Annotated in this window: 53 protein-coding genes (2 of these 53 running past the window's edge); 35 read left to right on the top strand and 18 right to left on the bottom strand. The window is 67.4% G+C overall.

The features are described 5' to 3' along the window. The 3 genes from V3B48_RS02130 to V3B48_RS02120 all read left to right on the top strand — a co-directional run. Positions 1–1,297, top strand: the 3' portion of a protein-coding gene (locus V3B48_RS02130) for an AlkA N-terminal domain-containing protein (protein WP_329893068.1). The gene continues 182 nt to the left of window position 1, outside the view; the window shows 1,297 of its 1,479 coding nt (coding positions 183–1,479); its start codon lies beyond the left edge, outside the window; its stop codon occupies positions 1,295–1,297. Then, positions 1,294–1,785 carry a methylated-DNA--[protein]-cysteine S-methyltransferase gene (locus V3B48_RS02125; RefSeq protein WP_012510484.1) on the top strand — a complete coding sequence of 164 codons (492 nt, stop codon included), beginning with the start codon at positions 1,294–1,296 and terminating at the stop codon, positions 1,783–1,785. Before V3B48_RS02130 ends, V3B48_RS02125 begins: the two co-directional genes overlap by 4 nt. A gap of 240 nt (positions 1,786–2,025) precedes the next feature. Then, positions 2,026–3,276 carry an ectonucleotide pyrophosphatase/phosphodiesterase gene (locus tag V3B48_RS02120; RefSeq protein ID WP_180837978.1) on the top strand — a complete coding sequence of 417 codons (1,251 nt, stop codon included), beginning with the start codon at positions 2,026–2,028 and terminating at the stop codon, positions 3,274–3,276. 110 nt (positions 3,277–3,386) lie between these two features. On the opposite strand, the gene V3B48_RS02115 is transcribed toward V3B48_RS02120, so the two are convergent. Together V3B48_RS02115 and V3B48_RS02110 are read right to left on the bottom strand one after the other, a co-directional pair. After that, complete coding sequence (locus tag V3B48_RS02115) at positions 3,387–3,566, bottom strand: 30S ribosomal protein THX (protein ID WP_004150462.1); 180 nt, start codon at positions 3,564–3,566, stop codon at positions 3,387–3,389. Positions 3,567–3,676: 110 nt separating this feature from the next. Further along, positions 3,677–4,090, bottom strand: a complete 414-nt coding sequence (locus V3B48_RS02110) for a MerC domain-containing protein (RefSeq protein WP_008264835.1) — start codon at positions 4,088–4,090, stop codon at positions 3,677–3,679. Between the two features lie 136 nt (positions 4,091–4,226). Here V3B48_RS02110 and V3B48_RS02105 point away from each other — a divergent pair, with 136 nt between their 5' ends. From V3B48_RS02105 to V3B48_RS02080, 6 genes are all read left to right on the top strand, one after another. Beyond that, entirely contained in the window at positions 4,227–6,437 is a 2,211-nt protein-coding gene (locus V3B48_RS02105) for a TonB-dependent receptor (RefSeq protein ID WP_285303679.1), read from the top strand. Between the two features lie 169 nt (positions 6,438–6,606). Next, a complete protein-coding gene (locus V3B48_RS02100) occupies positions 6,607–7,041 on the top strand; it encodes a hypothetical protein (protein WP_285303678.1) in 435 nt (144 codons plus the stop codon). Between the two features lie 219 nt (positions 7,042–7,260). Next, positions 7,261–7,827, top strand: a complete 567-nt coding sequence (locus tag V3B48_RS02095; protein WP_279912876.1) for a helix-turn-helix domain containing protein — start codon at positions 7,261–7,263, stop codon at positions 7,825–7,827. Continuing rightward, a complete protein-coding gene (locus V3B48_RS02090) occupies positions 7,827–9,500 on the top strand; it encodes an MFS transporter (RefSeq protein WP_329893067.1) in 1,674 nt (557 codons plus the stop codon). Before V3B48_RS02095 ends, V3B48_RS02090 begins: the two co-directional genes overlap by 1 nt. Before the next feature lie 10 nt (positions 9,501–9,510). After that, the gene (locus V3B48_RS02085) at positions 9,511–10,671 is read left to right on the top strand and encodes an HlyD family secretion protein (RefSeq protein ID WP_121503868.1); all 1,161 of its coding nucleotides are present in this window, start codon (positions 9,511–9,513) and stop codon (positions 10,669–10,671) included. 75 nt (positions 10,672–10,746) lie between these two features. Further along, a complete protein-coding gene (locus tag V3B48_RS02080) occupies positions 10,747–11,400 on the top strand; it encodes a hypothetical protein (RefSeq protein ID WP_329893066.1) in 654 nt (217 codons plus the stop codon). Positions 11,401–11,432: 32 nt separating this feature from the next. Here the strand turns inward: V3B48_RS02080 and V3B48_RS02075 are convergent, their stop codons facing one another. The 7 genes from V3B48_RS02075 to creB all read right to left on the bottom strand — a co-directional run bounded on the left by V3B48_RS02075 (position 11,433) and on the right by creB (position 19,247). After that, complete coding sequence (locus V3B48_RS02075) at positions 11,433–11,924, bottom strand: Fur family transcriptional regulator (protein ID WP_004150412.1); 492 nt, start codon at positions 11,922–11,924, stop codon at positions 11,433–11,435. Between the two features lie 34 nt (positions 11,925–11,958). Further along, positions 11,959–13,362: a glutamate--tRNA ligase gene (gltX, locus tag V3B48_RS02070; RefSeq protein WP_049399599.1), complete on the bottom strand. Its 1,404-nt coding sequence runs from the start codon at positions 13,360–13,362 to the stop codon at positions 11,959–11,961. 153 nt (positions 13,363–13,515) lie between these two features. Then, positions 13,516–15,093 carry a M20/M25/M40 family metallo-hydrolase gene (locus V3B48_RS02065; RefSeq protein ID WP_121503870.1) on the bottom strand — a complete coding sequence of 526 codons (1,578 nt, stop codon included), beginning with the start codon at positions 15,091–15,093 and terminating at the stop codon, positions 13,516–13,518. Positions 15,094–15,235: 142 nt separating this feature from the next. After that, entirely contained in the window at positions 15,236–15,646 is a 411-nt protein-coding gene (locus tag V3B48_RS02060; protein WP_071228476.1) for a hypothetical protein, read from the bottom strand. Positions 15,647–15,656: 10 nt separating this feature from the next. After that, complete coding sequence (gene creD / locus V3B48_RS02055; RefSeq protein WP_032130265.1) at positions 15,657–16,976, bottom strand: cell envelope integrity protein CreD; 1,320 nt, start codon at positions 16,974–16,976, stop codon at positions 15,657–15,659. 81 nt (positions 16,977–17,057) lie between these two features. Further along, complete coding sequence (creC, locus tag V3B48_RS02050; RefSeq protein WP_329893065.1) at positions 17,058–18,518, bottom strand: two-component system sensor histidine kinase CreC; 1,461 nt, start codon at positions 18,516–18,518, stop codon at positions 17,058–17,060. A gap of 3 nt (positions 18,519–18,521) precedes the next feature. After that, the gene (gene creB, locus V3B48_RS02045) at positions 18,522–19,247 is read right to left on the bottom strand and encodes a two-component system response regulator CreB (RefSeq protein WP_329893064.1); all 726 of its coding nucleotides are present in this window, start codon (positions 19,245–19,247) and stop codon (positions 18,522–18,524) included. A 35-nt stretch (positions 19,248–19,282) separates the two neighbouring features. On the opposite strand from creB, the gene rlmJ reads away from it, so the two are divergent. The 4 genes from rlmJ to V3B48_RS02025 all read left to right on the top strand — a co-directional run bounded on the left by rlmJ (position 19,283) and on the right by V3B48_RS02025 (position 25,059). Further along, a complete protein-coding gene (gene rlmJ, locus V3B48_RS02040) occupies positions 19,283–20,140 on the top strand; it encodes a 23S rRNA (adenine(2030)-N(6))-methyltransferase RlmJ (RefSeq protein ID WP_024958156.1) in 858 nt (285 codons plus the stop codon). A gap of 95 nt (positions 20,141–20,235) precedes the next feature. Next, entirely contained in the window at positions 20,236–20,781 is a 546-nt protein-coding gene (locus tag V3B48_RS02035) for a GNAT family N-acetyltransferase (RefSeq protein ID WP_004150340.1), read from the top strand. Between the two features lie 149 nt (positions 20,782–20,930). Beyond that, on the top strand, positions 20,931–24,395 hold the full coding sequence (gene mfd, locus V3B48_RS02030; protein ID WP_329893063.1) for a transcription-repair coupling factor: 3,465 nt from the start codon (positions 20,931–20,933) through the stop codon (positions 24,393–24,395). 46 nt (positions 24,396–24,441) lie between these two features. Next, positions 24,442–25,059, top strand: a complete 618-nt coding sequence (locus tag V3B48_RS02025; protein WP_032127517.1) for an HD domain-containing phosphohydrolase — start codon at positions 24,442–24,444, stop codon at positions 25,057–25,059. A 92-nt stretch (positions 25,060–25,151) separates the two neighbouring features. Here the strand turns inward: V3B48_RS02025 and V3B48_RS02020 are convergent, their stop codons facing one another. Together V3B48_RS02020 and gpmA are read right to left on the bottom strand one after the other, a co-directional pair. Further along, a complete protein-coding gene (locus tag V3B48_RS02020) occupies positions 25,152–27,245 on the bottom strand; it encodes a M13 family metallopeptidase (RefSeq protein ID WP_088025311.1) in 2,094 nt (697 codons plus the stop codon). 208 nt (positions 27,246–27,453) lie between these two features. Continuing rightward, a complete protein-coding gene (gene gpmA, locus V3B48_RS02015) occupies positions 27,454–28,203 on the bottom strand; it encodes a 2,3-diphosphoglycerate-dependent phosphoglycerate mutase (RefSeq protein ID WP_004150217.1) in 750 nt (249 codons plus the stop codon). Between the two features lie 94 nt (positions 28,204–28,297). On the opposite strand from gpmA, the gene nfi reads away from it, so the two are divergent. Then, complete coding sequence (gene nfi / locus V3B48_RS02010) at positions 28,298–28,981, top strand: deoxyribonuclease V (RefSeq protein WP_329893062.1); 684 nt, start codon at positions 28,298–28,300, stop codon at positions 28,979–28,981. A 124-nt stretch (positions 28,982–29,105) separates the two neighbouring features. Here the strand turns inward: nfi and V3B48_RS02005 are convergent, their stop codons facing one another. Both V3B48_RS02005 and V3B48_RS02000 read right to left on the bottom strand, forming a co-directional pair. Next, complete coding sequence (locus V3B48_RS02005; protein WP_032127521.1) at positions 29,106–30,086, bottom strand: cation diffusion facilitator family transporter; 981 nt, start codon at positions 30,084–30,086, stop codon at positions 29,106–29,108. A 180-nt stretch (positions 30,087–30,266) separates the two neighbouring features. Then, a complete protein-coding gene (locus V3B48_RS02000; RefSeq protein ID WP_049462383.1) occupies positions 30,267–32,516 on the bottom strand; it encodes a TonB-dependent siderophore receptor in 2,250 nt (749 codons plus the stop codon). Between the two features lie 289 nt (positions 32,517–32,805). Between V3B48_RS02000 and V3B48_RS01995 the strand changes: the two genes are divergently transcribed. After that, complete coding sequence (locus V3B48_RS01995) at positions 32,806–34,221, top strand: GGDEF domain-containing protein (RefSeq protein WP_329893061.1); 1,416 nt, start codon at positions 32,806–32,808, stop codon at positions 34,219–34,221. 95 nt (positions 34,222–34,316) lie between these two features. On the opposite strand, the gene V3B48_RS01990 is transcribed toward V3B48_RS01995, so the two are convergent. Continuing rightward, the gene (locus V3B48_RS01990) at positions 34,317–35,534 is read right to left on the bottom strand and encodes an MFS transporter (protein ID WP_197614948.1); all 1,218 of its coding nucleotides are present in this window, start codon (positions 35,532–35,534) and stop codon (positions 34,317–34,319) included. Positions 35,535–35,611: 77 nt separating this feature from the next. Here V3B48_RS01990 and V3B48_RS01985 point away from each other — a divergent pair, with 77 nt between their 5' ends. The 15 genes from V3B48_RS01985 (at position 35,612) to map (ending at position 48,387) form a co-directional block, all read left to right on the top strand. Beyond that, complete coding sequence (locus V3B48_RS01985) at positions 35,612–36,061, top strand: helix-turn-helix domain-containing protein (protein ID WP_285302436.1); 450 nt, start codon at positions 35,612–35,614, stop codon at positions 36,059–36,061. Between the two features lie 73 nt (positions 36,062–36,134). After that, positions 36,135–37,262 (top strand): metallophosphoesterase, encoded by a 1,128-nt coding sequence (locus tag V3B48_RS01980; RefSeq protein ID WP_032127525.1) that lies wholly within the window; start codon positions 36,135–36,137, stop codon positions 37,260–37,262. 134 nt (positions 37,263–37,396) lie between these two features. Next, positions 37,397–38,080 (top strand): response regulator, encoded by a 684-nt coding sequence (locus tag V3B48_RS01975; protein ID WP_049424529.1) that lies wholly within the window; start codon positions 37,397–37,399, stop codon positions 38,078–38,080. After that, complete coding sequence (locus V3B48_RS01970; protein ID WP_005412674.1) at positions 38,077–39,456, top strand: sensor histidine kinase; 1,380 nt, start codon at positions 38,077–38,079, stop codon at positions 39,454–39,456. Before V3B48_RS01975 ends, V3B48_RS01970 begins: the two co-directional genes overlap by 4 nt. A 79-nt stretch (positions 39,457–39,535) precedes the next feature. Beyond that, the gene (locus tag V3B48_RS01965) at positions 39,536–40,372 is read left to right on the top strand and encodes an alpha/beta fold hydrolase (protein WP_010483180.1); all 837 of its coding nucleotides are present in this window, start codon (positions 39,536–39,538) and stop codon (positions 40,370–40,372) included. Position 40,373: 1 nt separating this feature from the next. Beyond that, the gene (locus V3B48_RS01960) at positions 40,374–40,733 is read left to right on the top strand and encodes an EamA family transporter (RefSeq protein WP_012479558.1); all 360 of its coding nucleotides are present in this window, start codon (positions 40,374–40,376) and stop codon (positions 40,731–40,733) included. Beyond that, the gene (locus V3B48_RS01955) at positions 40,730–41,128 is read left to right on the top strand and encodes a DMT family transporter (protein ID WP_125894491.1); all 399 of its coding nucleotides are present in this window, start codon (positions 40,730–40,732) and stop codon (positions 41,126–41,128) included. Before V3B48_RS01960 ends, V3B48_RS01955 begins: the two co-directional genes overlap by 4 nt. 10 nt (positions 41,129–41,138) lie before the next feature. Continuing rightward, positions 41,139–42,341 carry a DegT/DnrJ/EryC1/StrS family aminotransferase gene (locus V3B48_RS01950; protein WP_329893060.1) on the top strand — a complete coding sequence of 401 codons (1,203 nt, stop codon included), beginning with the start codon at positions 41,139–41,141 and terminating at the stop codon, positions 42,339–42,341. Between the two features lie 174 nt (positions 42,342–42,515). Continuing rightward, positions 42,516–43,232 (top strand): MtnX-like HAD-IB family phosphatase, encoded by a 717-nt coding sequence (locus V3B48_RS01945; RefSeq protein WP_032127528.1) that lies wholly within the window; start codon positions 42,516–42,518, stop codon positions 43,230–43,232. 62 nt (positions 43,233–43,294) lie between these two features. Then, positions 43,295–44,695 carry an aminotransferase class III-fold pyridoxal phosphate-dependent enzyme gene (locus V3B48_RS01940; protein WP_032127529.1) on the top strand — a complete coding sequence of 467 codons (1,401 nt, stop codon included), beginning with the start codon at positions 43,295–43,297 and terminating at the stop codon, positions 44,693–44,695. A 29-nt stretch (positions 44,696–44,724) separates the two neighbouring features. Continuing rightward, on the top strand, positions 44,725–45,789 hold the full coding sequence (locus V3B48_RS01935; protein WP_329893059.1) for a GNAT family N-acetyltransferase: 1,065 nt from the start codon (positions 44,725–44,727) through the stop codon (positions 45,787–45,789). Between the two features lie 3 nt (positions 45,790–45,792). Next, positions 45,793–46,677: a hypothetical protein gene (locus tag V3B48_RS01930; protein ID WP_329893058.1), complete on the top strand. Its 885-nt coding sequence runs from the start codon at positions 45,793–45,795 to the stop codon at positions 46,675–46,677. A gap of 276 nt (positions 46,678–46,953) precedes the next feature. Then, positions 46,954–47,313, top strand: coding sequence for a VOC family protein (locus V3B48_RS01925; RefSeq protein ID WP_329893057.1), 360 nt, complete (start codon positions 46,954–46,956; stop codon positions 47,311–47,313). Between the two features lie 68 nt (positions 47,314–47,381). Then, positions 47,382–47,594 (top strand): ParD-like family protein, encoded by a 213-nt coding sequence (locus tag V3B48_RS01920; RefSeq protein ID WP_005408659.1) that lies wholly within the window; start codon positions 47,382–47,384, stop codon positions 47,592–47,594. A gap of 10 nt (positions 47,595–47,604) precedes the next feature. Beyond that, a complete protein-coding gene (map, locus tag V3B48_RS01915) occupies positions 47,605–48,387 on the top strand; it encodes a type I methionyl aminopeptidase (RefSeq protein ID WP_329893125.1) in 783 nt (260 codons plus the stop codon). Here the strand turns inward: map and V3B48_RS01910 are convergent. Together V3B48_RS01910 and V3B48_RS01905 are read right to left on the bottom strand one after the other, a co-directional pair. After that, a complete protein-coding gene (locus V3B48_RS01910; protein WP_032127534.1) occupies positions 48,384–49,052 on the bottom strand; it encodes a hypothetical protein in 669 nt (222 codons plus the stop codon). The two genes, map and V3B48_RS01910, sit on opposite strands and share 4 nt — an antisense overlap. Positions 49,053–49,227: 175 nt before the next feature. Then, a complete protein-coding gene (locus tag V3B48_RS01905) occupies positions 49,228–49,848 on the bottom strand; it encodes a LysE/ArgO family amino acid transporter (RefSeq protein ID WP_049399621.1) in 621 nt (206 codons plus the stop codon). Positions 49,849–49,954: 106 nt separating this feature from the next. Between V3B48_RS01905 and V3B48_RS01900 the strand changes: the two genes are divergently transcribed. The 5 genes from V3B48_RS01900 to V3B48_RS01880 all read left to right on the top strand — a co-directional run bounded on the left by V3B48_RS01900 (position 49,955) and on the right by V3B48_RS01880 (position 55,635). After that, positions 49,955–50,848 carry a LysR family transcriptional regulator ArgP gene (locus tag V3B48_RS01900; RefSeq protein WP_132809620.1) on the top strand — a complete coding sequence of 298 codons (894 nt, stop codon included), beginning with the start codon at positions 49,955–49,957 and terminating at the stop codon, positions 50,846–50,848. A 78-nt stretch (positions 50,849–50,926) separates the two neighbouring features. Continuing rightward, positions 50,927–52,333, top strand: a complete 1,407-nt coding sequence (locus tag V3B48_RS01895; RefSeq protein ID WP_180860209.1) for a TolC family protein — start codon at positions 50,927–50,929, stop codon at positions 52,331–52,333. Beyond that, positions 52,326–53,339: an efflux RND transporter periplasmic adaptor subunit gene (locus V3B48_RS01890; protein WP_032127538.1), complete on the top strand. Its 1,014-nt coding sequence runs from the start codon at positions 52,326–52,328 to the stop codon at positions 53,337–53,339. Before V3B48_RS01895 ends, V3B48_RS01890 begins: the two co-directional genes overlap by 8 nt. Then, the gene (locus tag V3B48_RS01885) at positions 53,324–54,511 is read left to right on the top strand and encodes an ABC transporter permease (protein ID WP_329893056.1); all 1,188 of its coding nucleotides are present in this window, start codon (positions 53,324–53,326) and stop codon (positions 54,509–54,511) included. The genes V3B48_RS01890 and V3B48_RS01885 overlap by 16 nt, the downstream gene beginning before the upstream one ends. Next, entirely contained in the window at positions 54,508–55,635 is a 1,128-nt protein-coding gene (locus tag V3B48_RS01880; RefSeq protein ID WP_329893055.1) for an ABC transporter permease, read from the top strand. The genes V3B48_RS01885 and V3B48_RS01880 overlap by 4 nt, the downstream gene beginning before the upstream one ends. 119 nt (positions 55,636–55,754) lie before the next feature. Here the strand turns inward: V3B48_RS01880 and V3B48_RS01875 are convergent, their stop codons facing one another. Together V3B48_RS01875 and V3B48_RS01870 are read right to left on the bottom strand one after the other, a co-directional pair. Continuing rightward, positions 55,755–56,123 carry a glycine zipper 2TM domain-containing protein gene (locus V3B48_RS01875; RefSeq protein WP_032127541.1) on the bottom strand — a complete coding sequence of 123 codons (369 nt, stop codon included), beginning with the start codon at positions 56,121–56,123 and terminating at the stop codon, positions 55,755–55,757. 166 nt (positions 56,124–56,289) lie between these two features. Further along, positions 56,290–56,427: the end of a methyl-accepting chemotaxis protein gene (locus V3B48_RS01870; protein WP_032127542.1), read on the bottom strand. The gene runs 2,085 nt beyond the window's last position; only the last 138 of its 2,223 coding nucleotides appear in the window; the start codon falls outside the window, past its right edge; its stop codon occupies positions 56,290–56,292.

Genomic DNA, 56,427 nt, shown 5'->3' with positions numbered 1-56,427 from the left:
CGCGGCAGCCGGTTACCGCCCGTGCCTGCGCTGCCGCCCCGAGCTGGCACCGCAGGCGCAGCAGGCACTGGCCGGGCAGACCGTGCAGCGCGCACTGGCCCTGATCCATGGTGGCTTCCTGCAGGAACAGCCGGTAGCCGACCTCGCAGAGAAGATCGGACTCAGCGCGCGCCAGCTGCAGCGCCTGTTCGTCGAACATCTGGGCGCAACGCCAGGGCAGATCCACGCCACCCATCGGCTGCTGCTGGCCAAGCAGCTGCTGACCGAGACCACGCTGCCGGTGACCGACGTCGCGCTGGCCGCCGGCTACAACAGCCTGCGCCGTTTCAATACGGCCTTCCTGCAGGGCTGCGGCATGGCACCGACAGCACTGCGTCGCCAGCACCAGCCGCTGGCCGCCGACGATGGCTGCCTGGTACTGCGTCTGGCATATCGGCCACCACTGGATTTCCCACGCATGCTGGCCTTCCTGCGCAAGCGCAGCCTGCCCGGCATCGAGCTGATCGGCGAAGACAGCTACCAGCGCGTGCTCGGCACACCCGAGCGCCCCACCCTGCTGCGCGTCACTGCCGACCCCAAGCGCCCGGAACTGCGCCTGCAGCTGGGCGCGGTCGATCCGCGCCTGATCCCCGACATCGTCCGCCGTGTGCGTCGCGTATTCGATCTGGATGCCGACCTGCAGCAGGTCCACGCCGCACTGGATGAGGAACCCTTGCTGGCGCGTGGCATCGCCGAGCGTCCCGGGCTGCGCGTACCGGGCGGCTGGGATGGCTTCGAAGTGGGCGTGCGCGCGGTGCTCGGCCAACAGGTCAGCGTGGCCGCGGCCACCACCTTCGCGCGGCGGCTGGTGGATGCCTATGGCGCGCACCTGCCGGGCATGCCGCCGGAGTTCGATCGCCAGTTCCCGGCGCCCGAGGTACTGGCCGAGGCGCCACTGGAATCAATCGGCCTGCCGCGCAGCCGCGCCGCCACCGTGCGTGCGCTTGCCGCCGCCTGTGCCAGTGGCGCGCTCGACTTCGGCCCGGGCCAGGCGCTGGAAGAGTTCGTTTCCCGCTGCGTGGCACTACCCGGCATCGGTCCGTGGACCGCGCAGTACATCGCCTTGCGCGGGCTCGGCCAGCCCGATGCCTTCCCGGCCGGTGACCTGGTACTGCAGCAGGTGCTCGGCCATGCGCAGGGCCAGCGCCTGAGCGAACGCGCGACCGAAGCGCGCTCGCAACCGTGGCGCCCCTGGCGTGCCTATGCCGTGCTGCACCTGTGGCACCTGTCCGGCACTTTCGTTGGAGAACCGACATGACCTTGTTGTTCGACCGTTTCGACAGCCCGATCGGCGTGCTGACCATCGCCGGTGACGAGCGTGGCCTGTCCCACGTGCTGTTCCCGGAAAACCGCCACCCGGCACGCGGCCGCGACGACTGGCACTACGCGCCGGATGCGCTGCCGGAAGCGCGCGAGCAGCTGCTGCAGTTCCTGCACGGTGAACGCAGCAGCTTTGACCTTGAGCTTGCGCCACGCGGCACGCCGTTCCAGCTGCGTGTGTGGCAGGCGCTGGCGTTGATCCCGTTCGGCCAGACCTGGAGCTACCTGCAGCTGGCGCAGCACCTGGGCCAGCCCAGTGCGACCCGCGCCGTCGGCGCTGCCAATGGGCGCAATCCGCTGCCGATCATCCTGCCCTGCCATCGCGTGATCGGCAGCAACGGCGCGCTGACCGGCTTCGGTGGTGGCCTGGAAACCAAGGCCGCGCTGCTGCGACTGGAACAACGCCAGGCCCCGCTGTTCGCCTGAGAGGGCTGGCCGGGCTGCGCCCGGCACCCGCCGTAACCTGGTAGGTGTCGACCTTGGTCGACACGGTAGATCCACGCCATGCATGGATGGAAGCATCAGGAACATGTCTGGAGAAAAGCCCCCTTCTTGTTGAAGGGGGCGCGCCGACAGGCGCGGGGATAAGGAAAAATGCGCGGACACGCTGCGCCCTTCGGCGCAGCGTGTCTTGGGCGCGTCATTGCACCGGCTTATCATGGGCGGATGACTTCCGTACGCCTGACCTGCGCGCTGGCGCTGCTGCTGCCATTGGCCGCCTGCACCACCGCGCCCGCCCCTTCCGCCTCCGCTCCCATCGCTGTCGCTGCGGCTGCGCCGCCGAAGCTGCTGCTCATCTCGATCGACGGCCTGCGCGCCGATGCGCTGGACCGCGGCCTGACCCCGAACCTGCAGCGCCTGATCGACGGCGGCGTGCGTGCACGCTGGATGACCCCGTCCTATCCGTCGCTGACCTTCCCCAACCACTACACCATCGTCACCGGCCTGCGCCCGGACCACCACGGCATCGTCAACAACAGCATGGACGATGAAGCCCTAGGCCGGTTCGAGCTGAGCAACCGTGAGGCGGTCACCACCAGCGGCTGGTGGGGCGGCGAACCGATCTGGGTCGGCGCCGAGAACGCCGGGGTGCGTTCGGCCACCACCTCGTGGCCGGGCAGTGAATCGGAAATCCGTGGTGTGCGCCCCAGCCAATGGCGCGTGTACGACGGCAAGGAACCGCTGGAACAACGCGCGGGCACCGTGCTGGACTGGCTTGCACAGACCGATGCCGACGCACCGCAACTGACCACGCTGTACATGGAGCACGTGGACAAGGCCGGCCACAACTACGGCCCCGAATCGAAGCAGTACGCCGACGCCATCGTGCGCGCTGACCAGATCGTCGGCCAGGTACTCGACGGCCTGCAGCAGCGCGGCCTGGCCGCGACCACCAACGTGATCGTGGTCTCCGACCATGGCATGGCCAGCGTCCCGGTCGGCCAGGTGATCTCCACCGAATCAATGGCCGCCCCGGCCATCGCTCGCAACGTCAGCCAGGGCCAGTCGGTGGGTTTTGCGCCGTTGGCCGGTCACGAAGCCGCAGCCGAGCGCGCCCTGCTCGGTCGTCACGCGCACTACGAGTGCTGGAAGAAAGAGAACCTGCCGCCGCGCCTGCACTACGGCACCCACCCGCGCATTCCCGCCATTGTCTGCATGATGGATGAAGGCTGGGATGCCCTGCACCAGGAGAAGATCGCCAAGCGAGACCATCAGGATCGTGGCTCGCATGGCTACGACAATGCCCTGCCCTCCATGCGCGCGGTATTCGTGGCCAGCGGCCCGTCGTTCCGTCAGGGCCTGGTGATCGATGGCTTCGACAATGTCGACGTCTACCCGCTGCTGGCGCACCTGCTGCAGGTGCCGGCTGCACCGAACGACGGCAATCCGGAAACGCTGAAGAAAACCCTGCGCTGATCGTACGTCATCCGCCGGGCATGGCCCGGCGAACGCAGCAAGCGGAACGACGAGCACAAAAAAACGCGGCGCCAGGCGCCGCGTTTTTCGTTGAACCGGCCTGGGCCGGATCAGGCCTTGGCGACGGCCTTCTTCGCCACAGCCTTCTTCGCCGGAGCCTTGGCCACGGTCTTCTTGGCAACCGGAGCAGCGGCGCCTACGGCGACCTTGCTCGCGGTGTGCGAACGGGCGTTGCCGTAGCTGGCGTTGTAGCGCTTGCCCTTGGCGGTCTTGCGGTCACCCTTACCCATGTCTTCAACTCCTCAAATGTGAAATCTGGTTACCCCGTACTGACACGGGTTCGGCGGGGCCGCCTTGCTGGGCGCCCCCGCGCACGATCGAAAATCCTATCACGGAGCGCCTAGTGCGCGCAGCTGGCGTCGTGCACGTGACCGTGGTTGAGGCGCAGGTTGACCAGATGGGCGACCCCCACCAGCAGGCCGCCGATGGTCATCACCACCGCGTGTGGCACCGCATTGTGGTGCAGCGGGTCGTACAGCACGCCGGCCCACAACGCGACCAGGCCGGGAATCAGGAAGCCCAGCGCACGCAGCGCACCGTGCCGGCGGTAGCCCCAGACCAGGCTGAACAATCCGAGCAGGGTCACGAACACCACCAGCGCCTGTTCCACCCCATCGCTCAGCCAGAACGACAGGCCCAGCGACGGCGCCGCCGCCAGCAGCACGGGGATCACCGCGCAGTGCACCGCGCACAGCATCGAACCAGTGGCGCCGAAACGGTCTAGCAGGTGGCGCAGGCGTGAGGACAGGGACATGACTTCCAGCAGGGTCGGCGAATCGTTATGGAATAATATAACATCTGTTCCCGACCCGCACGGTTTCCCTCCCCCTGTCCCGCTGACGGGATACGTGCGCCCAGCGATTGATACACTGTAACAAAGGACCCGCTCCATGCCCGCCCACACCCCGCGGTTGAAGCCGCATTCCCTCGCTCTGGCCCTCGCCGCCCTGCTGCCTTCGGTTGCCTTTGCCGCCGGCGATGACAGCGCTCATCGTGACCGCCACCTGACTGAACTGTCGTCGGTGCAGGTCACCGCGTCGCCACTGCAGGGCGATGCCGAATCGCTGGCGCGCCCGGTGGAGGTACTGGCCGGCGAACGCCTGGACGAGCAGAAGGCCGGCACCCTCGGCGATACCGTGGCAAAGCTGCCGGGCGTGCAGAGCACGTTCTTCGGCCCCGGCGTCGGCCGCCCGATCATCCGCGGCCAGGAAGGCCCGCGCGTGGCCGTGCTGTCCAATGGCATGGGCAACATGGATGCCTCCACCGTCAGCGCCGACCATGCGACCAGCATCGAGCCGTTCCTGGCCGACCAGATCGAAGTACTGAAGGGCCCGGCCACGTTGCTGTTCGGCAGTGGCGCCATCGGTGGCGCGGTCAATGTGGTGGATGGCCGCATCGCCCGCGAGCTGCCGGAGCGCCCGCTCAGCGGCCGCGCCGAGCTGCGCGGCAATTCGGTGAACAACGAGCGTAGCGGCATGTTCCGCCTCGATGGCGTCAGCGGCAATGTCGTGCTGCACGTGGATGGCCTGGTCCGCAATGGCGATGACTACCGCATCCCCGGCTATGCCGTGATCGACAGCCTTGAAGATCATCACGATCACGATCACGACCATGACCACGCGGGCGAGGAAGGCGAAGAGCCGCGCCGCGGCCGCCTGGACAACAGCTCGATCCGCACCCGCGCCGGCGGTGTCGGCGCAACGTGGCTGGGCGACGGCGGCTACTTCGGCGTATCCGCCAGCACCTACCGCACCAACTACGGCATTCCCAATGGCGCGCACGTGCACGCCGAGGGTGATGATCATGGCCATGACCACGGTCACGACCATGGCGATGAAGAAGAAGGCGGCGACGAGCATGACGTGCGCATCGACATGGTGCAGAACCGCTTCGAGACCAAGGCCGGCATCTACAACCCGGTCTCGTTCCTGAAGAACATCAATGCACGCGTGGCCTACACCGACTACGAACACGTGGAGCTGGAAGCCGGCACGCCGTCCACCCGCTTCACCAACCGTGGCATCGAGGCGCGCCTGGAAGCGGTGCAGCAGCAGATCGGCGGCTGGGACGGCGCGTTCGGTCTGCAGTTCGGCAACAGTGATTTCGGTGCCAAGGGCGAAGAGGCGTTCGTTCCGGATACCGGCACGAAGAACATCGGCCTGTTCGTACTGCAGGAAAAGCAGTTCGGCCCGTTCAAGCTGGAACTGGGCGGCCGCCACGACCAGGTCAAGCTGGACCCGACCGGTGACTATCGCCGCCGCACCTTCGGCGCCACCAACCTGTCTGCGGCCGGCATCTGGAAGCTCAACGATGCCGTTGACCTTCGCATCGGCGTGGACAGCTCCGAGCGTGCACCGACCAACGAAGAGCTGTATGCCGCCGGCGCACACATCGCCACCCGCTCGCTGGAAATCGGTGACGCCAACCTGAAGACCGAGCGCGGCCAGCGCGTGGAACTGGGCATCCACACCCACAGCGAACGCCTGGACTTCTCGGCGTCGGTCTACCAGACCAAATTCAAGGACTTCATCTACCTGGCCGACACCGGCGTTACCGAGGGTCTGCCGGTCCGCGCCTGGACGCAACAGGATGCGGTGTTCCGCGGTGCCGAAGCCGAAGCGCTGGTGCATCTGTTCGAAGGCGGCGCCGGTGATTGGGACCTGCGCGTGTTCGGCGACTACGTGAAGGCCAAGCTGGATGGCAACGGCAGCCGCAACCTCGACATCGCCGTGCCGCATGGCGACCACAACCACAACTACAGCGTGGAGCTGGCCAACACCGGCTACCTGCCGCGCATCGCCCCGGCCCGCGTCGGCGCCGACCTGCGCTGGTCGAAGGACGGCTGGCGCGCCTCGGTCGGTGCGGTCCGCTACAGCCGCCAGAAGGATGTCGCCCAGAACGAAGCGCCGAGCGACGGCTACACCCTGGTCGACGCGCATCTGGCCTACCGCTGGGATCGCAACGCGAGCAACAGCTACGAGGTGTTCCTGGATGGCAGCAACCTGACCAACCGCGAAGTGCGTCCGCATACCTCGCTGCTGCGTGATTACTCGCCACTGCCGGGCCGTGGTGTCGCATTCGGCATCCGCGCGTTCTTCTGACCGGGCTACGCCGTCGGAACGTTACCTAAGGGGGCCGGAAGGCCCCCTTTTTCTGTCGCATATGGCATGAACTGGTGAAAATGGTGCTATGCCTCCGCGACACCATCCGTTGCGCAGCTAGACTCAATCAGGCGTCAATTCAATAGACAAACTGAGCGGAAACACCTGCATGGCCATGAGTCTCGATGCCGAACTGGAAGAACGCCTCCTTGCAACCGCCAAGCGTGGGAGAACCGCTTGGCTGGCCGGCGACATTGCGGAGGCAGAGCATCGCTTCCTTGAAAGCTGGGACATGATTCCGGAGCCGAAATCTGCTTATGACTACGGCCAGATTTCATCGTATGGAATAGCCATCTTCTATCGCGATACCGCTCAGTTTGAAAAGGCCAGAGAGTGGGCGATGGTCGCCAGAGGCATCTATGGAGAAGGCGAAGCCTCGAGCGAGTACATGGATGAACTTGCAGCCACCATCCAGTTCGAATCGGGAAATCTGGATGCGGCCTACGCCTTGTTCGAGCCCCAGTACCGGAAGTACGGCCGTCGCGTCTTCGAGGGCCACAAGAAAGAGTTCATCGCTTTCATCAAGAACAGGAAGAAGACTTGATGAGCGGATCAGCCAGCCACTAGCCAGATCCCTTCTGCGCCAGCTTTTCATCCACGCATGGCGTGGATCTACTGCGTCCTGAAGGAGCGTTCGAGCTTCCGTCTTCGTTCCAGTAGGATCCATCACACACCCGTCACAAAGATGTGCGTACCACAACAAGCGGACAATCCCGTCACTCAAAGTCTCGCCAATCGGACACTTTTGTCCGAAAATAATTCCATGACTGCCCAACGTGCCGATGCTGCTGCCCGCCGTGCCCTCATCCTCGACGCCGCCGATCATGTGTTCGGCCAACACGGTGTCACCGCCCCGCTGGACCTGGTGGTCGAACGCGCCCAGGTGGGCCGCGCCACCCTGTACCGCAACTTCCCCGACCGCACCGCGCTGATCCAGGCACTGCTGCAACGTACGGTCGACCGTATCCGGCGCCAGGTCGAGCAGCTCGGCGACCGCGACGATGCCCTGTTCGAGGTGTTCGAAGGCATGGCCCAGCGCATCATCGATTCGCCGGCATTGGCCGATTACTGGCGCGCGGTGGATTCGGACGTGCCAGCCATGCGCACCGCGCGCGAGACCGTGCGCGATCTGCTGGAAGCACCGATCGCCCGTGCCAAGGCCGCCGGACTGTGCCGTGCCGACCTGGAGAAGACGGACATTTCGCTGATCTCGGGCATGCTGGGCGCAGCCCTGCGCGGCAAGACCCGCGACGAGCGCGCCCACCTGGCCGGGCGTGCCCTGCAGCTGCTGCGCGGGGGTCTCCAGGGAGCAACCCGCGAGGCCCGCTGATGGTCCAGCCGTATCTGAAGCCGGTTCCGGATTGGGAGGAGCACGAGAAGCCGACCATGCCGGGTTCGGCTTCGATGCCCTGGCATCCCCCCTATCGACGCGTGGCCTATGCACTGGTGTCGCTGCTGGTGGCGATCACCGGTGGCCTCGGCAATGCGCTGGTCACCGCCAACCTGCCCTTCCTGCAGGGCCAGCTGGCACTGACCCCGACCCAGGGCAGCTGGCTGGTGGCGGCCTATGCAATGGTCAACGTCACGGCCAACCTGCTGGCCTTCAAGTTCCGCCAGCAGTACGGCATCCGCCTGTTCGCCGAGATCGGGCTGGGGCTGTACGCAGCTCTGGCCGTCCTGCATCTGTTCGTCGGCAGCTTCGAGACCACGATGCTGACCCGTGCCGCCAGCGGCTTCGCCGGCGCGGCCTGTTCGACACTGGGCACGCTGTACATGCTGCAGGCGCTGCCACGACGGTTCACCGGCAATCTGCTGGTGGTTGGCGTGGGCCTCTCGCAGCTGGCGGTGCCGATCGCCTGGATCGTCTCGCCGGGCCTGGTCGATACCGGCCAGTGGCACCAGCTCTACTCGTTTGAAGCCGGGCTGGCCCTGTGCGCGTTCGCGGCAGTGGTGGTGCTGAAGCTGCCGCCCGGCATCCAGGTGAAAGCCTTCGAGCCACTGGACTTCCTCACCTTCGCCCTGCTTGCGCCGGCTGTCGCGCTGCTGGTGATCGTGCTGGCGCAGGGCTACACCCGCTGGTGGCTCAACACGCCATGGCTGGGCTGGGCGCTGGTCGCCTCGATCGTGCTCTCCACCACTGCCTTCATCATCGAACACTACCGGCGCAATCCGCTGCTGCAGATCCGCTGGCTGTCGAAGCTGCCGGTGCTGCACTTCATCGTCGGCGCGTTCCTGATCCGCTTCCTGACCACCGAGCAGTCCTATGGCGTGGTCAACCTGATGCGCACGCTGGGCATGGGCCCGGACCAGATGCGCCCGCTGTTCGTAGTGATCCTCGCGGGCGTGCTCACCGGCATCGCCGGTGCCTCGCTGACCTTCGGCCCGAAGCGGCTGATCGCGCAGCTGCTGATGGCGATCCTGCTGCTCGGCGCTGCCGCCTTCTTCGATCAGCACCGCACCAGCATGGATCGACCGCACGACTTCTACGTCAGCCAGTTCCTGGCCTCGGTCGGTGCCGGCATGTTCATGGGCCCGTTGATCATGCTCGGCATTTCCGCCGCGCTGAAACAGGGCGTGGACCACATGATCACCTTCCTGGTGACGCTGTCGATCACCCAGACGCTGGGCGGCCTGGCCGGTTCGGCGGTGCTGGGTACCTTCCAGCTGCACCGCGAGCAGCTGTACTCCAGCGCGTTGACCAGCCAGCTCGACCCGGCCGATCCGGTGGTGGCACAGCGCCTGCGCCTCCAGCAGCAGCTGTACAGCGCGCAGATCACCGACCCGGTGCTGCGCAGCGCGCAGGGCAGCGCGCAGCTGGCGCAGACCGCGCGCCGCGAAGCCAACGTACGCGGCTTCAATGATGTGTTCACGCTAAGCGGCTGGTTGGCCATCGGCTTCCTGGGCTGGTTGCTGCTGCTGTCGCTGCGCACCGCCGTGCTCAAGCAATGGCGCAAGCGCCACCCCACTTCCCCCGCTGCGGTCACGCCGGCCGCGCCCCGCTGAGTCCTCCTCCATGCCTCCCGTCCCGCCCCGCCCCGACGACATCGACGCCGACAACGTCACTCCACCGCCGCCGACCGATGCGGCGCCTGCGCCCACGCCCGCGACACCGGCTGCCGCGCCGAAGTACCTCAAGCCCAGCGCGCGCAGCGTGGTGGTGATGGTGGTGGTGGCCTTGCTGGGCATTGCGCTGATCCTGCGCGCCTGGCACCTGTGGCCGTTCACCAGCAGCGTGATGGTGACCGACAACGCCTATGTGCGCGGGCAGATCACAGTGATGGCGCCACAGGTGAACGGCTATGTGACCGAAGTGCTGGTGAAGGACTTCCAGCACGTAAGGGAGGGCGAGCCGCTGCTGCGCATCGATGACCGCATCTACACGCAGCGTGTCGCCCAGGCGCAGGCAACGCTGGACAGCGCACGTGCGGCACTGGCCAACTCGGACCAGTCGCAGGCACAGAACCGTGCGCAGATCGCTTCGGCGCACGCCACGCTGTCGGCCGGCCAGGCCGAGCTGCAGCGTTCGCGCAATGAATTGAAACGCTACGAGGAACTGGCTGCGCAGCAACTGGTGTCGGTCAACGACCGCGACAAGTTCCGCACCACCCAGGCCTCGGCACAGGCCAGCGTGCAGCAGTCGCAGGCGCAGATCCGCATCGCCGAGGAAACGCTGGTGTCGACCCAGGTGGCGCGCAAGAGCCTGGAGGCCCAGGTGGAAAGTGCACAGGCACAACTGGAACTGGCTCGCATCGACCTGGCCAACACGGTGATCCACGCACCGCGCGACGGCCAGATCAGCGAAGCCAGCGTGCGCGTGGGCCAATACGTCGCCGCCGGTTCGCAGCTGCTGTTCCTGGTGCCTGACACGCTATGGGTGGTGGCCAACTACAAGGAAGGCCAGACCTGGGGCATGGCGATCGGTCAGCCGGCCACGTTCTCGGTGGACGCGTTCCAGGGCCAGGTGCTGCGCGGCCGCGTGCAGGAGATCGCACCCGCCACAGGTTCGGAGTTCAGCGTGCTGCGCCCGGACAACGCCAGCGGCAACTTCACCAAGGTGGTGCAACGGCTGCCGGTGCGGATATCGATCAATGAAGGTCAGACGCTGGCCGCGCAGCTGCGGCCCGGCATGTCGGTGATCGTGCGGGTGGATACCCGGTCCAAGCCGATGGACTAGGGTGCAGGCTGCTGGCTGCCTTCACCCCATTGATCCGCTACCGTTGCGGATCTGGGTCAGGATCGCTGGAAGACGATGAAATTCACGACACTGGCCAGGCGGGCGGCCAAGGACACGCTGGAAGCGGAAGATCTGATCGCCTTCGTGCAGGAGCACGGCGCCGAAGGTGGCGAGGAGATTGAGCGGCTGCGGATACTGCACGGTTGGCCGGATGATGGCCTGCTGGGCGATGGTAGCCGGGTCGTACCGTTCGGCGGCTGGGCCAAGGCCTGCACCGCCTGGGGACGCCAGGGCGTGGAAGGCCTGCGCGATATGCTGGGTGACCCCCAGCTGGCAGTGTTCGCGCTCGGCACACTGGCCGATGTGGGTGGCCCCGCCGCCATTGCCATCCTGCTGGACTTTGCCGAACGCGCTGACTGGTCGCGTGCGGGCACACCGCGTGATCTGCCCTGCCAGGCGCTTTACTGCCTCAATACCGCGCTTTCGGGGAAGACCGGCGTTGAGGTTACACCCGGCATGCAGGCGTCGATGCTGCGTATCGCCAAGCTCATCTGGGACGCCAGGGTGCCCAATGTGCATTTCCTGGCGCAGGCACTGTATTTCGTGCGCCGTGCCGACCCGGTACCAGCGCTCGCCTGGGTCGAGCAGTTGCGGGTGGACGACCCTGTGCTGGTCGACGCACAGCGCAGCGTCCTGAAGCGTCTGAAAGAGCACGCCGCCCGGGACTGAGCGTACGGCCCAGTCCGGGTACGCGCCGCGACTCAGCCCGCGCAGCGCGCGCAGAGGCCGTGCACTTCCAGGGTCTGCGCCTGCGGCTGGAAGCCCAGCTCCTTGGCACGCTTCTCCAGCTGGGTGACGATCTCGCGGTCTTCCAGCTCCACCGCGCTGTGGCAGCTGTTGCAGATCAGGAACGGCACCGAGTGCGCGGCACTGCTGGGATGGTGGCAGGCCACGAAGGCATTGACCGATTCCAGCTTGTGCACGAAGCCATTGGCCATCAGGAAGTCCAGCGCACGGTACACGGTGGGCGGGGCATCAGCGCCCACGCCCTTGCCGTTGCGCACCCATTCCAGCAGCTCGTAGGCCTTGACCGGCTTGCCGGCCTCGGCGATCAGCTTCAGCACGTTGGCGCGGATCGGGGTCAGGCGCAGCCCGCGTTCGCGCGAGACACGCTCGACCACCGCCACGAAATCCGACGCGTCGTGGACGTGGTGGTGCGGGGCGGTACAGGCAGTGGCGGTCTTGGCGGGCATGCGTGTTCTCCGGTTCGGGCCTGGCAAGGATGCCTCAGGCCGTTGCTACCTTGGTGATGGCCACATCAATGCGTTTCAAGGCCTGCTCGCGGCCGGCCAGGTACACGGTATGGGAAATGTCAGGACTGACCTGGGTGCCGGTAATGGCCACGCGCAGCGGCTGGGCCACCTTGCCCATGCCGATTTCCAACGCTGCGGCCGCGTCGTGCAGGGCGACGCCCACCGACTCGGCGGTCCATTCCGGCAGGGCGGCCAGCAGCTCGCGGGCCTTGCCCAGCGCCACTTCGGCACCGGCCTTGAAGTGCTTGGCCACCGCCGCTTCGTCGTACTCGGTCAGCGGCTGGTACCAGACCACCGCCTTCTCGGCCATTTCCTTCAGGGTCTGCACGCGTTCACGCAGGGCGATCACCACGTCCTCCGGGGCGGGGCCGGCGGCCACGTCCAGGCCCAGCTTCTGCAGCTGGTAGACCAGGTGCGGCACGATTGCGGCCACGTCCTCGGTCTTCAGGAAGTGCTGGTTGACCCAGCCCAGCTTGGCCATGTCCAGACGCGAGGCCTTGGAATTGCAGTCCTTCACGTCGAACAGGTCGATCAGCTCCTGGCGGCTGAACAGCTCCTGGTCACCGTGCGACCAGCCCAGGCGGGCCAGGTAGCTCAGCAGCGCGTCCGGCAGGTAGCCGGCGTCCTTGTACTGCATCACGTCGGCCGCGCCGGTGCGCTTGGACAGCTTGGCGCCCTGCTCGTCGAGGATCATCGGCATGTGGCCGAACTTCGGCACCGGCGCGCCGATGCCTTCGTACAGGTTGATCTGGCGCGGGGTGTTGTTGATGTGGTCGTCGCCGCGGATGACCTCGGTGATGCCCATGTCCCAGTCGTCCACCACCACCGCGAAGTTGTAGGTGGGGTAGCCGTCCGGGCGGAAGATGACCATGTCATCCAGCTCGCTGTTGGCGATCTCGATGCGGCCCTTGATCAGGTCGTCGAACACCACCGTGCCTTCCAGCGGGTTCTTGAAGCGGATGACGCGGTTCGGGTCGTCCTTGCGCGGCAGGCCCAGTTCGCGTGCAGCGCCGTTGTAGCGCGGCTTCTCCTGCCTGGCCATGGCGGCCTCGCGCATCGCGTCCAGCTCTTCGCGGGTCTCATAGGCGTAGTACGCCTTGCCGTCGGCCACCAGCTGCTCGGCCACTTCCAGGTAACGGGCGACGCGGTCGGTCTGGTAGATCGGGCCTTCGTCATAGTCCAGGCCCAGCCACTCCATCGCCTCCAGGATCGCGTCGATCGCGCCCTGGGTGCTGCGTTCACGGTCGGTGTCCTCGATGCGCAGCACGAACTCGCCGCCACGGTGGCGGGCCTCCAGCCAGCAGTACAGCGCGGTGCGGGCACCGCCGATGTGCAGATAACCGGTGGGGCTGGGGGCGAAGCGGGTGCGGCAGGTCATGGACGGCTCGAGGAACGGGAATCCCCCGATTTTACCAGCCCGCCGCCCCCTACGGAAAAAGGGGACGGAGGGGATTAAGTCGCGATTGCCCAGCCGCTGGGCCTGCAACCGGGAAACGGAGGGGAGAAACGACTTAATCCCCTCCGTCCCCTTTTACGGTTCTACCTTGCGCGGGAAGGACTGCTCGCGCATCGCGGCGTTGTAGGCGAACGAGGCGACGATGGCCGCGGCCTGCTTCAGGTCTTCCGGTTCGGCGTGGTCCCAGGTGTCCAGGTGGCTGTGGTGGACGTTGGTGAAGTAGTCCAGCCGGTCCTGGATGAACTGGAAGCCCGGCAGGCCGATGCGGTCGAAGCTGATGTGGTCGGTGCTGCCGGTGTTGCGGGTGGCCACGGTGGTGGCGCCGACATCATGGAACGGCGCCAGCCAGGCTTCGAAGATCGGCATCGCCGCCAGGTTTTCCTGTGCATAGATGCCACGGAAGCGGCCAGAGCCGTTGTCCATGTTGAAGTAGACCTGGAACTTGCCGTAGTCGCGGGTCTTCTGCAGCGCGCCGGTCGGCTCGCGCAGCGAGGCCGGCAGCGCCTTCTGCGCCGGGTCGGTGGGTTCCGGGAAACGGCCGAAGTGCTTGGCCACATAGGCCTGCGAGCCGATCAGGCCCTGCTCCTCGCCGCTCCACAGCGCCACCCGGATGGTGCGCTTGGGCTTGGCGCCGGTGGCCTTGAGGATGCGCATCGCTTCCATCATCACCGCCACGCCGGCCGCGTTGTCGGCCGCACCGGTACCACTGTGCCAGGAATCCAGGTGCGCGCCGATCATCACCACTTCATCGGGCCTGCTGCTGCCACGGATCTCGGCCAGCGTGTTGTAACCCGGCTGATCGGCCTCGTCGGTGAAGCGCGCGGCCACATCCACGCGCAGGCGCACGGTCTGCTTGGCCTCCAGCGCGCGCACCAGCGGATTGAAGTGTTCGCTGATCATCGCCAGTTCGGGGATGCCCACCGATTCACCGGCCTTGCGCGAGCCGCCACCGGCAACGCGGATGATGCCGTTGTCCCAGCTGCTGATGCTGATCGAGGCCAGCGCGCCTTCTTCCACGAAGAACGCATTGACCTTGGTCGCCAGCTGCTGGCGTTCCTGGTATTCCTTGACCCGCTTCGCACGCTCGGCGGTGGCGTCCTTGTCCTTGGGCAGGGTGAACTCCTGCAGGCCCTCGAGCGAGGTAGCGTCGTGGCGGTGCGAATCCGCCTCGGTGCCGCGCTTGTACTCGCGCGCCTCGCCCAGCAGCAGGATCTTGCCGCGCAGCTTGCCGCGGTACTTCTCGATGTCCTCGGGCTTCTTGATCTCGACCTGCACCAGTTCGCCTTCAACCGGTCCCTTGGTGCCCGGCGTCCACGCCTTCGGCAGTGCATGCAACGGCTGTACACGGTCCCCCAGCATCTCCACGCTGGCCGAGGTGAACTCCCAGCCGCGCCCGAAGTCGTCGAAGGCTTCGTCGTGGACGTTGTCCAGCTTCCATTCGTTGAACTTGCCGCGGGTCCAGGCATTGGCGCGGCCCATCGCCGGCGAGTTGGTCAGTCGCGGGCCGATGCGTTCGGTGAGGTAGCTGAAGGTGTCCATCACCTGCGAACGGTGGAAGGCCTCCTGGCGGATGCGGCTGACCATGTCCAGGTCCACCGGCTCGCGCTGCTGCGCGCCTGCATTGCCACCCATCGCCAGCGCTGCGGCCAGCATGCCCCACTTCAACACATCGCACCCCTGCCCTTCGGCTCGATCATCAACCCATCGAGTCTAGCCAGCAGGGGCGCGCCGATACCGTCCCATCGGTCATGGACAGCGACAGTAGATCCACGCCAGGCGTGGATGATCAACCGAATCACCCACTCCATCCCAGCCACAACTGCGCCCGTTCCGGCAGCAGCAGCAACCAGTGCCGCCGGTCGATGCTGCTGCAGCCGTACACCGCCGCATGCGCGGGCCAGTCCTCGGGCAGGCCGCCGATGCCGATCTCGGCCAGCGCCTCCGCCCCGGCCTTCCATGGCCGGTAGCGCGGCACCCGGCCAGCCAGCGCGCCGCGTCCCTGCCGCGCGCCGTGCAGCCAGGCCAGTCCCTGGCCCTGCAATCCCTCGCAGGTCACCGCTGCCAGCTGGAAGCGGACCAGACCGGGGGCGATCCGTGCCCCGGGCAGGGCCGCCAGCACGCCATGTGCCTGCAGCAGTGCATCCACTTCCAGCAGGGCCGGAATGCCCTGCCGTGCCCGTTGCCGCAATCCCTGGCGCCAGCCCATGGCGTACTCCTTACTTCAGTTCCGCGCCAAGCGCGTACCAGTCCACCCGGCGGGTCACCCACATCGCCAGCGCCAGGATCACGAACAGCAGCAGCGAACCCATCAGCAGCGCGTTGTTCTCCGACACCAGCAGGCCATACAGCGCGCCATACAACACGGTCAGCAGCGCAGCGAAGCCGAGGCCGCGCTTCCAGTGGCCCAGCACGTTGGCCAGGTACACCGCCTGCAGGCCGATACAGGCCACCGCCGAAACCAGGTAGGCCTTCCAGAACGCGATGTGCTCGGACAGGCTGATCAGCAGCAGGAAGAAGATCGCCAGCGCCAGGCCCACCATGAGGTACTGCAGCGGGTGGATGCGCAGCGACCTGATCAGCTCGAACAGGATGAAGCCAACGAAGGTGAGCAGCACGAACAGCACGCCGTATTTCGAGGCACGGTCGGCCTGGGTGTAGGCATCGACCGGATCAACCAGCGACACCGTCACCGCCTGCGACTCGACCGCACCATCATTGCGCAGCTGTCGCTGTGCATCGGAGGCCAGCGAAGACACCGCCCAGCGCGCATCGAAGCCCTGTGCGTCGACGCGACGCTCGTTGGGCAGGAACGCACCGCTGAATGACGGATGCGGCCAGCTCGAACGCAGTGCGATCTTGGTGTCATCGCCCACCGGCACCACCGACAGCATGCGGCTGCCATCCAGGCGCAGCTCGAGTTCGACGGTGCTGGCAGCCAGCGTGCCGCCCTGTTCCGCAGCAAAACCGGCCACCGGCGCATGCAGGCCTCGCCCCACCTCGCTGGCCGCACCAACCCCCGGCAGCAGGCGCAGCTGCTTGCCATCCACGCGCAGGTTCGGCGTACCGACCAGACCACGCACATCGGAAATGCCCACCGCCACATACGGCTGGCCGTAGCTGCGGCCGGCCTTCACCGGATAGTCGTCTGCAGCGAACGTCGCCTTCATCTGGCCGTTCCAGCTGTATACCGGCACCTTGAACAGGCCGACCTCACGCTGGCTCGGCAGCATCTCGCCGCCCACCTCCAGCGACGCCGGCATCTGCAGCCAGTGCCCCTCGGTGACCTGCACCTCGGTCTTCTTGACGCCCAGCGGGTCGACCAGTTCAACCTGCTTGCGTTCCACCCACGGCACCACCCGCACCGGGCCCACCAGCTGCTGTGCACCGGCGCGGCTGTCGGCCACCCGTGAGAAGGCCTCGTCGCGGTACGCGCTACGTTCGTTGATGACCCCGCGGATCATCGTCAGCGGCACCAGCAGCAGCAGGATCAGCCCGCCGACAATGGCGAACCGCAGCAGCATCTTCAGGGATTTCATGGTCCATCCTCGTTGGAGAGGGCTGCAGGATGGACCGCCGCGGTGAGCAGGGTTTGTGGCGAATTTGAAGCGAGTGTGAAGTCAGCGGCGCGGGCGCTGGCCTGGCACACCCAAAGGCAGCCACAGGCTGGCCACGGTGCCGCCGCCCTCGCGGATATCCACGCTGGCGCGCCCATCATGCAGGCGCGCGACCTCCTGCACGAACGGCAGGCCCAGGCCGGAGCTGCGCCGCCCGCTGCCGGGGCGGGCCAACGAATAGAAGCGCTCGAACACCCGCTCACGCGCGTAGTCGGGAATGCCGGCGCCACGGTCGGCCACCTGCAGGCGCACGCCCTGCCCGTCCACCTCGGCCTGCAGCGCGATCTCCGCGCCGGCCGGCGAGAAGGCAATCGCGTTGTCGATCAGGTTGTGCAGTGCCTGCCGCAGCAGGTAGGCGTCGCCTTGCACCCGCAGGTCGGGCACGCTGCCGATGCGGACCTGCACGCCGGCCGCCTGCGCGCGCACCTGCGCGGCCGCCGTCGCATCGGCCAGCAATGCCGGCAGCGCGATCGGGTCACGCGTCTGCAGCCAGCCGTGCTGTTCCACTTCGGCCAGCGCCAGCAGCTTGTCGATGGTCTCGGTCAGCCGCTCCTGCTGGTCGACGATGCTGCGGGCGAAATGCACGCGGTCGGCCTCGGGCAACGGCTCCTGCAGCAGCTCGGCGGCACCGCGGATCGCCGCCAGCGGGCTCTTCATCTCGTGCGTCAGCGACTGCACGTACTGCTCGACGTAGGCCTTGCCCTCCAGCTTGCGGCGCATCGTTTCCAGCGCCTGGCCGAGATCGCCGATCTCGTCGCGACGGCGCCGTGGTGGTGGCACCGGTTCGCCCGCGCTGACCGCGCGTGCATAGCGGCTGAGCTGACCGAGGCCCGTGGTCAGCCACATCGTCACCAGCACGCCGACCAGCGCCGACAGCCCGATCAGCCACGCACCGCGCTCGATGATGGCGCGCTGGCTGGCGGCGATGAACGGATCGATGCTGCGGTTCGGCTGGGCCAGGCTGAGCACGCCGATCAGCGTGCGGCCGTCGGCCGGGTCGTACACCGGCGCCGCCACATGCATCACCGTATCGCCCTCTTCGCCGGCAATCTCGGGGCTGGAACGTGCGCCGTACTCACCGCGCAGCGTGCGGTACACATCATTCCAGCGCGAATTGTCGCGCCCCAGGTCGCGGCCCAGCGAGTCGTAGATGACGATGCCCTTGGCGTCGGTGATGGTCACCCGGTAATCCAGCGAGCGCTTGGGGAAACGCCAGACCATCGCCTTCAGGTCGCGCTGCCGCGCCTTGGCCAGGTTGCGGGTGAAGCTGCCGCTGCGGATGGTGCCGTCCTTGACGTCGGCGGCGGCCATCTCGGCCAGCACGTTGGCCGCATCGACCAGGGTCGATTCCATCGCCTGGCGCACACCGGGCTTCACCTCGTTGACGAACACGCGCATCACGAAGAACGCGGCGATGCCGGTGATCAGGAAGAAGCCGAGGAACAGCTTCAGTACCAGGCGCATCGGCTAGACCTCCAGCGCGTAGCCGAGGCCACGGTGGGTGCGGATCGGGTCGTCGCTGGCACCGGCCGCGCGCAGCTTGGCGCGCAACGTCTTTACATGGGTGTCGACGGTGCGGTCGGCACTGTCGGCACTGCTGTCCCAGCCCCGGTCCATCAGCTGCGCGCGGCTGAGGATGGCACCCGGGCGCTGCAGCAGCGCTTCCAGCAGTGCGTACTCATAGCGGGTCAGGTCCAGCGCATGGCCGCGGAAGCGGATGCGCCGGCCCTCGCGGTCAATGGCGAACGCGCCATGCTCCTGCCAGCCCGCATCGGCGCTGGGCGCTGCGACGACCGGCGCCGCACGGCGCAGGCGCGCACGCACCCTTGCCACCAGTTCGCGCGGCGAGAACGGCTTGGTCATGTAGTCGTCGGCGCCCAGTTCCAGGCCGAGCACGCGGTCCACTTCGTCGTTGCGCGCGGTCAGGAAGATCACCGGCAGCTGCGCCGCCGGCCCGGCCTGCGCACGCAGCCGCCGGCAGACCTCGAAACCGCTCAGGTCCGGCAGGCCCACGTCCAGCACCACCACGTCGATGCCGCCGGCCTGCAGCCGCAGCAGAGCCTCACCGCCCAGCAGGCAATGGCTGGCGGCATAGCCCTCGCTGCGCAGTGCATAGAGCACGGTTTCGGCGATGGCGGCTTCGTCCTCGACCACCAGGACATGGGCAACGGGAACTGTCATGGCGCGCAGCATAGCCGCTGCGGCCGCCGCCCCGTACACTGCCGCCCATGAACTATCGCCACGCCTTCCATGCCGGCAACCACGCCGATGTGCTCAAGCACATCGTGCAGCTGGCCCTGATCGACAGCTTCAAGCGCAAGGACAGCCCGTTCTTCGTGCTCGACACCCACGGCGGTGCCGGCCGCTACCTGCTGGCCAGCGAAGAGAGCCGCAAGACCCTGGAGGCTGAATCCGGGATCATGCGGCTGATGGCCCAGCCCAAGCTGCCCGAGGTGGTCGAGCGCTATCTGAAGGCGGTGCAGGCCGATAATCCGGTGGGCGCCCTGACCAACTACCCGGGATCGCCGCTGCTGAGCGCGCAGGCGATGCGCGCGCAGGACCGCATGGCGGTCTGTGAGCTGCAGGAAGCCGAAACGGCCACGCTGAAGGCTCTGTTCGCCCATGACAGCCGTGTCGACGTGCGGGCGGGCGATGGCTATGCGCTGCTGCGTTCGCTGCTGCCGCCGAAGTTCAACGGCAGCAAGATCGGCCGTGGCCTGGTCCTGATCGACCCGCCCTACGAGGCCCAGGACGCCGAATACCAGGCCGTTCTGGCCGCCCTGGCCGAAACCCTGGCGCGCTGGCCGCAGGCCACGTGTGCCGTCTGGTTCCCGATCAAGCAGCGCCGCACCATCCTGCACTTCCTGCGCAAGGCCACCGCCCTGCCGGTGAAATCGGCGATGACGATCGAGTTCCTGGTGCGCCCGGACGACTCACCGCTGCGCCTCAACGGCAGCGGCATGCTGCTGCTCAACCCGCCCTGGCAGTTCGACCGGGTGGTCGGCCCAGCCCTGCCGGCGCTGCGCCAGCACCTGGGTGAACCCGGGGCCAGCACCCGCCTGGATTGGCTCAAAGCACCCGAATAACGGCCTTCACGAGGCTGTACCGCCGTGAGCCTTTCGTTCACGGAATGCAGCCCCGGTGATGCCACAATCGATGGACCACCAAGGAATCACCCGGTATGGCCACTCGCAACCGCATGCCGCCCTGGCATGAGATCTTCAAGGCTCCCAGCGGCCACGAGCTGCTGATCCGCCCCATCCGCCCGGAAGATGGCGCGCCGCTGCAAGCGGCGTTCAGCCTGTTCGGGCCGGAAGAAATCCGTGATCGTTTCCTGCAGGCGGTGACCGAGCTGTCGCCGGAAACCACCCAGCGCCTGACCCACCCGAATCCCAAGACCGAGATCACCCTGGTCGCTGCCGAATCCCTGCCCGCTGGCGAAGCGGTGGTCGGCGCGGTCGCCCGGGCCTCGATCATCCCCGGTACCCGTGAAGCCGAGTACGCGATCCTGATCAGCCGCTTCCTCATTGGCCAGGGCCTCGGCCGGCAGCTGATGCGCAAGCTGGTGAAGTGGGGCCGCGGCAAGTACCTGGACCGCCTGTACGGCGACGTTGCCGCCGAGAACGAGCCGATGAAGCAGCTGGCCGCCTCGCTGGGCTTCAAGCCGGTCCCGCACCCGACCGGTGCCGAAGGCCTGGTGCGGATGGTGCTGGAGCTGGACAACTGACGGATGCGCCGGGCTCGCCCGGCCCCCCCCCCCGGCTCGGCCGGCGCGCCGGCGGGCATCCCCCCCCCCCACCGGCACATGAGGCGGCCGGCCAACGGCCGGCACGACTCGCCGGGCTTCGATCGGGCTTCTGCTAAAATCCGGGGTCCATGTCGCGTACCTCATACCCCGCCCCGCCGCTGCCGCGCGCCGGCCAGCTCCGCGCCTGGTGGCGCGCCCCCGCATCGCCGACCGCCCTGGCCTGGTACCTGGCCCAGGCCGCGCGTGCGCACGACGCCCCGCTGCTGGTGATCGCCCGTGACAACCACGGTGCCAACCAGCTCGAAGCCGACCTGCACACCCTGCTCGGCGGTGACCCGGCCCTGCCGGTGGTGGCCTTCCCGGACTGGGAAACCCTGCCCTACGACCGCTTCAGCCCGCATCCGGACATCATTTCGCAGCGACTGTCCGCCCTGCACCGCCTGCCCACGCTGAAGCGCGGCCTGGTGATCGTGCCGGTGCAGACCCTGCTGCAGCAGCTGGCCCCGCGCAGCTACGTGATCGGTGGCAGCTTCGACCTGAAGGTCGGCCAGCGCCTGGATCTGGAAGCCGAGAAGCGTCGCCTGGAAAGTGCTGGTTACCGCAACGTCCCGCAGGTGATGGACCCGGGTGACTTCGCCGTGCGCGGCGGCCTGCTCGATGTGTTCCCGATGGGCGCCGACGAGCCGCTGCGGGTGGAGCTGCTGGACGAGGACATCGACTCGATCCGTGCCTTCGACCCGGAAAGCCAGCGCTCGCTGGACAAGGTCGAGGCGGTGCACATGCTGCCGGGCCGCGAAGTACCGATGGACGAAGCCAGCATCGCCCGCGTGCTGGCCACGCTGCGCGAACGCTTCGATGTCGATACCCGGCGCAGCGCGCTGTACCAGGATCTGAAGTCCGGGCTGGCCCCGGCCGGCGTCGAGTACTACCTGCCGCTGTTCTTCGAACGCACCGCGACCCTGTTCGACTACCTGCCCGACGGCAGCCTGCCGGTGGTCTGCGCCGGTGCCGGCGAAGCCGCCGAGGCGTTCTGGGCGCAGACCGGCGAGCGTTACGAGCAGCGCCGCCACGATGTGGAACGGCCGCTGCTGCCGCCGTCGGCGCTGTATCTGTCGCCGGAACTACTGCGCGAGCGTCTGAACGATGCCCCGCGCATCGAGGTGTGGGCCGCCGACCATGCGCGCATCGCCGATGCGCACGCGCTGGGCGACCAGCCGCTGCCGCCGTTGCCGGTGGCCGCACGTGAAGCGCCGGCCGGCGATGCCCTGAAATCCTTCCTCGGCCACTATCCGGGCCGGGTGCTGATCGCCGCCGATTCGCCTGGCCGCCGCGAGGCCCTGCTGGAAGTGCTGCAGGCGGCTGAGCTGAAGCCGCCGGTGGTGGCCGACCTGCCCTCCTTCCTCGCCAGCGATGTGCGCTTTGCCATCGCGGTGGCGCCGCTGGAGGATGGCTTCGCACTGGACGATCCGCGCATCGCGGTGCTGACCGAGCGCCAGCTGTTCCCCGAGCGCGCCGGCAGCACCCGCCGCACGCGCCGTGCCGGCCGCGAGCCGGAAGCGATCATCCGCGACCTCGGTGAACTGACCGAGGGTGCGCCGATCGTGCACGAGGACCATGGCGTCGGCCGCTACCGCGGCCTGATTGCGATGGACGTCGGCGGCATGCCCGGCGAGTTCCTGGAAATCGAATACGCCAAGGGCGACCGCCTGTATGTGCCGGTCGCCCAGCTGCACCTGATCAGCCGCTACTCCGGTGCGTCGGCGGAAACCGCGCCACTGCATTCGCTCGGTGGCGAACAGTGGAGCAAGGCCAAGCGCAAGGCCGCCGAGAAGGTGCGCGACGTCGCCGCCGAGCTGCTGGAGATCCAGGCCCGCCGCCAGGCGCGTGCCGGCCTGGCGCTGCAGGTGGACCGCGCGATGTACGAGCCGTTCGCCGCCGGTTTCCCGTTCGAGGAAACCCCGGACCAGCTGGCCGCGATCGACGCCACCCTGCGCGACCTGGCCAGCAGCCAGCCGATGGACCGCGTGGTCTGCGGCGACGTCGGCTTCGGCAAGACCGAGGTGGCGGTGCGTGCGGCATTCGCCGCCGCCAGTGCCGGCAAGCAGGTGGCCGTGCTGGTGCCGACCACGCTGCTGGCCGAACAGCATTACCGCAACTTCCGCGACCGCTTCGCCGATTACCCGCTGAAGGTCGAGGTGCTGTCGCGCTTCAAGACCACCAAGGAAATCAAGGCCGAGCTGGAAAAGGTCGCCGCCGGCACCATCGACGTCATCGTCGGTACCCATCGCCTGCTGCAGCCGGACGTGAAGTTCAAGGACCTGGGCATGGTCATCGTCGACGAGGAGCAGCGTTTCGGCGTACGCCAGAAGGAAGCGCTGAAGGCGCTGCGCGCCAACGTGCACCTGCTGACCCTGACCGCCACGCCGATTCCGCGCACGCTCAACATGGCCATGGCCGGCCTGCGCGACCTGTCGATCATCGCAACGCCGCCGCCGAACCGGCTGGCGGTGCAGACCTTCATCACCCAGTGGGACAATGCGCTGCTGCGCGAAGCCTTCCAGCGCGAGCTGGCGCGTGGTGGCCAGCTGTACTTCCTGCACAACGACGTGGAAAGCATCGGCCGCATGCAGCGCGAGCTGTCCGAGCTGGTGCCCGAGGCGCGCATCGGCATCGCCCACGGGCAGATGCCCGAGCGCGAGCTGGAAAAGGTGATGCTGGATTTCCAGAAGCAGCGCTTCAACGTACTGCTGTCGACCACGATCATCGAGTCGGGCATCGACATCCCCAACGCCAACACCATCATCATCAACCGCGCCGATCGCTTCGGCCTGGCCCAGCTGCACCAGCTGCGTGGCCGCGTCGGTCGTTCGCACCACCGCGCCTACGCCTACCTGGTGGCGCCCGACCGCCGCTCGATCACCCCGGATGCGGAAAAGCGCCTGGAAGCGATCGCGTCGATGGACGAGCTCGGTGCCGGCTTCACCCTGGCCACGCACGATCTGGAAATCCGCGGTGCCGGTGAACTGCTGGGCGAGGACCAGAGCGGGCAGATGGCCGAGGTCGGCTTCAGCCTCTACACCGAGTTGCTGGAGCGCGCGGTGCGCAGCATCAAGCAGGGCAAACTGCCCGACCTGGATGCCGGCGAGGAAGTGCGCGGTGCCGAGGTCGAGCTGCATGTGCCGGCGCTGATTCCGGAAGACTACCTGCCGGACGTGCACACCCGCCTGACCCTGTACAAGCGCATTTCCAGCGCGCGCGACAGTGATGCGCTGCGCGAACTGCAGGTGGAGATGATCGACCGCTTCGGCCTGCTGCCGGATGCGGCCAAGCACCTGTTCGCCATCGCCGAGCTGAAGCTGAAGGCCAATACGCTGGGCATCCGCAAGCTGGACCTGGGCGAGAACGGTGGCCGCATCGTGTTCGAGTCCAAGCCGAACATCGACCCGATGGCGGTGATCCAGCTGATCCAGAAACAACCCAATCTCTACGCCATGGAAGGGCCTGACAAGCTGCGCATCAAGCACCCGCTGCCGCTGCCGGAAGACCGCTTCAATGCGGCCCGCGCCCTTCTGACCACCCTCGCCCCGGGTTGATCGCCCCCCCGAACACCCCGCACCGGTCCCCACCCGGTGCGGGCGGATGACCATGTTTCCTGACGCCGTACCCGCCCCCGACCTGCTGCACGCACAGGCCTGCCTGATCGATGCCCTCTCGATGTCGCTGCAGATGCGCGACGCCTACACCCGCCACCATTGCGACCGCGTTGGCCTGCTCGCGCAGCGCCTGGCCACGCACTGCGATCTCGATGACGATGCCTGCTCGCAGATCGGCCTGGCCGCGCGCTTCCATGACATCGGCAAGATCGGCATTCCCGACGATGTACTGCTGACACCGCGCCGGCACACCGACGAGGAACGCGCGATCATGCGCGAGCATCCGGTGCGCGGCGAACACATCTTCCTGGCCACCGGCCGCAGCGATGCGGCACCGGTCGCGCGGCTGATTCGCGCCCACCATGAAGCGTTCGATGGCAGCGGCTATCCCGACGGCCTGCGTGGCGAGAGCATTCCGCTGGGCTCACGCATCGTCACCGTTGCGGATGCCTACGATGCCATGACCAGCGTGCGCCCCTACCGCGCAGCGATGGAACGCGAGACTGCGTTGCGCATCATCGACGAGCAGTCCGGCGGCCTGATCGATCCCTATGTGCTGCAGCGCTTCCATCGCATGCTGGCGCAGGAACCAGCGCTGGCCTGAGATCCGCCGGGCATGGCCCGGCGCTACCGATCAGACAAACAAAAGGCCCGGCATTCGCCGGGCCTTCTGCATCACGCATCACGTGCGATCGATTACCAGATCACCACGCGCTTGTCGTCGGCACGCACCATCGCGTCGCCGGCCTTGCACTGGAACGCAGCGGCATACGACGGCATGTTCGACGGCGCGCCGTTGGCACGGAAGTTGGCCGGCGCGTGCGGGTCGGTGTTCAGGCGGACGCGCAGCTCACCGTCGGTGAAGTTGCGGCGCCATACGGTGGCCCAGTTCATGAAGAAGCGCTGGTCCTGGCTGTGGCCGTCCACTTCGACATTCGCCTTCGGGTCCTCCTTCAGCGCCATCTGCAACGCGTCGTAGGCCACGGTCAGGCCACCCAGGTCGCCGATGTTCTCGCCCAGGGTCAGCTTGCCCTTCACGAACACGCCCGGCACCGATTCATAGCCGTCGAACTGCGCGACCAGCTGGTCGGTACGCTCGGTGAAGGCCTTGCGGTCGGCATCGGTCCACCAGTTGTCGAAGTTGCCGTTGGCGGCGAACTGGCTGCCCGAGTCGTCGTAGCCGTGCATCATTTCGTGGCCGATGACCGCACCGATGCCGCCGTAGTTCAGCGCTGGATCGGCCTTGGCGTCGAAGAACGGTGCCTGCAGGATCGCCGCCGGGAACACGATCTCGTTCTTGGTGGCGTTGTAGTACGCGTTGACGGTCTGCGGGGTCATGCCCCACTCGGTCTTGTCCACCGGCTTGCCGATCTTGTCCAGCATGTAGCGGTAGTTGAACGCACGTGCCGCCTGCATGTTGCCCAGGTAGCTGTCGCCGTTGGTCTGCAGGCCCGCCCAGTCACGCCACTTGTCCGGGTAACCGATCTTCGGGGTGAAGCTGGCCCACTTCTCCAGCGCCTTCTTCTTGGTCTCTTCGCCCATCCACGGCAGCTGCTCCAGGCGCGCCTTCAGCGCCACCGAGAGGTTCTCCACCAGGTGCTGCATGGCCACCTTGGACTCGGCCGGGAACACGGCGTCGACGTACAGCTGGCCCAAGGCTTCACCCATGCCGCCGTTGACCGACTCCAGCACGCGCTTCCAGCGCGGCTGCATTTCCTTCTGGCCACGCAGGGTGGTGCCATAGAAATCGAAGTTGGCCTTCTCGAACTGGCTGCTCAGGTACGGCGAGGCGTCATCGATGGTGTGGAAGCGCAGGTAGGCCTGCCAGGTGCTGGCCGGCACGTCGGCGAGCATCTTGTCCATTTCACCGAAGAAGCCCGGCTGCGCCAGCGAGAACTTCTGCGCGGCCGGCACCTTCAGGGTGTCGAACAGCGCGGTCCAGCTGAAGTTCGGGGTCAGCTTGTCGGCGTCGGCCGCGCTGAGCGGGTTGTAGCGCTTGGCCGGGTCACGCATTTCGATGCGCGACATCGAGGCCTTGGCCAGACGGGTTTCGAAGGCCATCACGGCCTTGGCCTGCTCGGCAGCCTGCGCCGCGTCCACGCCGGACAGCGTCAGCACCTGCGCGATGTAGGCTACGTATGCGTCGCGGATCTTGGCCTGCGCGTCATCGAAGTAGTAGCCCTTCTCCGGCAGGCCCAGGCCGCCCTGGCCGACATAGGCGATGACGTTGGCCGAATCCTTGTAGTCGGCATTGGCGAACAGCGAGAACAGCACGCCCTTGCCCTCGGCCTGGCTGTCGCGCAGGTACTGGGTGATGGCGGCGGTATCGTTCAGCGCGGTGATCTTGTCCAGCTGCGGCTGCAGCGGCGCCAGGCCGGCGGCTTCGATCTTGGCTTCATCGTTGCCGGTCTTCCAGATGTCACCGATCTTGGCTTCCACCGAGCCGGCCTTGGCCTGGCTGGCCGCGGCCTGCTGCACCAGTGCGTGCTGCACTTCCAACGAGCGCTCGCGCAGGATCTCGAAGCTGCCCCAGGTGGTCTGGTCGCCCGGCACCGGGTTGGCCTTCAGCCACTTGCTGTTGACGAAGCCATTGAGGTCGGTACAGGCCGAAATGGCCGGATCCAGGTCGGCGCTGTTGAGCGAGATCAGCGGCGTCTTGATCTGCGACAGGTCGAAGGCCGGCTTGGCGTCGGCGCTGGCCGCCGGCGCGGTTTCATTCTTGCCACAGGCCGCCAGCGAGGCAGCGATGGCGATGGTCAGGCCCAGCGGGACCAGGTTGCGGACGTTCATGAGGCTCTCCTGCGGGTAATTTCACAGGGTAGCCGGGGAGGCCTGCGGTGGGACCGGCCAAAGGTCACAGGACGCGCTTATGTAGAGTCGAGCCATGCTCGACTGCTCGCCGTTCCGGGTTTATTGTCCTTGCGGCAAGAGGCCAACAGCAGTCGAGCATGGCTCGACTCTACAAAAAGCGAAGGCCGGCTTGCGCCGGCCTTCTGTTTTATTTCGCCTTGCCCTGGTTGGCCACGGCTTCAGCGGCCTTGCGCGCTGCTTCCGGGTCGCCCAGATAGCGGAACGACTTCACCGTCAGGTCGTCGTTCAACTCGAACAGCAGCGGGATGCCGGTCGGGATGTTCAGCTCGAGGATTTCCTCGCGCGAGACGTTGTTGAGGTACTTGTACAGCGCGCGCAGCGAATTTCCGTGGGCGGTGACCAGCACGGTCTTGCCGTCCTTCAGCTGCGGCGCGATGGCGTCGTGCCAGTACGGCAGCACGCGGTCCAGCGTGGTGGCCAGCGATTCGGTGCCCGGCAGCGCGTTGCGGTCCAGGCCAGCGTAGCGGCGGTCATGGATCGGGTGACCCGGATCCTCCAGGTCCATGGCCGGCGGCGGGATATCGTACGAACGACGCCACACCTTGACCTGGTCCTCGCCGTGCTTGGCGGCGGTCTCGGCCTTGTCCAGGCCCTGCAGGCCGCCGTAATGGCGTTCGTTGAGGCGCCAGGACTTGTTCACCGGCAGCCAGTCCTGTTCCAGCTCGGCCAGTGCACCCTGCAGGGTGTGGATGGCACGCTTGAGCACGGAGGTGTGGGCAACGTCGAACTGCAGGCCTTCCTCGCGCATCAGGCGACCCGCGGCGGCCGCTTCCCGGCGCCCCTGCTCGGTCAGGTCGACATCGACCCAGCCGGTGAAGCGGTTGTCCAGGTTCCACTGGCTCTGGCCATGGCGCAACAGTACGAGTTTACGGGTCACTGCAGGGTCTCCAACGCGAGGAAAGGCAGGCCGCCATTGTAGCCCCGGGCGCCGCTCACCGGGCCGTGGCACCGCGCATGCAATGCTGTGACCAATGAATACGGTGATCGACCCCGGGCGCTGGGAAGGCAGCGTCGCCGCTGCACGCGCGCAGCAGCTCCAGCTGGCCGGCCGCGTGGAGCGCCAGGACCGCCTGCCACGCAACGTGCGCTGGCTGGCCGGGCTGGATGTCGGCTTCGAGGACGATGGCGCCATCACCCGCGCCGCGGCGGTACTGCTGGACGCAGAGACGCTGCAGCCCGTGGCGCAGGAGATCGCGCGCATCCCCACTGTGATGCCCTATATCCCCGGCCTGCTCAGCTTCCGCGAGCTGCCGGCACTGCTGGCCGCGCTGGCGCTGCTGCCGCGCACGCCGGACCTGGTGTTCGTCGATGGCCATGGCATCAGCCACCCGCGCCGGCTGGGGGTGGCCGCTCACCTCGGCGTGGTCACCGACCTGCCAAGCATCGGCGTGGCCAAGTCGAAACTGGTGGGCCGCTTCGTCGAACCGGGCGCCGAGGCCGGCGCGCATACGCCGCTGCTGGATGGCGATGAGCAACTGGGCTGGGTGCTGCGCAGCAAGCTGCGCTGCAAGCCGCTGTTCGTGGCCGGTGGCCATCGGGTCAGTGCGGATACCGCGCTGGACTGGGTGCAGCGCACGCTGCGCGGCTACCGGCTGCCGGAGCCGACGCGGCTGGCAGACCGGCTGGCCTCGCGACGGGGTAGAGTCGACTGCTAGTCGACTGCTCTTCGGCAAGGTCGCGAAAATGCCCGCGCTGCGCGCGATAGTCGACTAACAGTCGACTCTACCAGGCCGGCTTCACCCGGGCGGTTTGACCCGATCGATGCCCTTGCATCCTCGTTCAGCGATGCACGTGGCCGCGATGGCCCTGCGCGTCCTCGCCGTGGTCATGGCCTTCATGGCCCTCGTGCTCGCCGCCCTTGGCCGGCGCCGGCTCACCACAGGCTTCGCCGCAGTGGTCCGCTTCGATCTGCAGTGTCACGTGCTCGATGCCGAAGTCATCGTGCAGGCGCCCGCCCAGATCACGACGCAGCGCATCGGCATCGGTGCCGTCGCGCATCACGATGTGCGCGGTCAGCGCCGGGGTGCTGGAGGCCAGCGCCCACACATGCAGGTCATGCACGTCCAGTACCGCAGCGTGGCCGGACAGGCTGTCGCGCACCTTGGCCACGTCCATGCCCTTGGGCACGCCTTCCAGCAGCACGTTGATCGCCTCGCGCATCAGCACATAGGTGCGCGGCAACACCCACAGGCCGATCAGCACCGCCAGGATCGGGTCGATCGGCTTCCAGCCGGTCCACTTGATCAACAGCGCGCCAGCAATCACGGCCACCGAGCCGAGCATGTCTGCCCACACTTCCAGGTAGGCGCCCTTCACGTTGAGGCTCTCGCCGCTGCCGGCCTGCAGCAGGCGCATCGAGATCAGGTTGATGACCAGGCCCGCCGCGGCAATCACCAGCATGCCCGACGAGGCAATCTCCTGCGGCTCGCGGAAACGTCCAATGGCCTCCCACAGGATATAGCCGGCAACCACGAACAGCATCGCGCCGTTGATCATCGCGCCCAGCGCTTCCAGGCGTGCATAGCCGTAGGTGCGGCGCGCGTCCGGCGGGCGCCGGCTCAGCCGCACCGCGACCAGCGCGATCATCAGCGCTAAAGCGTCGGTAGCCATGTGCGCCGCGTCGGACAGCAGCGCCAGGCTGTTGGTCCAGAACGCGCCCACCACCTCGACGACGAGGAAGGTGGAGGTCAGGCCGAGCGCCCACCACAAGGGTTTCTCGTGGCGGATCTCGGATGGCAGGTGATCGTGGTCGTGGCCCATGGCAACAGCTCCTTTGCGATGGGAGGCAGGCTACGCCGGAGGGCGTTGGGAAACTATCACGGTGTTTATAACATTGCAGGCCACGCGGTCCCTCACCGGGCATGGCCCGGCGCTACCGGAGCGCGGCCGGCAACGCCAGGCCACGCCTGGCGGACGCAGCGGACCGACGTCCGCCTGCGGTCAGAACCCGAAGCGCAGGCTGGCCCAGTACGCGCGGCCCGGCTCGTTGTAGGTCGCCGCGCCGGCATCGCTGCTGTTGGCCTCGCGGAACAGGCGCTTGTCGGCCAGGTTGTTGACGCCGAAACCGAAGCTGACCGTCTCGGTCACCTTGTAGCGCGCGCTCACGCCCCAGATGTTGTACGCACCACGGTCCTGCAGCGCGATCGACGGATCGCAGGTGCCGGTGCAGCGCGGATCATTGTTGATGTTGGTGGTGGCCGGCTTCTGCTTGCCGTAGAAGGTGCCGGTCAGCAGCACCGACAGCTTGTCGGTGGCCTGCCAGTCCAGCATCGTGTTGACGGTGTACTTCGGAATCACCGACAGCGGCTGGCCGGTGCTCTTGTTCTCGTTCTCCACCATGTAGGTGAAGTTGTTGCTCCACTTCAGGCGGTTGCCCTGCTCGCCCAGCAGCGGGACCACCAGGTTGCCTTCCAGACCCTGCACGATCGCCTTGGGTGCGTTCTCCCAGCGGAAGATGCGGCCCTTGGTGTCGGCGGTCAGCCCGATCTGGTTGTACCCGGCCTGGATCTTGTCCTTGTAGTCGTTGTGGAAGTAGGTCAACGACGCTTGCCAGCCGCTCTGCGGTGCCCACTCGATACCCAGTTCCTTGTTCAGGCTGGTTTCCGCCTTCAGGTCCGAGTTGCCGCGCATGTAGCAGCCGGCGCCCAGGCTCGGCAGTGCATTCGGGCAGCCATTGCCCCGGGTGTAATACAGATAGTCCGGATTCGACTGGTACAGGTTCGGCGCCTTGAATGCACGGGCGATACCGCCCTTCACCACCCAGTCGCTGTTGATGCGGAACTGCGCGTTGAGGCTGGGGCTGGTGTTGTTGCCGAACTGGCTGTGGTGGTCGAAGCGCAGGCCCGGGGTGACGATCCAGCGCTCGCCCAGGTAGATGTTGTCTTCCACGAACACGGCGGTGGTCTGCGCGTCGGACTTGCCGCGTGCGCGATCGGCCGACAGCCCCGGGATGCCGCCGCCGCTGCTGCTGGACTGGCTCATCGAGTACGGGTCGGTCAGGCGGCTGTCCAGGTATTCAAAGCCCAGCGTCCAGATGTTCTCGGCACCACCCAGCGTGGTCGGGAAACTGACTTCGCCGTCCAGCTGGTAGTTGCGCAGGCGCGAGGTCGACCAGTCGGTGCCGTTGAAGCTGCCCTCCGGGCCACCGGCCAGGCCTTCGTTGATGCGCGAGTTGTTCACCGCCTCCACTGCAGCCGTTACCCGCGAGGTCACATCACCCCAGCGGCCGCGATGTGTGATCGCGCCGGTGTTGCGGTACATGCGGTTGGTCTCGGCCTGCTGCTCGGCCAACGCCCCCAGATCGATCGGTGTCGAGGTACCGGTGGTGCTGACCGCGCGGTCGCCAGCATAGATGTTGCCCTGGCGACTGGTGCCGGCTTCGAATTCGACCACCTGGTTGGCGGTCACGTCCCAGCGCAGCAGCGCGTTGACATCGCGGTTCTTGACGCCCTCGCGACCGGCCGGCGGCACCGCGTTCGGATTCGTCGCGAAGTCACGGTTGAGTTCCAGCGAATCGGCGTCGGTCTTGTTGAGATTGCCGTACAGGCGGAACGACAGGGTGTCGGTCATCGGCCCGCTCAGCTGCAGGCCGACGCGCTCGCTGCCGCCTTCGGCGCTGTGCTCGGGCACCAGGCCATACAGGTCGACCGCGCCGGTCAGGTCGCCGGTCGGGCGCTTGGTGATGATGTTGACCACGCCGCCCGACGCACCGGAGCCATAGCGCGCCGCCGCCGGGCCGCGCAGCACCTCGATGCGCTCGATCATTTCCGCCGGCACCCAGTTGGTATCGCCGCGCGTATTGCGCTCACCGCTGCGGCCCATGCGCACGGCGTCACGCGCACCGATGCGCTTGCCATCGACCAGGATCAGGGTGTTCTCCGGGCCCATGCCACGCAGATCGATCTGGCGGTTGTTGCCGTACTGGCCCGAGGCACTGTTGCCGGTCAGGTTGACGCCGGGCATGGTCCGCAGCAGCTCGGCGATGTCGTTGGCCGGCGGGCGCCTGGCGATGTCCTCTGCGGTGATGGTGGAGGTACCCAGGGCCTGGCGCGCGATCTGCGAGGCGGTGACGTGCACCGTGTCGATATCGGTGGCGTCGGTTTCGGCGTGGGCGGTCAGAGCGCTGCCGGCCAGCAGGGCGGCAACGGCAAGCGCCAGCGGGCGCGGCGAAAGGACAACGGCAGGGGACATGATCAGGACCTTCTGGCAGGGCTACGGGGCCTCTGGCAAAGGGCTTGAGGCAACGACGAGGGGGAGGCGGAGCAGTCCTGCAGCAGGCACCTGCAGCCCGTTCCGTGCGCGCATTCTCCCATCAATGCGATTGATTCTCAAATGCGTTCACTCATTGCCGCAGCGGCGCCGATGTGGTTTGCGCACCGTGCAACCCTGCACCGCGCGTAAACTGGCCGGCTAACCCGCCATCAACCGTATGCCGCCGCGGCCGATACCCGTGGTTTGCCGTACGCAGTCAGAGATCGACGTGGAACCACCCCAATTGGACGATGCCAGCCAGCCGCTGGCCGAGGCCTGGCAGCAGTGTCTGCTGCAGGCCGGCCCTGCCGCCACCGCGCTGCTCAGGGCCGCTGCTACCGATGCCCCACCCGCGCTGGCCCAGCGCTTTTACGAAGTGCTGCTGCAGGACACCCGTGCGCGCCGTTTCCTGTCCCACGACCAGGTCAAGCAGCGCCTGCAGCCGGCCATGCAGCGCTGGCTGGCGCAGCTGCTGACCACTGATGCCAGCGGCATCGCCAACACCGTGGCCTCGCAGCGGATCATCGGCGACGTGCACGCCCGCGTCGGCATTCCGGTCGACCTGGTTACCCGCGGTGCGCGTGTGCTCAAGCACGAACTGTTCGTGCGCCTGCGTGACGATGCACCGGACAGCGGCACCGCATTCGCCGCCATCGACTGCCTCAGCGCGATCATGGACATCGCCATGGAAGGCATGACCCTGGCCTACACCCACGCGCGCGAGCGCTCCACCCGTGCCGACGCCGCCTACCGACTGTTCTCGCTGGTACAGAACGTCGGTACCGAACGCGAGCGCCAGCGCGCACTGCTGCTGGACTGGGAAAACGCCCTGCTCTACGCGTTGGCCGGTCACGTGCAGGCCAGCGACAACGCCAGCCTGGCCACCTCGGAGTTCGGCCTGTGGTTCACCCACAAGGGCATCCCCAGCTTCGGCGAAAGCAGCGAAACGCAGCAGGTGGGCCAGTTGATGGCCCGCATTGATGGCCACCTGCAGCGCGCGAGCGGCGATGCTCCGGCGCAGCGACTGGCGGTGCTGCCGGCCATCCGCGAGGACCTGGCCGCCATCCGCACCCTGATGACACTGCTGTTCGAGCGCATCGGCGAACTGGATGCCGGCAGCGACGCGCTGACCAACCTGCTCAACCGTCGCTTCCTGCCCACCGTGCTGCGCCGGGAAATCGAGCTGGCCACACGCAACCGCACACCATTCTCGCTGCTGCTGCTCGACCTGGATCACTTCAAGGCAATCAACGACGGCCACGGCCACGATGCCGGCGACCGCGCGTTGCAGCACGTCGCCGGCCTGCTCGGCCAGCTCACGCGCGGCAGCGACTACCTGTTCCGCTATGGCGGCGAAGAATTCGTGGTGGTACTGGTGGCTGCCAGCGAATCGCAGGCGACCGTGATCGCCGAGAGCCTGCGGCGGCAGATCGCGCAGTCGCCGGTGGTACTGGCCAACGGCCAGGTGCTGGCACTGACCGCCAGCATCGGCGTGGCCGGCCACGATGGCCATCCGGACTACGAGCGGCTGATGGCCCGTGCCGACGCGGCAATGTACGAGGCCAAGCGCAGCGGCCGCAACCGCGTGGTGGTGGCCAGTGCGGACCTGCAGGAAGCCCCGGGACGGCGCGCACTGCAGCGATGACGGCAGGACAGGTAGAGTCGACCGCGGGTCGACTATCGCGCGCACCGCGGGGTTTTTCGCACGCAGGGCGAAGAGCAGTCGACTGACAGTCGACTCTACTGACAGCCGGCACTACCGATGCGGCCGCCGGCCGCTGCTTTCACCGCCACCACCCGCCACGCTGCCCACCAGAGCAGCGCCAGCAACGCGATGCCCGCCCCCAACAGGCATACCGCCGGCCAGCCATGGCGCGCCTGCATCCACGGCCCGGCCGCTGCACCGGCGCCACTGCCCACCGCATAGAACAGCATGTACAAAGCCACCAGGCGTCCATGCTGTTCAGCCGGCGCGCGCAGCAGCAATGCCTGGTTTGATACGTGCAGTGCCTGCCCACCCAGGTCGAGCACAATCACGCCCAACAGCAGCAACGACAGCGACTGCGGCAGGCCCAGCAAGGGCCACCACGCAACCAGCATCAACAACAGCGCACCGACGCTGACCGGATGCGCGAAACCACGGTCCATCCAGTGCCCTACCCGCGCCGCCAGCAGCGCACCGACCACCCCGGCCAGGCCCAGTGCACCGATGGCGGCGGTCGACCAATGCAGCGGTGGCGCCGAGAGTGGCAAGGGTGCCGCCGCCCAGAACACATTGAGGCCGGCAAACAGCAGCAGTGCCAGCGGCCCGCGTTCGCGCAGCGTTCGATCGCGGCGCAGCATGCCCAGCATCGAGCCCAGCAGCTCGCGCCAGCGTGGGGGAACCGACGGCACCGGTACTGGGGGCAGGCGCCGCCACAGCAGCGCCGCCAACCCCGCCATCACCATCGCTGACAACAGGTAGACCATCTGCCAGCCAAAGGCCGCCGCCACCGTACCGGACACCACGCGCGCCAGCAGCAGGCCGATGAACACGCCGCCCTGCACCACACCGACCACGCGACCGCGCTGCTCGGGCGGTGCCAGCATGGCGGTATAGGCGATCAGGCCCTGGGTCAGCGCCGTGCCCAGCAAGCCGGCCAGCAGCATGCCCGACAACAGCCAGCCCGCCGTGCGTGACGCTGCCAGCCACAGCAGCGCCAGCACCAATGCGATCAACTGCAGCCGCAGCAGGCGTCGCCGGTCACCACGGTCCGCCAACGGCAGCAGGCCAAGCAACGCCAGCACGCTACCGGCCTGGGTAGCAGCCAGCACCGCGCCGGCCACGGCCCGGTCCAGCGCAAAGGCGCGTGCAAGCTGATCCAGCAGCGGCTGCGCGTAGTAGACGTTGGCGACGCTGGCGCCGGCGGCAACCGCAAGCAGGACCAGCAGCGGGCGGGGAAGCGATGTGGCACTCATGACGTGGTTGCAATTTGAAACTTGATGCAGGCTACTGCCATTGGTTTTAAACTGCAACCACATCAGAGAGGTCCACCATGCACGCCGACAGCCCCTGCCCCGTCGCCCGCAGCGCCGATCTGCTCGGTGACCGTTGGGCGCTGCTGGTCATCCGTGATGCCTTCGATGGCGTCACCCGTTTCGGTGATTTCCAGCGCAGCCTCGGCGCGGCCCGCAACATCCTCAGCGACCGCCTGCGCCGGCTGGTAGAGGCCGGCATCCTGCAGCTGCAGCCGGCCTCCGATGGATCGGCCTACCAGGAATACGTGCTCACCGCCGCTGGCCAGGAACTGTTCCCGCTGCTGGTCGCGCTGCGCCAATGGGCGGAACGCCATCGCTTCGAGGCCGGTGAAGCCCATTCACAGCTGATCGAATCGGCGACGCGGCGGCCGCTGCCCTACATGCAGCCGCGCGGGCGCGACGGCCAGCCACTTCAGCCCACCGCCACCCGCGTGCGCAAGCTCAGGGACGGCGGGCGCGACACCTGATCCGCCCATTCGCGCACACCGACGAACACCCGCGCCGGTTAGCATCGGGTCTTTCCGCCACTGGATGCCGCCGATGTCGCGCGATCGCCCTTCCCTGCTGACCGCCCTGCTGTTGCCGCTGCTGGCCTGCGCCACAGCAACCACGCAGGCCCGCGAGGTTGCCGCGCCCGCCGACCACGTGCAGGCCGATGGCCCCTATGTGTTCCGCCAGGGCGACCAGCTGCAGGCCAAATGGATCTGCGACGACAAGGTCGAGTCGCACACGCTTGCCACGCAGGCCGCAGGTACCGACATCGCCCCGCGCTGCGGCTACGAGCACACGGTGCACGTGGCTGCCCCGAATGCGCCTTCGGTTTCCGTGCTGCCGGCCGTGCCGCGCATCGTTGCGCTGTCCGACATCCATGGCCAGTACGGGTTGCTGGTGCGCCTGCTGCGCGCCCACCAGGTCATCGATGCCCAGGATCGCTGGGCGCTGGGCAAGGACACGCTGGTCATCGCCGGCGATGTGTTCGACCGCGGCCCGCAGGTGACCGAGGCCTTCTGGCTGCTGTATGGCCTGCAGCAGCAGGCGGCCGCCGCCGGCGGCGCGGTGCACTTCGTGCTCGGCAACCACGAAACCATGGTGCTGTACGACGACCTGCGCTACGTCAACCCGAAGTACCTGCGCAGCGCGCAGCTGCTCGGCCGCAGCTACCCGCAGCTGTACGGTGCCGATTCGGTGATCGGGCAGTGGCTGCGCACCCGCCCGGTGCTGCTGAAGATCGGCGACACCCTGTTCCTGCACGGCGGCATTTCGCCCGAGGCAGTGCAGCTGGCGCTGGAACCGGCGCGCACCAATGCGGCCTACCAGGCGTCACTGGGCCTGCCAAAGGCCGAAGTAAAGGCCGACCCGGCCACCGCACCGCTGTATGACGGCAAGACCAGCCCGATCTGGTACCGCGGCTACTTCGATGGCCGCCTCGACACCGCGGGGGTCCAGACCGTACTCGACCGCCTGCAGCTCAAACGCATCGTGGTCGGCCACACCTCGATGCCACACGTCAGCAGCTTCCATGGCGACCGCGTGATCGCCATCGACAGCAGCATCAAGAACGGCGAGAACGGCGAACTGCTGTTCATCGAAAATGGCAGGCTCAGCCGTGGCCTGCTGGATGGCTCGCGGGTGCCGTTGGCGCCGGGTGAGCCGGGCCTGCAGGACTGAATGAAGGGACAGCGCGACGGCACCGGGCGGCGGCGGCGCGCTCCACCTTCACCCGGTTTGCGGCTACCCTCGGCAGCCGAGAGAGGCCCACCCCGTCCATCCGGTGGGCCTGACCGTTACAGGAGCCCCCGCGCATGCGCGTTCTGATTGCTGAAGACGACCCGGATATCGCCTCCGGCCTGTGCGCCTCGCTGCGCCGGCAGGGGCACGTGGTTGACCACGTCGACAACGGCGCGCACGCCGACGCGGCACTGGGCTCGACCCAGTACGCATTGCTGGTGCTGGACCTGGGCCTGCCTCAGCTGGATGGCCGCGATGTGCTGCAGCGCCTGCGTCAGCGCGGCGATGGCCTGGCGGTGCTGGTGGTGACCGCCCGCGACGGCCTGGCCGAGCGCGTGCGCGTGCTCGACCTGGGCGCCGATGACTACCTGGTCAAGCCGTTCGCGCTGGACGAGTTCGAAGCACGCGTGCGTGCGCAGCTGCGGCGGGTCACCAGCAATGGCAACCCGGACCTGCGCATCGGCCGCCTGCGCCTGGACCTGGCCGGGCACCGCGTGTGGATCGACGACCAGTCGCTGGAACTGACCGCGCGCGAGTTCGGCCTGCTGTCGGCACTGGCGGTACGCGCCGAGCGCATCGTGTCGCGCGCGCAACTGGTGGAGGCGCTGTGCGACTGGGGCCAGGACCTCACCGACAACGGCCTGGACATCGCCCTGCACCGCCTGCGCCGCAAGCTGCAGCCCGGCGGCATGGGCATCCGCACCGTGCGCGGGCTGGGCTACATGCTGGAAGACGCGCAGGACGAAAGCACGCCGTGATCAGTGGCCCGCCCAGCCTGCGCCGGCGCCTGCTCGCCTTTCTGGCGTTGCCGATGCTGGGCCTGCTCACCTTCAACACGATCCTGGCCTACTACGTTGCGCTGGACTATTCCAACCGCATCCACGACCGCAACCTGATCGACGACACGCATTCGTTCGCGCAGATGCTGAGCACCATGCCGGTGACCAGCGACCTGTCTCCGCAGGCGCGCTTCCTGATCGAGTACGACCCCGACGGCCATCGCTACTTCAACGTCGACAGCAGCCGCATGGGTACGCTCAGCGGCAATGCAGACTTCAGCCCGTACGCCCCTTCGCAGGACTGCACCGGTGTGCATCCGGCGCTGTACGACGGCAACCTCAATGGCCAGCAGGTGCGCATGGCCACCGTCTGCACGCAGGCGATGAACGATCCGCAGGACCAGCTGGCGGTGACCGTGGCCGAGAGCATGGCCGACCGCCGGCAGCGTGCGCGCGAGATCCTGATGATCATCATCCCGCTGATGACCATGCTGGCGCTGGGTACCGCAGCGCTGGTCTGGTTCGGCGTGACCTATGGCCTGCGCATCCTGACCCCGCTGAGGACCCGCCTGGCCCAGCGCCGCGGCGAACTGGCGCCGATCTCCGATGCCGACGTGCCCGAGGAGATCCAGCCACTGATCAGCACCATCGATGATCTGTTTGCCCGCCAGGCGGAAATGATCACCCTGCAGAACCGTTTCATCGCCGATGCCGCGCACCAGCTGCGTTCGCCGCTGGCGGGCATGGCCCTGCACGTGGACCAGGCGCTGGCACATGGCGACCCCGATACAGTGCGCGAGGCGCTGCAGCACATCCGCCGGCTCAACCAGCGCACCGCGCGGGTCAGCACCCAGCTGCTGGCACTGAGCCGGGCGCAGACCGTGCCCGATACCGTGGAGGCACTGGACCTGTGCGAGCTGGTACCGCAGTGGGTCGGCATGCGCGTACCGGAGGCGATCCGCGATGGCATCGATCTGGGCTACCGCGGCAGTCCCCATCCGCTGCGTGTACTCGGCAACGGCGCCATGCTGCAGGAAGCGCTGGACAACCTGATCGACAACGCCCTGCGTTATGCCGGCCGCAATGCAACCGTCACGGTGGGCGTGCACGCGCTGGACGACAATGATGTCGAACTGTATGTGGAAGACAACGGCCCTGGCGTGCCCGACGACGTGATGCCACGGCTGGGCGAGCGCTTCTTCCGGGCGCCGGGCACCGCTGCCAGCGGCACCGGCCTCGGCCTGGCCATCGCGCACGAGGCGGTGGAGCACTTCGGCGGCCGCCTGAGCTTCCTGAACCGCCCAGGTGGCGGACTGAAGGTCGCCATCACGCTGCCGCTGCTGAAGGCGCCCTGACCCGGCCCGGGGCGCTGAAAGGCTGGCGAAAATCGCGCTTGCGATCCTGCCATCCCCACTGCCGTCCCGGAGCCGCCAGGTGACCGAATCGCACGACTTCTTCCTCCCCGGTGGCCCACAGGGCGTGCTGCTGGTCCATGGCCTGACCGGCACCCCGGCGGAAATGCGCATGCTGGGCAAAGGGCTGAACAACGCCGGTTTCACCGTGCACGGCGTGCAGCTGCCCGGCCATTGCGGCAGCGTGGATGACCTGCTGGCAACCACCTGGGAACAGTGGTACCAGGGCGTGGAAGATGCGGCGGCAACCCTGCGCGGCAAGGTCGACCAGCTGTTCGTCGGCGGCCTGTCGATGGGCGCGGTGCTGTCGCTGGCACTGGCTGCACGTCGCCCCGAGTGGGTGTCCGGGGTTGGCGTATACGGCGCCACCTTCCGCTATGACGGCTGGAACATCCCCGCCGTGGCCCGCTTCTCGTTCCTGCTGCCGTGGTTCAAGCGCTTCAACATCGGCCGCGACCGCATGTTCATGGAAGAACCGCCGTACGGCCTGCGTGACGAGCGCCTGCGTGCGCAGGTCAGCGCCGCCATGCTGTCCGGCGACAGCGCCGCCGCCGGCCTGCCGGGCAACCCCTGGCATGCGCTGGCCGAGATGCGTGCGCTGAGCAACTGGACCCGCCGCCATCTGCACCAGGTCACCGCGCCGTGCCTGGTGATGCACGCCCGCGAGGACGACGTGGCCAGCATGGGCAACGCCGAGCTGGTGATGTCGCGGGTCAGCGGCCCGAAGGAACTGGTGGTGCTGGAAGACAGTTACCACATGATCACCATCGACCGCGAACGCCGCGATGTGATCCGCCGCAGCGCGCGCTTCTTCACCGAAATCGGTGAACGCACGGGCGTGCTCAAGGCGGTGGCCTGACATGGGGGCACTTGCCACGCTGCTGTGGCTGGCCAATGTGGTACTCGATACCGGTGGCCAGCTCGCCTTCAAGGCCGCCGCCAGCGATCCGCAGGAGGGCGAAGGACTGCAGCGCTGGAAACACATGCTCAGCCGTCCCTGGCTGTGGATCGGCATCGCCTGCTACGTGCTTGAGTTCGTCGCCTGGATCGCGTTCCTGTCGCTGGTGCCGCTGTCCAAGGGCGTACTGCTGGGCTCGATCAACATCGTCGCGCTGATGATCGCCGGCCGTTTCCTGTTCCGCGAGAAACTCACGCCGCTGCGGGTGACCGGCATGCTGCTGGTCACCGCCGGCGTAGCCGTGGTGGGGGCCGGCTCATGAGGCGCCTGTATGTGATCGGCTTCCCGCTGCTGATGGCTTTCGACACGCTGGCCCAGCTGTGCTTCAAGTACGCCGGTGACGCCGCGTTGCCGGTCGAGGCCAACACCGCCTGGCTGCTGCGCGTGCTGTCGCAGCCGTGGGTTTACGGCGCCATCCTCGGCTACGTGGGTGCATTCTTCACCTGGATGAGCCTGCTGCGCCATGCGCCGATCGGTCCCGCCTTTGCTGCCTCGCACCTGGAAGTGATCAGCGTACTGCTGCTGTCGGCGTGGCTGTTGAACGAGCCGCTGACCCTGCACCATCTGCTCGGTGCGGTACTGATCGTGGCCGGCATCGTCTGCCTCGGCCGCGCCGAGGCGCACGACCCGCACAGCCCTGCCGAAAGCACCCCGTGAGCGCGCTGCGATGAGCCTGTTCGCGCGCGAACTGCCACCAACCGCCGGCCTGCCGATGCAGGCCAGCGATTTCCTTCCCGGTGGCGGCGACCTGCGTGACATCCTGGCCAGCCAGCTCGGCACACCGCCGCTGCAGCTGACCTGTTCCGGCACGCACGCGCTGCTGATCGCCCTGCGCACGCTGCGCAAGCGTGCGCCAAAGCGCGACACCGTGATCATGCCGGCCTATACCTGCCCGCTGGTGCCGATCGCGGTGCACAGCCTGGGCCTGCGCGTGCAGTTGTGCGATACCCGGCGCGGTCATTTCGACTTCGACCCCGGCCAGCTCAAGCGGCTGGCCGATGCGCGCACGCTGGCGATCCTGCCCACCCACCTGGGCGGGCGCATTGCCGATGTCGAGCTGGCCTGCGAAGTCGCCCGCAACGCCGGCACCTGGGTGATCGAAGATGCCGCGCAGGCACTCGGCGCACGGGTCGGCAACAGCAGTGTCGGCCTGCGCGGCGATATCGGATTCTTCAGCCTGGCCGCCGGCAAGGGCCTGAGCCTGCATGAAGGCGGCCTGCTGGTCAGCCGCGATGACGAACTGCGTGTTGCGCTGGCCGAACATGCCGTCCAGCACGTTCGCTCCAGCCTGCGCTGGGAGCTGCTGCGCAGCGTGCAGTTGCTGGGCCTTGCTACCTGCTATCGCCCTTCGCTGCTGTCACTGGTGTATGGCAATCCACTGCGCAATGCGCTTCAGCGTGGCGATCTGGAAGATGCGGTCGGTGACATTTTCCCGCTGGATATCCCGCAGCACCGGGTCAGCCAGTGGCGGCAGAACATCGGCGCGCATGCCGCGCGGCGCTTGCCGGCATTCCTTCAGGCCGGTCGGCTGCGTGCGTTGCAGCTGCGGGTGCAGCTGGCACAGCTGCCTGCCGTTGAGGTGGTCGATGGGCTGGCCGGTAGCGGTGGCACCTGGCCACTGTTGATGCTGCTGCTGCCCAGCCAACGCGCCCGCGATGCAGTACTGAAGGACTTGTGGCCACGCGGGCTTGGCGCCAGCCGCATGTTCATCCATGCCCTGCCCGGCTATGCCTACCTGCGCGGCATCGTGCCGCAGGACGACATGCCCAACGCACGCGACTTCGCCGCACGCATGCTGACCCTCGGCAACAGCGCCTGGCAGACCCGTGAAGAGACCGCCGAAATACTGCGGGCACTGGCCCGCGCGTGACGCCAGGACGCACGGATGGAGTGCGCCTAACGCATTCATCCATGCACCTTCCTGAACGCTTTCCGCGCCCTGCAATGCAGGCTTTCAACAGGAAAGGAACGAGAAAGGCTGCTTGCCTACATTGAGCCTGCCCCGGCATCGCGCCGGACGTTCCTTTCATCGACGGACCTGCCCATGCACTGGAGCATCCTGTGTGACTTCGACGGCACCATCAGCCTCGAAGATGTCATCGACTCGCTGCTGGAGAAATACGGCCAGCCGGGCTGGCAGGAACTGGAAGACCAGTGGAAAGCGGGAAAGATCGGCTCGCGCGAATGCATGCAGGGCCAGGTCAGGCTGCTGAAGCTGGACCCGGCCACGCTCGACGCCCACCTGGACCAGGTGCAGATCGATCCGGGCTTTGCCGCCTTTGTCAGCCGTGCCGAACAGCTGGGCGTGCCGCTGCGCATCGTCAGTGACGGCCTGGACCATGCGATCCACCGCATCCTCGCCAACCACGGCCTGTCGCGACTGCCGGTGGTGGCCAACCACCTGCGCTGGTGCGATGACCACTGGGAACTGGAATCGCCCTACCAGGCCGAAGGCTGCCGCAGCGGCACCTGCAAGTGCACCTGCGCTGCGCAGGCGCGCGCCAACGAAGCACCGCGTGTGCTGATGATCGGCGATGGCAGTTCGGATTTCTGCGTCTCCGAAGATGCCGACTTCGTGTTCGCCAAGCGTCGCCTGATCACCCATTGCACCCATGCCGGCATCGAGCATGCCGCCATCGATACCTTCCACGATGCAATCGCACTGCTGCCGCGCTTGCTCGATGGCAGCCTGCTGCAGCCACGTCGTATCGACGCCAGCCCGCAGCCCGCCGTACTGCCCCTGCTGCTGGCCACCGCCTGAGCACTCCCTTCCAAGCACGCCCCCGCTACCTCTTTCGAACGTCCTTCACGGAACCGAACTGCATGAACATTTTTGACAAGAACGCCGACGCCGCCGCCTCCGACGCGCAGCTGCTGGCCGACGAAGCCCGTTACAGCTCCTTCGGCGATACCGTCCACTACGTCGACCCGCCGAAGATCTTCCAGCGCGGCGAAGGCAGCTATATGTTCGACGGTGCGGGCGTGCCCTACCTCGACCTGCAGATGTGGTACTCGGCCTGCAACTTCGGCTACAGCAACAAGCGTCTGAACGATGCGCTGAAGGACCAGATCGACACCCTGCCGCAGGTCGCCAGCCAGTACCTGCACCCGACCCGCGTGCAGCTGGCCAAGACCATTGCCGTGGACATGCACGAGAAGTTCGGCCTCGACGGCCGCGTGCATTTCAACGTCGGCGGCGCGCAGGCCATTGAAGACTCGCTGAAGATCGTGCGCAACGCGCGTGGCGGCAAGAGCCTGATGTTCGCCTTCGAGGGTGGTTACCACGGCCGTACCCTGGGTGCGTCGTCGATCACCTCCAGCTACCGCTACCGCCGCCGCTACGGCCACTTCGGCGAGCGCGCGATGTTCATTCCGTTCCCGTACCCCTTCCGTCGCCCGAAGGGCATGACCCCGGAAGAGTATTCCGACCATTGCGTGTGGCAGTTCGAGCGCCTGTTCGAAAGCGAATACAACGGCGTGTGGGATCCCAAGGTCGGCCAGGCGGAGTACGCCGCGTTCTATGTCGAGCCGATCCAGGGCACCGGCGGCTACGTCATCCCGCCGCGCAACTTCTTCACCGGCCTCAAGCGCGTGCTGGACAAGTACGGCATCCTGATGGTCGTCGATGAAATCCAGATGGGCTTCTGGCGCACCGGCAAGCTGTGGGCCATCGAGCACTTCGGCGTGACCCCGGACGTGCTGGTGTTCGGCAAGGCGCTGACCAACGGCCTGAACCCGCTGTCGGGCCTGTGGGCGCGCGAAGAGCTGATCAACCCGACCGTGTTCCCGCCGGGCTCCACCCACTCCACCTTCAACTCCAACCCGCTGGGCACCCGCCTGGGCCTGGAAGTGCTGAAGCTGGGCAAGGAAATGGATTACGAGCGCACCGTGCCGGAAAAGGGCGCGTACTTCCTCGATGGCCTGCGTGGCCTGCAGAAGCGCCACCCGGAAATCGGCGACGTCGACGGCCTGGGCCTGGCCCTGCGCGCGGAAATCTGCCAGACCGACGGCTACACGCCGAACAAGGAACTGCTGGACCGCATGGTCGACATCGGCCTGGCCGGTGACCTGCTGCACGACGGCAAGCGCATGGGCCTCGTGCTCGACGTGGGTGGCTGGTACAAGAACGTGATCACTTTCGCGCCGTCGCTGGACATCAGCTACGAAGAGATCGACCTGGCGATCACCCTGCTTGACCAGGCGCTGACCAAGGCCAAGGGCTGAGGTCCGATGCGCTGCCGGTTCCCGTGCCGATGGAAATGACGTCACGCGCATCCAGCACCGCGCTGGAACCGGCCGCGCTGCTGGAGGGCTTCCTGGCCCACCCGCCGCTCGGGTTCGAGGCAGGCCGCCTTCCCAGCGGCCTGCCGACCTTCCGTGCGCCGCTGGACCTGACCACCACGATGGATGACGACCTGCGCGGCAAGCTGCTTGGCCTGCCACTGTCGCGCCTGTGGCGGCCATGGATCACCTGGAAGACCCGCTTCGTCGGCGCCACCAGCACCGAGTACACCCCGCTGCCCGCGCACGTCGCACCAGAGGCATTGGCCGAGGACGTGACGCGTCACGCGATCGGCGATACGCGCCTTCTGGTGGTCAAGGACCTGGCGATCGATTCGCCGCTGCTGGACGACGCCGCCAACGCACACAGCGGTGCCTTCCTGCAGGCATTGCTGGCACGCGGCTTCGTCGAACTGGAAGGCATGCCGCTGGCCTGGGTGGCGATCGATTTCGATTCGATCGATGGCTATCTCGGCCGCCTGTCGTCTTCGCGCCGCAAGAACATCCGGCGCAAGCTACGCTCGCGCGACGACCTGCAGATCGACTGCATCGCCACCGGCGATCCGGCCCTGGCCGACCCGCAGCTCCAGGCCGAACTGTATGCCTTGTACCTGGGCGTGTACGCGCAGAGCGCGGTGCATTTCGACCAGCTCGACCTGCCCTACTTCCAGCATCTTCTGGCCGACAGCCAGGGCCAGGGACGGATGTTCCTGTACCGCCACCAGGGCCAGCTGATCGGCTGGAACCTGTGTTACGTGCATGCGGGCAAGCTGGTGGACAAGTACATCGGCCTGGCCTATCCGCAGTCCCGCGAGCACAACCTGTACGCGGTGAGCTGGATGCACAACCTCGAATACGCGCTGCAGCACGGCCTGAGCCACTACGTGGCCGGCTGGACCGATTCGCGGATCAAGGCCGAATTGGGTGCCAGCTTCACCTCCACCCGGCATGCGATCCACGCCCGTTCCCCGCTGCTGCGCGCCGCCCTGCGCAGGCTGGCCCCGTACCTGCAGGGCGAACCGGACGGAGGCGGTTGAACGATGCCATTGCGTTCACCGCTGATCCTGGACCTGGACGGTGGCGTGCTGCCGCTGCCCCAGGCGCAGACCCTGGCCCTGCCGCAATGGCACGATCCACTGCGCTTCGCCTGCAGCAATGCCACCCTCGACCGTTTCGCCGCTGAAGTGCTGGCACCGCTGCCGGCCAAGCTCGGCACGGTGATGCTCGGCAGTGGCGACTTCCACCACCTCAGCCTGCCGCTGCTGCAGCGCATGCGCACGCAGGCGCCGTTCCAGCTGGTGGTGCTGGACAACCATCCGGACAACATGCGCTTCCCGTTCGGCATGCACTGCGGGTCGTGGGTGAACGCCGCCAGCAAGCTGCCGCAGATCTCGCACATCCACGTGCTCGGCATCACCTCCAGCGACATCGGCCTCGGCCATGCCTGGGAGAACCACTGGCGCCCGCTGATGAGCGGCCGGCTGACGTACTGGTGCATGGACGTGGACGTGGGCTGGGGGAATCGTCTCGGCATGGGCCACGCCTTCCGCCGTTTCGAGCATCCCGAAGCGCTGGTGGCTGCGTTCGCTGCCGAGCAGGCCAAGTCGCCGCAGCCGACCTACCTGTCGATCGACAAGGATGTGTTTGCCGAGGACGTCGCCCGCAGCAACTGGGACCAGGGCCGCTTCCAGCTGGAACACGCGCTGGTGGTGATTGAAGCGCTGCGTGCCGGCGGCCTGGTCGGCAGTGACATCACCGGTGAGGTGTCGCTGGCCAACTACCAGAGCCGCTTCAAGCGCTGGCTGTCGTCGCTGGATGGCCAGCCTGACGTCAGCGCCGGGGATCTACCTGTGTGGCAGGCGCGGCACCAGCAGGTGAACCGCGAACTGCTGGCGGCGATGGCCGCAGTGCCGACGGCCTGCTGACCGCTTCCGTTAGTGCCGGCTGCTGGCCAGCGTGGCTTCGTCGGTAGTGCCGGCCGCTGGCCGGCAATGCCAACCAAGGTTGGCAACTACCAGACCCAGGCAGCGGCGGTCGTGCCGGCCGCTGGCCGGCAACCTCATTGTTCCCGGGCTCACGGGGATGCCGGCCAGCGGCCGGCGGCGCGCCCGGCGCGCCCCCCCCGCGGGGGGGCGGGGGGGGGGGGCCCGCCCCCCCCCCCCCCCCCACTACACTGGGTTCCCGCCCCAGGAGCCGCCACCATGGCCCAGACCGTCATCCCGCAGCTGCGCATGCGCCACGCCGACTCCACCCTGCCGTTCTACGTGCAGGGACTGGGCTTCGTGGTTGACTGGGAACACCGCTTCGAACCCGGCTTCCCGCTGTTCGCCCAGCTCACCCGCGATGGCCAGACGATCTTCCTCACCGAACACAGCGGCGACTGCGAGGTCGGCGGCGCGGTGTACTTCATCGTCGAGGACGTCGACGCCCTGCACCGCGCCTTCAGCGCCGCAGGCGTCCCCATCGAACAGCCGCCGCATGACACCGAATGGGGCAGCCGCGAGATGCTGCTGCGTGACCCCGACGGCAACCGTCTGCGCTTCGCCACCGACGCGAGCTGAACCGGGCGGCCTTGAGCCGGATATACGAAACATATACGCTTCGTATATCCCCTCCTTCAGGACCGCCCATGGGCATCGTCAACATCGATGACACCCTGCACGACCAGCTGCGTCGTGCCTGCACTGTCTCCAGCCGCTCGATCAATGCCCAGGCCAACTTCTGGATCCGGGTCGGCATGCTGTGCGAGATGAACCCCACGCTGAGCTTCCAGGACATCGTCGCCAGCGAGCTGCGCGCGGCCGGTGTGCAGCCGCCGCTGCTGCCGCCGGGCCAGGTCTGAGCCGATGGGCATCATCAAGCGTCCCGACGAGATCGCGCTGATGGCCGAATCCGGCCGCCTGCTGGCGGAGGTGTTCGCCGCACTCGACCAGCTGCCGCTGCAGGGCCGAAGCACCATGGAGATCAACGATTTCGTCGAACGCATGATTGTTGATGAGCTGCAGGCGCGGCCGGCCAGCAAGGGCCAGTACGGCTTCCCGTACGTGCTCAATACCTCGATCGACAACGTCATCTGCCACGGCGTACCCAGCACCACCGACGTGCTGCGCAACGGCCAGATCGTCAACCTCGACATCACCCTGGAGAAGAACGGCTACATCGCCGACTCCAGCACCACCTACCGGGTCGGTGAGGTCGACTACGCCGCGCGCAGGCTGGTGCAGACCACCTACCAGGCGATGTGGAAAGGCATTGCCGCCGTGCGTCCTGGTGCGCGCCTGGGCGACATCGGCCACGCCATCGCCCGCCACGCGCGCAGCCACGGCTACAGCGTGGTGAAGGAATACTGCGGCCACGGCATCGGCCAGGAGATGCACGAGGAACCGCAGATCCTGCACTACGGCCATCCCAATACCGGCATGGTGCTGGAAGAAGGCATGGTGTTCACCATCGAACCGATGCTCAACCAGGGCAAGCCGGCCATCCGCCAGCAGCCGGACGAATGGCCGGTGTACACCCGCGACGGCAAGCTGTCGGCGCAGTTCGAGCACACTGTGGCGGTCACTCGCAATGGCGTGCGCGTGCTGACCCTGCGCCCCGGCGAGACGCCGTTATGCGCGGTGGATGCCGCCTAGAGTGGCCGTTGCTGCATCCCGGCACCCTCGTGCACGGCGCGCTTCCGCGCCGTCAGCGGTTCGCGTACCCGCTGTGCCACATAGCCGACGCTGGCTGCGAGAATGAAGGTGTAACCAAGGAGTTCGGTGGTCTCCTCGATGGTGTTCTTGAACACGCGGATGTACTGGTCACCCAGCAGTCCGGTCCACAACGACGTCATGCCGATCAGACGCGAATAGAACAGCAGCAGAACCAGGCCGATCGTCATCACGGTACCCGGCCGGGATACGAGAAAACGCACCAGCGCCGGCATGGCCCGGCGCCAGTCGCGGCTGGCCCAGGCCAGTGAACCGATGATCAGCACGGCCACCGGGTACTTCCAGAAGCCGTGTGCGATCAGGTCCAGCGCCTCATCCATTTCACGCAGGAGCATGCAGGCGAACAGCGCGGCCGCCAGAACGGCAAAGGCCCGATCATCGGCACGTCGCAATGCAAGCCGGACGAAGGCAGCCACGCTGGCGACCAGGAAGCCTTCCTGGGTCAGTTCGACCAGCGACCACTCGCCGACTGCATTGCCCAGCCAATGGATGTCGAGCCAGGCCAACGCAGGCGGAAGCGCCATCATCAGGCCGAACAGGAAGGTGCGCCCCAGGTGGGACAGGAGCAGCTGTAGATTGTCTTTCATGCAACACCGATGCCGCGCCGTAGCGGTCGTACAACGAGAACACAGGCGACCGGGGGGCTGCCGAACGACGGCATGCGCGGCGGGGTCGCGACCAGGCGCGCATTATCCGCGCTGTATCCGGCCACGTGAACCGTACCGGTGGAACACATACGCAACACCGGCGTACGTCACGCACTCATGGCGATAAAGGACGCAGCAGCAACAACGTCGCCAGGCAGAACATGAAGATCGCCACGCCTGCATCCAGCACACGCCAGGCGCCCGGCCTGCGGAACACCGGCTGCAACAGGCGCGCGCCATAGCCCAGCGTGCAGAACCAGGCCACGCTGGCGGCGCAGGCACCGGCGGCGAAGGCCCAGCGCAGATCGCCCGGGTAGCGCGTGGACAGGCTGCCCAGCAGCACCACGGTATCCAGATAGACGTGCGGGTTGAGCAGGGTGAAGGCCAGGCAGGTCAGCAGTACCTGCCGTCCGCTGCCGCCCTGCGCCTCGGCGGCGGCCAGCGCACTGCCACCGCGCCATGCGCGCAGCCCCGCCTGCAGGCCATACCAGAGCAGGAAACCCGCACCACCGAAGCGCAGCACCTGCAGCAGCAGCGGCCACTGCAGCACCAGCGCGCCCATGCCACCGACGCCGGCCAGGATCAGCACGATGTCCGCGCCGGCACAGGCCAGCACCACCCTGCCCACATGGCGCTGCTGCAGGCCCTGGCGCAGCACGAAGGCGTTCTGCGCGCCGATGGCGATGATCAGGCCGGCACCTGCGAACAGGCCGGCGGCGGTAGCGGCGATCCACATCAGGACAGGCCAGGCAGCGAGGGGACGCGCAGGGTGCGGCCGCTGACCCTGTTTAGACAATCTGATTTTTCTTTATCCTGTGCAGGAAAACTGAAGAGGCACCGGCATGGATCTGGTACATCCGCAACTGGCCGCGTTTGCTGCGGTGCTGGAAGAAGGCAGCTTCGACGCCGCGGCACGCCGCCTGTCGATCAGCCCGTCGGCCCTGTCGCAACGGATCAAGGCGCTGGAGGACAGGCTCGGCCAGGTACTGGTGGTACGTCAGGCACCGTGCCGGCCCACCGCCGCAGGCGAAGCGCTGCTGCGCCGGGTCCGGCCGATGCAGGCGCTGGAGGCCGAGGCATTGGCCGAACTGCTGCCCGAACGCGGCAGCGATGCCGCGCGCACGCCGATCCCGTTGGCGGTCAACGATGACTCGCTCGATACCTGGTTCGTACCGGCCATCGCCGAACTGCACCAGCACCATGGCTACCTGTTCGACCTGCGCATGGATGACCAGGACCATACCCTGCAGCTGCTGCGCGATGGCAGCGTGCTCGGCGCGGTCACTGCCGAAAGCCAACCGGTGAAGGGCTGCAACGTGCATCCGCTCGGCGCCATGCGTTACCACGCCATCGCCTCGCCCGGCTTCGCCCGCCAGTACTTCCGCGACGGCATGCAGGCCACGGCCCTGGCGCGCGCACCGATGCTGGTGTTCAACCGCAAGGATGAACTGCAGTGGCGCTTCGTGCGGCGGCTGACCCGCGCGCGACTGCAGCCGCCGCTACACTACCTGCCCTCCTCCACCGGTTTCGTCGAAGCCGCCGCGTGCGGACTCGGCTGGGGCATGGCCCCGGAAACCCTGGTCGCGCCCGCCGTGCGCGCCGGCCGCGTGGTGGTACTGGAACCCCGCCGCTGGCTCGACGTGCCGCTGTACTGGCAGCATGCTGCCGTGCGTTCAAGCACGCTGCAGCACATCACCCAGGCGCTGCGCACTGCAGCCAGCGGCACCCTTCGTTGAGGACAATCCAATGACCGCAGACCCGGGCTTCACGCCGCGCGCACTACCGTTTGCGCACTTCTTCACCATTGGGACGGCATGGGCGTGATCGGCCGACGTACAAGGATGCACTGCGCGAAGGCCGCGCTGGCGCTGGCGCTGACGACCTGCCTGCCACTGGCTGCGCAGGCGCAGACCCTCACCGATGCACCCGCATTGGACTGGGAACAGGCACGCCAGCGCCTGGAGCAGGTCTCCGATGCACTGGCCGCCGCCGATGCAGCGGTGCGCAACAAGCAGGACCTGCAGGACGCCACGCGCCTGCTGCGCCTGCCGGAGATCACCGGCGAAGTGCGCCGGCTGCAGTTCCAGAAGACCCTCACCCTGCCACTGGGTTCGCTGGCACCGGTGGCCGAGGCCTATGGCATCGACTCGCCGCTGTCGTTCACCGAACGCGACTGGCGTACCCGCCCGGTGGTGACGGCGGTGCTGCCGTTGTACACCGGCGGCGTGATTCCGGCCGCGCAACGTGCCGCCAGCGCTGCCCACGAGCAGGCCAGCGCCGAGCGCGAGGCTCAGCGCCAATCGCTGACCGTGCAGCTGGCCCAGGCCTATTTCGGCCAGCGCCTGGCCGAGCAGGCAGTGGATGTGCGGCGCGACGTACGCGATGGCCTGAACCGCCACCTGTCCGACGCAGAGAAGCTGGAACGCGAGGGCTTCGCCACCCGCGCCCAGCGCCTGCAGGCCACCGTGGCCCGCGACAAGGCCGAGCGCGAATACCAGAAAACGGTGAACGACCTGGCCACGCTGAAGGCGGCGCTGGCCACGCTGCTGCGCAGTGGTGGCGAGGTACAGCCGGTGTCGCCGCTGTTCGTGCAGCGCGTGCCATTGGAACCGGTCGCCAGCTTCGAGCGCACTGCGCAGGCACGCCAGCCGCAGATCGCACGCCTGCGGGCGATGGTGGCACAGGCCGAACAGGGCGTGCGCGTGCAGCAGGCCAAGCTGAAGCCACAGATCTTCGCCTTCGGCCAGTACGACTTCCGCCGCCGTGACGAGATGTTGACCGATCCGGACTGGGCATTCGGCATCGGCCTGAAGTACACCTTCCTGTCGCCGAACTCGCGGCCGGCGCAGATCAGCGCCGCGCGTGCGCAGCAGGACCAGGCCGAAGCGGGCCTGCGCGAGGCCGAGAACCAGGTCGCCCTGGGCGTGCGCAAGGCATGGAACGAGCTGGAAACCGCGCGCCAGCAGTACGTGCTGCTCGACAGCAGCATCGCCCAGGCACAGGAAAACCTGCGCCTGCAGGAGCTGGCGTTCCGCGAAGGCCAGGCGACTTCGCTGGATGTGATCGACGCGCGGCTCGGCCTCGGCGGCGCCCGTGTCGAGCGCGCACAGGCCGCCTACCAATACGATATTGCGCTGGCACAGTTGCTGGAGGTCAGTGGACAGATGGACCGTTTCGAAGAGTTCCGGCGGCGTGCGGACGAGGTGATCGACCATGAGTGATGTGCTGCACGACGATGCAACGACGCCCCCGGCCAAGCGCCGCCTGGGCCCGATCCTGATAGTGGTGCTGCTGGTCGTGGTGGTGCTCGGCCTGTGGCTGGCCTGGCGCAGTCCGGCCGACCAGATCCAGGGCATGGCCGATGCCGACACCATCAACGTGGCCGCCAAGATCACCGCGCGCGTGGCCGAACTGAAGGTGCGCGAGGGCGACCGCGTGCAGCCCGGGCAGGTGCTGTTCCTGCTCGACAGCCCCGAAGTGGCCGCCAAGGAACAGCAGGCGCACGGCGCATTGGCCGCCGCACAGGCGGTGGCCGACAAGGCCGACGAAGGTGCGCGCAGCGAGGACATCCGCGCCGCCGAAGCGAACTGGAAGCGGGCTGAAGCCGGTGCGACGCTGGCTGAAGCCACCTACCAGCGCGTGCAGAACCTGTTCAACGAAGGGGTGATGACCCGGCAGAAGCGCGATGAAGCGCATGCCCAGGCCACCAGCTCGCGCGAACTGGCCCGTGCCGCCCGCGCGCAGTACGACATGGCCTTGGCCGGCGCACGCGAGCAGGACAAGCGTGCCGCGCAGGGCCAGGTGCAGCAGGCACAGGGCGCGGTGGCCGAGGTCAACGCAGCGCGCGTCGAAGTGGAAGGGCGCGCGCCGGTGGCCGGCGAGATCAACAAGCGCATGGCCGACCCGGGCGAACTGGTGCCAGCGGGCTATCCGGTGTTCACCCTGGTCGACATCGACCGCATGTGGGTGGCGATGAACCTGCGCGAATCGCAGATGCAGGGCCTGAAGGTCGGCAGCAAGCTGCAGGGCAGCGTGCCGGCGCTTGGCCAGGACGGCGAGTTCGAGGTTTATTTCATCAATCCGGCCGGTGACTATGCGACCTGGCGGACCACCCGCCAGTCGTCCGGCTACGACGTCCGCAGCTTCGAGGTGCGGGTGCGCCCGGTACGCCGCATCGAGGGCTTCCGCCCCGGCATGAGCGTGCTGTTCGCATGGCCCCAGCACTGAGCCCCGGCCGTGGCGGCTTCGCCGCCAGCTGGCGGCGCGAGCTGCGGTCGCTGCGCGGCAACCGCGCCGACCTGCTGCTGGTCACCCTGCTGCCGCTGCTGATGCTGGCCGTGATGGCGTGGATGTTCACGCCCTCGGTGATGCGCGACATCCCGATCGCCGTGGTCGACCTCGACCACAGCAGCAACAGCCGCCTGCTGCTGCGCATGCTCGATGCCAGCCCCGGCGTGCGCATCGCCAGCCAGCCTGCGGACATGCAAGATGCACGTTCGCAGCTGCGTCGGCTGGATGTGTTCGCCATCGTACTGGTGCCGCGCGACGTCACCCGGCAGGCGTTGCGTGGGCGCCAGGGCACGGTGTTCGCCTATTACAACGCCACCTACATGACCACCGGTCAGTCCGCGGCGCGCGATATCGGGGACGCGGTCTCGGCCTGGAACGCACGCCTGCTGCGCGAGCGCATCGGCCTGCAGGTCGGCCCGGGCAAGCTGCGTGCGGCACCGATCGCGGTGCAGTCGGACATCCTGTACAACCCGGCGCGCAGCTACGAGCTGTTCCTGCTGCCATTGATCTTCCCGGCGGTGTTGTCGCTGGTGCTGGCACTTGCGGTGGCCGGCAGTCTCGGCCGCGAGATCCGCGACGGCACCCTGCCCGCCTGGCTGGGCCGCACGCCGTGGCTGGCGATTGCCGGCAAGGTCGCGCCGTACATCCTGCTGTTCTCGCTGTATGGCGCGCTCGGCATCGGCTACCTGGCCTGGCTGCGCGGTGATGGTGTGGCCGGGAGCGTGCTCCTGCTGCTGCTCGCTCAACCCCTGTTCTATCTGGCCACCGCCGCCTACGCGTTGTTCTTCGTCGGCGTCACCCGCGACATGGGTACCGCGCTGTCCGCGGTCGGCCTCAGCATCGGTACTGCACTGGCATTTTCCAGCGCAACCTTCCCGGTGCTGGACGGGCCGTTATTCACCCGCGTCTGGCATCAGCTGCTGCCGCTCAGCGCCTATATCAAGCTGCAGACCCAGCAGCAGTTCATCGGTTCGCCGCTGCAGGTTTCGGTATGGCCGCTGGCCACATTGCTGCTGATGTCAGTGGTGGCCGGCGGCATCGGTGGACTGCGCCTGATCGCTTTCGCGCGTACGCCCGAGGCCGCGCAACCGGCGGGGGCCGACGCATGAGCGCACTGTGGCGCAGCCTGCGGCAGACCCTGATGGCGGTGCTGTGCGACCGCTATGCGATCGTGGTGATGGTCGGCGCGGTGATCCTGTACTCGTTCTTCTACCCGGCCGCGTATCGCCACCAGGTGGCCGGCAACCTGCCGGTACTGGTGGTGGATGAAGACCACAGCGCGACCAGCCGCGAGCTGCTGCGCAAGCTCGATGCACTCCGTGTTGCGCGCGTGGTCGGGCAACCGGCAGACATCGACAGCGCGCGCCAGCAGCTGGAAGCCGGCCACGCCGAAGGCATCGTGCTGATCCCGGCCAACCTGGAGCGCGACATCCTGCGCGGCCATCCGGCCAAGCTGGTGCTGCTCGGCAACGGCGCCTACCTGGGCCGTGCCAGTTGGGTGCTGGGCAGCGTGGCCGATGCACTGGGCGCGTTCGGACGTGATGCCGTGGTCGGCCAGGCCGCCTTCATGGGCGCGCCACAGGCACCACCGGTCACGCTGGTGCAGCGCCCGCTGTACAACACCCAGGAAGGCTATGGCAGCGCCATCGTGCCCGGCGTGGCCGAGCTGATCGTGCACCAGACGCTGCTGATGGGCATCGGCGTCCTGCTCGGCGGCCGTCGTCTCGCGCTCGGCCGGCGCCTGCGCTTCGACCTGCCGACTTTGGCGGGCATGGCATTGGGCTTCGGCCTGATCGGACTGTTCGGCCTGTTCTACTACGCCGGTTTCACCGCCTGGGTGCAGGACTATCCGCGCGGCGGCAACCCGCTGGGCCAGCTGCTGGGCGGCACCTTGTTCATCGCCGCCACCGTGGCCTTCGGCCTGTTCGTCGGCAGCTTCTTCCGAACCCGCGAACGCGCCTTCCAGTACATCATCGCCACCTCGATCCCGCTGTTCTTCCTGGCCAACCTGTCGTGGCCGGCAGTGATGACGCCACAACCGCTGGTCTGGCTGGCGCAGCTGTTGCCGACCACCTCGGGCATCAACCTGATGGTGCGCCTGAACCAGATGGATGCCAGCCTGGCCGAAGTCAGCCATGAACTGATCACCCTCAGCGCCCTGCTGCTGCTCTACGGCAGCCTCGCCACCTGGCGCCTCCTCGCAAAAAAGGGGACGGAGGGGATTAAGTCGTAAGCGGCCGGGTTGGGGGATTGCGACTTAATCCCCTCCGTCCCCTTTTCCTATAACGACGAACGCCGGCGTGGGGCCGGCGTCCGAGTACTGCAGTGTGGAAGGGGTAACGGGTCGAGCAATCAGCGGTAGACGCGCTCGCAGCGACGTTCGACCACGCGATCACCATTCTTCTGCTGGCTGTTGCCCTGAATCTGGCGACCGGCCGCACCACCTGCAACGGCGCCTGCCACGGTGGCCAGCTTCTTGCCGTTGCCGCCACCTACCTGGTTGCCGAGCAGGCCACCGATCACGGCGCCGGTAGCGGTACCCGTGATGCGGTTCGGATCGCGCGAGTTGCGCTGCACTTCCACGTTCTTGCAGACCACGCGGCTGCCGTCGTTGAACTTGCGTCCCTCATCGCGCGGGCCATAGGTCTGCGCGCCGGCCACCGACGAAGCTGCCAGCAGGGTGCCCAGCACAAGCAATCGGGTCGAGGTCTTCATGGCCATCTCCTGAGTTCCGGTATGGCGCCAGTGTCCTCCCGCGGTTGGCAACCGGAAGTGAAATGCGCGTGTCCGCCACTTCATCGGCCATGGCACGTTCAGGAAGAAAATCCGCGCCCATCGCGACCAGCCGTCGCGACGGGCGCCGTCTCCCTGCCGGCCTTGCCCTCTTCTAGAACTCTTCCCAGCCACCCGCATTGGCGGCCAGCGTCGGCTCGATCCGCGGCGACAGCACCGCGGGCCGGCGTACCGGCGCAACCGATGCCGCCACGGCTGCCAGCGCCGGGCGCACCGCGGCAGCAGCGGTCAC

This window comes from Stenotrophomonas sp. SMYL20 (assembly GCF_036320045.1).
In the GTDB taxonomy this organism is placed as follows: Bacteria; Pseudomonadota; Gammaproteobacteria; order Xanthomonadales; family Xanthomonadaceae; genus Stenotrophomonas; species Stenotrophomonas maltophilia_A.
The sequence above is the reverse complement of the archived record's forward strand: the minus strand, read 5'-3'. Positions and strand labels throughout refer to the sequence as shown.

What these genes read in the sequence shown, in the direction of transcription:
- V3B48_RS02085 (WP_121503868.1), top strand. Translation starts at nt 9,511, where the DNA reads ATGCCTCCCGTCCCGCCCCGCCCCGACGACATCGACGCCGACAACGTC.
- V3B48_RS01900 (WP_132809620.1), top strand. Translation starts at nt 49,955, where the DNA reads ATGGATCTGGTACATCCGCAACTGGCCGCGTTTGCTGCGGTGCTGGAA.
- V3B48_RS01885 (WP_329893056.1), top strand. Translation starts at nt 53,324, where the DNA reads ATGGCCCCAGCACTGAGCCCCGGCCGTGGCGGCTTCGCCGCCAGCTGG.
- V3B48_RS02095 (WP_279912876.1), top strand. Translation starts at nt 7,261, where the DNA reads ATGACTGCCCAACGTGCCGATGCTGCTGCCCGCCGTGCCCTCATCCTC.
- V3B48_RS01910 (WP_032127534.1), bottom strand. Translation starts at nt 49,052, where the DNA reads ATGAAAGACAATCTACAGCTGCTCCTGTCCCACCTGGGGCGCACCTTC.
- V3B48_RS01935 (WP_329893059.1), top strand. Translation starts at nt 44,725, where the DNA reads ATGGAAATGACGTCACGCGCATCCAGCACCGCGCTGGAACCGGCCGCG.
- V3B48_RS02005 (WP_032127521.1), bottom strand. Translation starts at nt 30,086, where the DNA reads ATGGGCCACGACCACGATCACCTGCCATCCGAGATCCGCCACGAGAAA.
- nfi (WP_329893062.1), top strand. Translation starts at nt 28,298, where the DNA reads ATGAATACGGTGATCGACCCCGGGCGCTGGGAAGGCAGCGTCGCCGCT.
- V3B48_RS02100 (WP_285303678.1), top strand. Translation starts at nt 6,607, where the DNA reads ATGGCCATGAGTCTCGATGCCGAACTGGAAGAACGCCTCCTTGCAACC.
- V3B48_RS02105 (WP_285303679.1), top strand. Translation starts at nt 4,227, where the DNA reads ATGCCCGCCCACACCCCGCGGTTGAAGCCGCATTCCCTCGCTCTGGCC.
- V3B48_RS02060 (WP_071228476.1), bottom strand. Translation starts at nt 15,646, where the DNA reads ATGGGCTGGCGCCAGGGATTGCGGCAACGGGCACGGCAGGGCATTCCG.
- V3B48_RS02090 (WP_329893067.1), top strand. Translation starts at nt 7,827, where the DNA reads ATGGTCCAGCCGTATCTGAAGCCGGTTCCGGATTGGGAGGAGCACGAG.
- V3B48_RS01925 (WP_329893057.1), top strand. Translation starts at nt 46,954, where the DNA reads ATGGCCCAGACCGTCATCCCGCAGCTGCGCATGCGCCACGCCGACTCC.
- V3B48_RS02080 (WP_329893066.1), top strand. Translation starts at nt 10,747, where the DNA reads ATGAAATTCACGACACTGGCCAGGCGGGCGGCCAAGGACACGCTGGAA.
- V3B48_RS01980 (WP_032127525.1), top strand. Translation starts at nt 36,135, where the DNA reads ATGTCGCGCGATCGCCCTTCCCTGCTGACCGCCCTGCTGTTGCCGCTG.
- V3B48_RS01890 (WP_032127538.1), top strand. Translation starts at nt 52,326, where the DNA reads ATGAGTGATGTGCTGCACGACGATGCAACGACGCCCCCGGCCAAGCGC.
- V3B48_RS02075 (WP_004150412.1), bottom strand. Translation starts at nt 11,924, where the DNA reads ATGCCCGCCAAGACCGCCACTGCCTGTACCGCCCCGCACCACCACGTC.
- V3B48_RS01960 (WP_012479558.1), top strand. Translation starts at nt 40,374, where the DNA reads ATGGGGGCACTTGCCACGCTGCTGTGGCTGGCCAATGTGGTACTCGAT.
- V3B48_RS02065 (WP_121503870.1), bottom strand. Translation starts at nt 15,093, where the DNA reads ATGCTGGCCGCAGCGCTGGCGATGGGTGGCAATGCAGGCGCGCAGCAG.
- gltX (WP_049399599.1), bottom strand. Translation starts at nt 13,362, where the DNA reads ATGACCTGCCGCACCCGCTTCGCCCCCAGCCCCACCGGTTATCTGCAC.
- rlmJ (WP_024958156.1), top strand. Translation starts at nt 19,283, where the DNA reads ATGAACTATCGCCACGCCTTCCATGCCGGCAACCACGCCGATGTGCTC.
- V3B48_RS01975 (WP_049424529.1), top strand. Translation starts at nt 37,397, where the DNA reads ATGCGCGTTCTGATTGCTGAAGACGACCCGGATATCGCCTCCGGCCTG.
- creD (WP_032130265.1), bottom strand. Translation starts at nt 16,976, where the DNA reads ATGAAATCCCTGAAGATGCTGCTGCGGTTCGCCATTGTCGGCGGGCTG.
- V3B48_RS01905 (WP_049399621.1), bottom strand. Translation starts at nt 49,848, where the DNA reads ATGTGGATCGCCGCTACCGCCGCCGGCCTGTTCGCAGGTGCCGGCCTG.
- V3B48_RS01955 (WP_125894491.1), top strand. Translation starts at nt 40,730, where the DNA reads ATGAGGCGCCTGTATGTGATCGGCTTCCCGCTGCTGATGGCTTTCGAC.
- V3B48_RS01945 (WP_032127528.1), top strand. Translation starts at nt 42,516, where the DNA reads ATGCACTGGAGCATCCTGTGTGACTTCGACGGCACCATCAGCCTCGAA.
- V3B48_RS02000 (WP_049462383.1), bottom strand. Translation starts at nt 32,516, where the DNA reads ATGTCCCCTGCCGTTGTCCTTTCGCCGCGCCCGCTGGCGCTTGCCGTT.
- V3B48_RS01930 (WP_329893058.1), top strand. Translation starts at nt 45,793, where the DNA reads ATGCCATTGCGTTCACCGCTGATCCTGGACCTGGACGGTGGCGTGCTG.
- V3B48_RS01920 (WP_005408659.1), top strand. Translation starts at nt 47,382, where the DNA reads ATGGGCATCGTCAACATCGATGACACCCTGCACGACCAGCTGCGTCGT.
- V3B48_RS02125 (WP_012510484.1), top strand. Translation starts at nt 1,294, where the DNA reads ATGACCTTGTTGTTCGACCGTTTCGACAGCCCGATCGGCGTGCTGACC.
- V3B48_RS02020 (WP_088025311.1), bottom strand. Translation starts at nt 27,245, where the DNA reads ATGAACGTCCGCAACCTGGTCCCGCTGGGCCTGACCATCGCCATCGCT.
- creB (WP_329893064.1), bottom strand. Translation starts at nt 19,247, where the DNA reads ATGCTGCGCGCCATGACAGTTCCCGTTGCCCATGTCCTGGTGGTCGAG.
- V3B48_RS02035 (WP_004150340.1), top strand. Translation starts at nt 20,236, where the DNA reads ATGGCCACTCGCAACCGCATGCCGCCCTGGCATGAGATCTTCAAGGCT.
- V3B48_RS02110 (WP_008264835.1), bottom strand. Translation starts at nt 4,090, where the DNA reads ATGTCCCTGTCCTCACGCCTGCGCCACCTGCTAGACCGTTTCGGCGCC.
- V3B48_RS02115 (WP_004150462.1), bottom strand. Translation starts at nt 3,566, where the DNA reads ATGGGTAAGGGTGACCGCAAGACCGCCAAGGGCAAGCGCTACAACGCC.
- V3B48_RS02120 (WP_180837978.1), top strand. Translation starts at nt 2,026, where the DNA reads ATGACTTCCGTACGCCTGACCTGCGCGCTGGCGCTGCTGCTGCCATTG.
- creC (WP_329893065.1), bottom strand. Translation starts at nt 18,518, where the DNA reads ATGCGCCTGGTACTGAAGCTGTTCCTCGGCTTCTTCCTGATCACCGGC.
- V3B48_RS01880 (WP_329893055.1), top strand. Translation starts at nt 54,508, where the DNA reads ATGAGCGCACTGTGGCGCAGCCTGCGGCAGACCCTGATGGCGGTGCTG.
- V3B48_RS01875 (WP_032127541.1), bottom strand. Translation starts at nt 56,123, where the DNA reads ATGGCCATGAAGACCTCGACCCGATTGCTTGTGCTGGGCACCCTGCTG.
- mfd (WP_329893063.1), top strand. Translation starts at nt 20,931, where the DNA reads ATGTCGCGTACCTCATACCCCGCCCCGCCGCTGCCGCGCGCCGGCCAG.
- V3B48_RS01950 (WP_329893060.1), top strand. Translation starts at nt 41,139, where the DNA reads ATGAGCCTGTTCGCGCGCGAACTGCCACCAACCGCCGGCCTGCCGATG.
- V3B48_RS01985 (WP_285302436.1), top strand. Translation starts at nt 35,612, where the DNA reads ATGCACGCCGACAGCCCCTGCCCCGTCGCCCGCAGCGCCGATCTGCTC.
- V3B48_RS01990 (WP_197614948.1), bottom strand. Translation starts at nt 35,534, where the DNA reads ATGAGTGCCACATCGCTTCCCCGCCCGCTGCTGGTCCTGCTTGCGGTT.
- V3B48_RS01940 (WP_032127529.1), top strand. Translation starts at nt 43,295, where the DNA reads ATGAACATTTTTGACAAGAACGCCGACGCCGCCGCCTCCGACGCGCAG.
- V3B48_RS02025 (WP_032127517.1), top strand. Translation starts at nt 24,442, where the DNA reads ATGACCATGTTTCCTGACGCCGTACCCGCCCCCGACCTGCTGCACGCA.
- V3B48_RS01895 (WP_180860209.1), top strand. Translation starts at nt 50,927, where the DNA reads ATGGGCGTGATCGGCCGACGTACAAGGATGCACTGCGCGAAGGCCGCG.